This window comes from Paenibacillus sp. SYP-B3998 (assembly GCF_010820665.1).
In the GTDB taxonomy this organism is placed as follows: Bacteria; Bacillota; Bacilli; order Paenibacillales; family NBRC-103111; genus Paenibacillus_E.
Window position 1 is genome coordinate 115,343 of the sequence record NZ_JAAIKC010000010.1, and the last position, 57,671, is coordinate 173,013.

The 57,671-nt window shown below is 41.9% G+C and carries 46 protein-coding genes and 1 pseudogene (2 of these 47 running past the window's edge); 9 read left to right on the forward strand and 38 right to left on the reverse strand.

All coding sequences use genetic code 11. The features are described from left to right. A protein-coding gene (locus GK047_RS21960; RefSeq protein WP_163951747.1) for an endo-1,4-beta-xylanase crosses the window boundary here: on the forward strand, positions 1-1,423 show its 3' portion. Its footprint begins 287 nt before the window's first position; only the last 1,423 of its 1,710 coding nucleotides appear in the window; its start codon lies beyond the left edge, outside the window; its stop codon occupies positions 1,421-1,423. Between the two features lie 578 nt (positions 1,424-2,001). Here GK047_RS21960 and GK047_RS21965 read toward each other — a convergent pair. From GK047_RS21965 to GK047_RS21980, 4 genes are all read right to left on the reverse strand, one after another. Continuing rightward, positions 2,002-2,445 carry a thioredoxin domain-containing protein gene (locus GK047_RS21965; protein ID WP_163951749.1) on the reverse strand — a complete coding sequence of 148 codons (444 nt, stop codon included), beginning with the start codon at positions 2,443-2,445 and terminating at the stop codon, positions 2,002-2,004. A gap of 83 nt (positions 2,446-2,528) precedes the next feature. Next, positions 2,529-3,065 carry a MauE/DoxX family redox-associated membrane protein gene (locus tag GK047_RS21970; RefSeq protein ID WP_163951751.1) on the reverse strand — a complete coding sequence of 179 codons (537 nt, stop codon included), beginning with the start codon at positions 3,063-3,065 and terminating at the stop codon, positions 2,529-2,531. Positions 3,066-3,090: 25 nt separating this feature from the next. Continuing rightward, the gene (locus tag GK047_RS21975) at positions 3,091-4,461 is read right to left on the reverse strand and encodes a lanthionine synthetase C family protein (protein WP_163951753.1); all 1,371 of its coding nucleotides are present in this window, start codon (positions 4,459-4,461) and stop codon (positions 3,091-3,093) included. A gap of 12 nt (positions 4,462-4,473) precedes the next feature. Then, positions 4,474-7,635 carry a thiopeptide-type bacteriocin biosynthesis protein gene (locus tag GK047_RS21980; protein ID WP_163951755.1) on the reverse strand — a complete coding sequence of 1,054 codons (3,162 nt, stop codon included), beginning with the start codon at positions 7,633-7,635 and terminating at the stop codon, positions 4,474-4,476. Between the two features lie 550 nt (positions 7,636-8,185). On the opposite strand from GK047_RS21980, the gene GK047_RS21985 reads away from it, so the two are divergent. Next, positions 8,186-8,428, forward strand: coding sequence for a LuxR C-terminal-related transcriptional regulator (locus GK047_RS21985; protein ID WP_163951757.1), 243 nt, complete (start codon positions 8,186-8,188; stop codon positions 8,426-8,428). Between the two features lie 615 nt (positions 8,429-9,043). Here the strand turns inward: GK047_RS21985 and GK047_RS21990 are convergent. The 4 genes from GK047_RS21990 to GK047_RS22005 all read right to left on the reverse strand — a co-directional run bounded on the left by GK047_RS21990 (position 9,044) and on the right by GK047_RS22005 (position 11,713). After that, positions 9,044-9,193, reverse strand: coding sequence for a hypothetical protein (locus GK047_RS21990; protein ID WP_163951759.1), 150 nt, complete (start codon positions 9,191-9,193; stop codon positions 9,044-9,046). Positions 9,194-9,550: 357 nt separating this feature from the next. Continuing rightward, entirely contained in the window at positions 9,551-9,766 is a 216-nt protein-coding gene (locus tag GK047_RS21995; RefSeq protein WP_240344093.1) for a helix-turn-helix domain-containing protein, read from the reverse strand. Positions 9,767-10,044: 278 nt separating this feature from the next. Continuing rightward, the gene (locus tag GK047_RS22000; protein WP_163951761.1) at positions 10,045-10,800 is read right to left on the reverse strand and encodes a hypothetical protein; all 756 of its coding nucleotides are present in this window, start codon (positions 10,798-10,800) and stop codon (positions 10,045-10,047) included. 49 nt (positions 10,801-10,849) lie between these two features. After that, entirely contained in the window at positions 10,850-11,713 is an 864-nt protein-coding gene (locus tag GK047_RS22005; protein WP_163951763.1) for a helix-turn-helix transcriptional regulator, read from the reverse strand. Between the two features lie 244 nt (positions 11,714-11,957). On the opposite strand from GK047_RS22005, the gene fabF reads away from it, so the two are divergent. Both fabF and GK047_RS22015 read left to right on the forward strand, forming a co-directional pair. After that, positions 11,958-13,193, forward strand: a complete 1,236-nt coding sequence (fabF, locus tag GK047_RS22010) for a beta-ketoacyl-ACP synthase II (protein WP_163951765.1) — start codon at positions 11,958-11,960, stop codon at positions 13,191-13,193. A 126-nt stretch (positions 13,194-13,319) separates the two neighbouring features. Beyond that, positions 13,320-13,700 carry a helix-turn-helix domain-containing protein gene (locus GK047_RS22015; RefSeq protein WP_240344094.1) on the forward strand — a complete coding sequence of 127 codons (381 nt, stop codon included), beginning with the start codon at positions 13,320-13,322 and terminating at the stop codon, positions 13,698-13,700. A gap of 161 nt (positions 13,701-13,861) precedes the next feature. Here the strand turns inward: GK047_RS22015 and GK047_RS22020 are convergent, their stop codons facing one another. Beyond that, entirely contained in the window at positions 13,862-14,749 is an 888-nt protein-coding gene (locus GK047_RS22020) for an AraC family transcriptional regulator (RefSeq protein WP_163951769.1), read from the reverse strand. Between the two features lie 145 nt (positions 14,750-14,894). On the opposite strand from GK047_RS22020, the gene GK047_RS22025 reads away from it, so the two are divergent. Further along, entirely contained in the window at positions 14,895-15,746 is an 852-nt protein-coding gene (locus tag GK047_RS22025) for a sugar phosphate isomerase/epimerase family protein (RefSeq protein WP_163951771.1), read from the forward strand. A gap of 59 nt (positions 15,747-15,805) precedes the next feature. On the opposite strand, the gene GK047_RS22030 is transcribed toward GK047_RS22025, so the two are convergent. The 9 genes from GK047_RS22030 to GK047_RS22070 all read right to left on the reverse strand — a co-directional run bounded on the left by GK047_RS22030 (position 15,806) and on the right by GK047_RS22070 (position 26,789). Next, on the reverse strand, positions 15,806-17,518 hold the full coding sequence (locus GK047_RS22030; RefSeq protein ID WP_163951773.1) for a hypothetical protein: 1,713 nt from the start codon (positions 17,516-17,518) through the stop codon (positions 15,806-15,808). 39 nt (positions 17,519-17,557) lie between these two features. Continuing rightward, positions 17,558-18,844: an efflux RND transporter periplasmic adaptor subunit gene (locus tag GK047_RS22035; protein WP_163951775.1), complete on the reverse strand. Its 1,287-nt coding sequence runs from the start codon at positions 18,842-18,844 to the stop codon at positions 17,558-17,560. A 42-nt stretch (positions 18,845-18,886) separates the two neighbouring features. Then, on the reverse strand, positions 18,887-21,994 hold the full coding sequence (locus GK047_RS22040) for an efflux RND transporter permease subunit (RefSeq protein ID WP_163951777.1): 3,108 nt from the start codon (positions 21,992-21,994) through the stop codon (positions 18,887-18,889). Positions 21,995-22,126: 132 nt separating this feature from the next. Beyond that, the gene (locus tag GK047_RS22045; RefSeq protein WP_163951779.1) at positions 22,127-23,527 is read right to left on the reverse strand and encodes a sensor histidine kinase; all 1,401 of its coding nucleotides are present in this window, start codon (positions 23,525-23,527) and stop codon (positions 22,127-22,129) included. Continuing rightward, the gene (locus tag GK047_RS22050) at positions 23,520-24,200 is read right to left on the reverse strand and encodes a response regulator transcription factor (protein WP_163951782.1); all 681 of its coding nucleotides are present in this window, start codon (positions 24,198-24,200) and stop codon (positions 23,520-23,522) included. The genes GK047_RS22045 and GK047_RS22050 overlap by 8 nt, the downstream gene beginning before the upstream one ends. 37 nt (positions 24,201-24,237) lie before the next feature. Then, a complete protein-coding gene (queC, locus tag GK047_RS22055) occupies positions 24,238-24,969 on the reverse strand; it encodes a 7-cyano-7-deazaguanine synthase QueC (protein ID WP_163951784.1) in 732 nt (243 codons plus the stop codon). 28 nt (positions 24,970-24,997) lie between these two features. Then, a complete protein-coding gene (locus tag GK047_RS22060) occupies positions 24,998-25,678 on the reverse strand; it encodes a 7-carboxy-7-deazaguanine synthase QueE (RefSeq protein ID WP_163951786.1) in 681 nt (226 codons plus the stop codon). Then, positions 25,678-26,151 carry a 6-carboxytetrahydropterin synthase QueD gene (queD, locus tag GK047_RS22065; RefSeq protein WP_163951788.1) on the reverse strand — a complete coding sequence of 158 codons (474 nt, stop codon included), beginning with the start codon at positions 26,149-26,151 and terminating at the stop codon, positions 25,678-25,680. The genes GK047_RS22060 and queD overlap by 1 nt, the downstream gene beginning before the upstream one ends. Positions 26,152-26,522: 371 nt before the next feature. Next, positions 26,523-26,789: a hypothetical protein gene (locus GK047_RS22070; protein ID WP_240344109.1), complete on the reverse strand. Its 267-nt coding sequence runs from the start codon at positions 26,787-26,789 to the stop codon at positions 26,523-26,525. Positions 26,790-27,064: 275 nt separating this feature from the next. On the opposite strand from GK047_RS22070, the gene GK047_RS22075 reads away from it, so the two are divergent. Further along, positions 27,065-27,694 (forward strand): nitroreductase family protein, encoded by a 630-nt coding sequence (locus GK047_RS22075; RefSeq protein WP_163951792.1) that lies wholly within the window; start codon positions 27,065-27,067, stop codon positions 27,692-27,694. Positions 27,695-27,756: 62 nt separating this feature from the next. Here GK047_RS22075 and GK047_RS22080 read toward each other — a convergent pair whose 3' ends face one another. Continuing rightward, entirely contained in the window at positions 27,757-28,830 is a 1,074-nt protein-coding gene (locus GK047_RS22080; RefSeq protein ID WP_163951794.1) for a hypothetical protein, read from the reverse strand. Positions 28,831-29,010: 180 nt separating this feature from the next. Between GK047_RS22080 and GK047_RS22085 the strand changes: the two genes are divergently transcribed. Beyond that, complete coding sequence (locus GK047_RS22085) at positions 29,011-29,100, forward strand: sporulation protein YjcZ (RefSeq protein ID WP_163951796.1); 90 nt, start codon at positions 29,011-29,013, stop codon at positions 29,098-29,100. A gap of 96 nt (positions 29,101-29,196) precedes the next feature. Here GK047_RS22085 and GK047_RS22090 read toward each other — a convergent pair whose 3' ends face one another. From GK047_RS22090 to GK047_RS22115, 6 genes are all read right to left on the reverse strand, one after another. Then, the gene (locus GK047_RS22090) at positions 29,197-30,816 is read right to left on the reverse strand and encodes a hypothetical protein (protein WP_205516914.1); all 1,620 of its coding nucleotides are present in this window, start codon (positions 30,814-30,816) and stop codon (positions 29,197-29,199) included. A 132-nt stretch (positions 30,817-30,948) separates the two neighbouring features. Continuing rightward, positions 30,949-31,749 carry a Cof-type HAD-IIB family hydrolase gene (locus GK047_RS22095; RefSeq protein WP_163951799.1) on the reverse strand — a complete coding sequence of 267 codons (801 nt, stop codon included), beginning with the start codon at positions 31,747-31,749 and terminating at the stop codon, positions 30,949-30,951. Positions 31,750-31,856: 107 nt separating this feature from the next. Continuing rightward, positions 31,857-39,077, reverse strand: a complete 7,221-nt coding sequence (locus GK047_RS22100; RefSeq protein ID WP_163951801.1) for a glycoside hydrolase family 78 protein — start codon at positions 39,075-39,077, stop codon at positions 31,857-31,859. Between the two features lie 87 nt (positions 39,078-39,164). Further along, on the reverse strand, positions 39,165-40,409 hold the full coding sequence (locus GK047_RS22105; RefSeq protein WP_163951803.1) for an S-layer homology domain-containing protein: 1,245 nt from the start codon (positions 40,407-40,409) through the stop codon (positions 39,165-39,167). A 244-nt stretch (positions 40,410-40,653) separates the two neighbouring features. Next, positions 40,654-41,400: a pseudouridine synthase gene (locus GK047_RS22110; protein WP_163951805.1), complete on the reverse strand. Its 747-nt coding sequence runs from the start codon at positions 41,398-41,400 to the stop codon at positions 40,654-40,656. Between the two features lie 6 nt (positions 41,401-41,406). Further along, positions 41,407-42,978: an RsmF rRNA methyltransferase first C-terminal domain-containing protein gene (locus tag GK047_RS22115; RefSeq protein WP_163951807.1), complete on the reverse strand. Its 1,572-nt coding sequence runs from the start codon at positions 42,976-42,978 to the stop codon at positions 41,407-41,409. A 159-nt stretch (positions 42,979-43,137) separates the two neighbouring features. On the opposite strand from GK047_RS22115, the gene GK047_RS22120 reads away from it, so the two are divergent. Next, positions 43,138-43,647 carry a thioredoxin family protein gene (locus GK047_RS22120; RefSeq protein WP_163951808.1) on the forward strand — a complete coding sequence of 170 codons (510 nt, stop codon included), beginning with the start codon at positions 43,138-43,140 and terminating at the stop codon, positions 43,645-43,647. Positions 43,648-43,763: 116 nt separating this feature from the next. Here GK047_RS22120 and GK047_RS29300 read toward each other — a convergent pair whose 3' ends face one another. From GK047_RS29300 to GK047_RS22180, 11 genes and pseudogenes are all read right to left on the reverse strand, one after another. After that, on the reverse strand, positions 43,764-43,949 hold the full coding sequence (locus tag GK047_RS29300; RefSeq protein ID WP_205516915.1) for a hypothetical protein: 186 nt from the start codon (positions 43,947-43,949) through the stop codon (positions 43,764-43,766). A gap of 309 nt (positions 43,950-44,258) precedes the next feature. Next, positions 44,259-44,840 (reverse strand): CYTH domain-containing protein, encoded by a 582-nt coding sequence (locus tag GK047_RS22130; RefSeq protein WP_163951810.1) that lies wholly within the window; start codon positions 44,838-44,840, stop codon positions 44,259-44,261. A 26-nt stretch (positions 44,841-44,866) separates the two neighbouring features. Beyond that, positions 44,867-45,331 (reverse strand): annotated as a pseudogene (locus GK047_RS29820) (acyl-CoA dehydrogenase family protein). 766 nt (positions 45,332-46,097) lie between these two features. Beyond that, positions 46,098-46,526 (reverse strand): DUF309 domain-containing protein, encoded by a 429-nt coding sequence (locus GK047_RS22145; protein ID WP_163951816.1) that lies wholly within the window; start codon positions 46,524-46,526, stop codon positions 46,098-46,100. Between the two features lie 4 nt (positions 46,527-46,530). Beyond that, positions 46,531-47,334, reverse strand: a complete 804-nt coding sequence (yjbM, locus tag GK047_RS22150; protein WP_163951818.1) for a GTP diphosphokinase — start codon at positions 47,332-47,334, stop codon at positions 46,531-46,533. A gap of 26 nt (positions 47,335-47,360) precedes the next feature. Further along, positions 47,361-48,458 (reverse strand): quinone-dependent dihydroorotate dehydrogenase, encoded by a 1,098-nt coding sequence (locus GK047_RS22155; RefSeq protein WP_163951820.1) that lies wholly within the window; start codon positions 48,456-48,458, stop codon positions 47,361-47,363. 153 nt (positions 48,459-48,611) lie between these two features. Then, on the reverse strand, positions 48,612-49,445 hold the full coding sequence (locus GK047_RS22160; protein ID WP_163951822.1) for a PRD domain-containing protein: 834 nt from the start codon (positions 49,443-49,445) through the stop codon (positions 48,612-48,614). Next, positions 49,438-50,907, reverse strand: coding sequence for a PTS transporter subunit EIIC (locus GK047_RS22165; protein WP_163951993.1), 1,470 nt, complete (start codon positions 50,905-50,907; stop codon positions 49,438-49,440). Before GK047_RS22165 ends, GK047_RS22160 begins: the two co-directional genes overlap by 8 nt. A 144-nt stretch (positions 50,908-51,051) precedes the next feature. Further along, positions 51,052-51,891 carry a carbohydrate ABC transporter permease gene (locus GK047_RS22170; protein ID WP_163951824.1) on the reverse strand — a complete coding sequence of 280 codons (840 nt, stop codon included), beginning with the start codon at positions 51,889-51,891 and terminating at the stop codon, positions 51,052-51,054. Between the two features lie 43 nt (positions 51,892-51,934). Beyond that, on the reverse strand, positions 51,935-52,822 hold the full coding sequence (locus GK047_RS22175) for a carbohydrate ABC transporter permease (protein ID WP_481856036.1): 888 nt from the start codon (positions 52,820-52,822) through the stop codon (positions 51,935-51,937). A 104-nt stretch (positions 52,823-52,926) separates the two neighbouring features. Next, complete coding sequence (locus GK047_RS22180) at positions 52,927-54,279, reverse strand: ABC transporter substrate-binding protein (RefSeq protein ID WP_163951828.1); 1,353 nt, start codon at positions 54,277-54,279, stop codon at positions 52,927-52,929. A 371-nt stretch (positions 54,280-54,650) separates the two neighbouring features. Between GK047_RS22180 and GK047_RS30215 the strand changes: the two genes are divergently transcribed. Then, entirely contained in the window at positions 54,651-54,785 is a 135-nt protein-coding gene (locus GK047_RS30215; RefSeq protein ID WP_275901698.1) for a hypothetical protein, read from the forward strand. Between the two features lie 96 nt (positions 54,786-54,881). On the opposite strand, the gene GK047_RS22185 is transcribed toward GK047_RS30215, so the two are convergent. Together GK047_RS22185 and GK047_RS22190 are read right to left on the reverse strand one after the other, a co-directional pair. Continuing rightward, complete coding sequence (locus GK047_RS22185) at positions 54,882-56,342, reverse strand: L,D-transpeptidase (RefSeq protein ID WP_481856038.1); 1,461 nt, start codon at positions 56,340-56,342, stop codon at positions 54,882-54,884. A gap of 237 nt (positions 56,343-56,579) precedes the next feature. Beyond that, positions 56,580-57,671 carry the 3' portion of a stalk domain-containing protein gene (locus tag GK047_RS22190; RefSeq protein WP_163951830.1) on the reverse strand. The gene runs 531 nt beyond the window's last position, so the window shows 1,092 of its 1,623 coding nt (coding positions 532-1,623); its start codon lies off the right edge, out of view — the gene reads right to left on this strand; its stop codon occupies positions 56,580-56,582.

Consider the following 57,671-nt stretch of genomic DNA (forward strand, 5'->3'; position numbering starts at 1 on the left):
CTTTTCGGTTACAACGGCTATTCAAGTTGCAGCCAATACAAGCGCCTCCTTCATGATGTACGGAACATTGCCCTTGATTCAAGATGAATGGCGGCAAGAAGGTAAAACCTTAACGTTGACGATTAATAAAGGAAAACTGTATGTTGAAGTCTTGGACGGCAATTCCAATAAACCTACTAAAGGAACCTTTGGGTCCAATCTTTCTCGGCTTGTAACCCTCAAAACCGTGAGTGCTAATAACAAATTCACTTTCTATGCAAACGGTAACAAAATTGGCGAGTTGAGTAATCCTGGAGTCTTCATCGATGGGCATGTATTTTTCGGGGCAGATGCCTCTGTAGGCGGAAGCTATACGATTAACTCCCTGTCCGCACAAGCTGAAAGCGCAAGCGCTTCCGTGAACGCCGTAGATAATCAAATTCTAGCTATCCCTCAAACCAATCATTCGCTCCGCTCGCTTGCAGAGAAACATGTGAACCACCTTCGCATTGGAACTGCTGTAGCGTCAATCCCGTTATTGACAGATCCCTCGTACACACAAATTCTTGGCCGTGAATTTAATACGGTTACACCTGAGAATGATATGAAATTCCAGTTCATCCATCCGCAGCCTAACCAATATGCGTTTGCTGAGGCCGATGCGCTTGTTGAATTTGCTCAAAAAAATAATATGGCTGTTCATGGTCATGAACTAGCTTGGAATGAAGCACTTCCTCGTTGGCTTACGGAGACCAAGTACACCTCAGCGCAAATCAAAGACATTCTCATCGATCATATCAACACGGTTGTTGGACATTACAAAGGTAAGATTAAAGATTGGGATGTTATCAATGAACCGTTCAATGACTCCTCCGGCAGTTTTCGCACGACGTCCCCCTGGTACAAAGCATTAGGTACCGACTACATTGAATTATCGCTACAAACAGCTCATGCGGCCGATCCGAATGCTCGTTTGTATATTAATGAATATGGCGTTGAAGAAAAAAATTCAAAGTCGGATGCCCTTTATAAACTGGCAAAGGGGCTGCTTGCCAAAGGCGTCCCTCTGCATGGAATTGGCTTCCAGCTGCATGAAGATATTGGCAAGGGCTACACGCCAGTTACGGACGCAGTATTCAAATCGAATCTGAAACGCTTCACAGATCTTGGCTTGGAAGTTCGCATCTCCGAAATGGATGTCAATATTCAAGATAAAGTGACCAATGCTCTATCTACCCAACAGGCTAACTATTATGCTTCTATGCTGCAGGTAGCCGCTGATAATCCAACATTCACCACGTTTTCCGTGTGGGGTTTCACTGACAGGTATTCCTCCTTGTCGCCTTGGGAATACTTTAAATACGCAGATGGCTTGATTTATGACACCAAGTTCAAACCGAAAAAAGCGTATCAATCTCTTCTTGATGTTCTAGCTAACAAGTAATCAAAACGAAGGTCTGCTCCTCATATGGAGCAGACTTTTGCTCTTAGACGACTGTCAATGAAGCTTAATGAACGCCCCTGTTATTGCTCATCTGAGGTAATAACTTCCCACAGATCCAATAGGAACGGCTGCTCCTTTGATTCTCGAAAAAATCCTTAATTTTCTGGACTTAATGATGCAGATCCTGAAACTATTAGTATAAATGACTTTTATTGAGTAAATAATTCAAGTTGTTTCTATTTATGAAGAGCATATAGGTTGTTTAGCATCCCTTGATGGTTGCCAAAGGAGCTGACCGATGGACACGTTAATGCTTATGTGGGCCTACTGGCGAGGTTAATAAAGTCGTTTAATCTAGTAGTTAGCCGGGGATTGAAAGCTGTTAACGAAAACAGCAAACCCAGTTGCATAAGGAAGCAGGAGCTATGTAGCACTTAGCCTCCTTATTCACCAGGTTTTCTAGTCAAAATTTGAAATTCTTAGTCGTTAGAGTTACAGCTACCCACAGATATAGTCACTTAACTGGATGGTTAGTAGTTTATCTTTTCGTAGAAAGTGAATTGACATATTCCTAATAATCAAGAAACAAGATTCATCAGTTCCTCTTCAGTTCTTACCAGTTGTTTTCTTAAAATGATCCCTTTTTCTGAGATAATTTGGCCGAAAGGCAGCTTGTTTATAGAATTTTGTTCTAAAATAATGTGTGATATTTGATATACAGGCATTCCTAGTTCATATTTCTTAATAATATTGTTTACTTCTTCTATATCACCCAACATTAAAAGTTCGATATTTAATAATGGATTTTTCTTATGAAAGGTCGTTAGATGCGGATAAAATTCAAAACAGACATGGCAATTGGTAGACGCGAATAATAACAAAGTTTTTACATTGAAGCTAAGCTCATAAGTTGTATTGGTTATTGTGTTAACTGAGAGGACTGGAAGTTCAGAACCAATAGGAAGACCAATTTCCTCTTTAATTGAATAGGTTTCCTTTATAAAACTAAGCTGCTTAGTCATATTTTGAATCAAATATATGATAGCGCATGTAATTATAATTATTATCATCCACAAGATGAGATATGAAAGGAAGGAAATGGTAATCATGATTTCCCCCTTTTCTCATGATATAATAAATTTTTTTTAAAATTCATTAATGAAATAACTAACAAATAGATTAATAATATACCTATAGATGTTAAAATAATTTCACATTTAGTTGGAAATGGAACGTTTGATAAGTCAAGTGAATGTTGCCCAAAAATAAGATATAAATCCATAAGGAACAAGATAAAAATTTTTAAATATGTATTTAATCCGAATTTGTCCGGAAGCGTACCGCCAAAACAATTGCAATATATATCTTTTTTAATATTCAATGCTTTATGCGTCACCCATGTAAATATTAGTAGTAAAAATAGCAAACCAACTTCACTAATAATCCGAACCTTATCATTTAGTATCATAAAGCCGAAACATAATTCGACAACTGGAATAAGAATGGTTCCAATCCTTGTTAAAAGAGATGAAAAACCTAAATCAAGAAATGTTTTCCTAAAAGATTGATAGGAAAGTAACTTTGTGATACCTGAAAATACAAACACAGTAATATACAGTGCTTGAATTAGTGGGAACAGCACGGCATTATACTCCTTCCATTTCAGTTTAATTTGTTAACAAACAGATGTCCCAAGGAATCAAATTAGGCTTTATTAAAGTAGCAAGTACTAAGCCTATTCCTACAGATCCGTCAAGTAACCCTGGCATGTTCAATATGTCATTCCCTTTAGAGTTTTTATGTATGTCATGGAATAAAAAAGGACTATTTTCATCATACATTTTGACAATGTCTCTTGTTAAATTAAGAATCGGTTTTTTAAAAAAATCATCATTGCTATCCTGATATATTGAACTAGTAAGATGCAATAATCCGGCATAACCATGGCAAAATGTAGGTGAATATATATCCCATCTTTCTTGCGGTCTGAGTAGTGTGGATTTATAAGATTCAATGGCTTTAGCCTTCCATTCCTCATTTTTTAAAGCTTTACCTGCTAACCATATTGCCCTCATTAAACCCGGTGTTCCGTAACACCATGCTTCTTTATGCGCTTTATTTTCTACCTTTTGTGAAACTACTTCTCCCAACTCCAATATTAACGGTAAATATATTCCACCGGATTCATCTTTTAATTCCCATTCTAAAATCCACTCCGCAAAGTGTTGAATGGCTTCTTTAAGGCCTTTTACTTCAAAGCCATCAATGCAAGCTTGACTAAGAAATGCAAGAGGTCCAGGAATACCATGCGCCAGCCCTAGGTTAAAGTAACCGTCCTTAAACCTCAGTTTTTCGTCTAGTGATAGGTTTTGAGAAGGCACATACCAGTTAGGTACCTTATTCTCTCCTGAAATTCTATGCTGACTAAGACTAATGAAGTAATCTATGATGTATAGTAGGGTTTCCTTTACTTTAGGTATATCCTTAAAGAGCAATAAATATCTCCCTATACCTGCCCAACCTGAAATAACATCGTAATCGTGTACATATACAGAGCCGTTTTGCACATTATTCAAAGTAACATCAAGCAGTTTTTCAGCTTTATTTAGAATCAAATCATTAATTTGTTTTAATAGACCTTGATAGCATGTTCCATTCTTTGATAGTGAATAAGCTGCAAATCCTATTCCAGCTAAACCAGACCAAAGGGATATGTTCAAATCACCGTTTGATTTAATAACGTTAATAGATCTACTAAGAAAATCATGTCCAACTGAGGCCCAATCTTCATCCGGAAAATAATGATCCATTAGCGAATAATAAACGCAAATTCCAGGGTACCCGCTTGATAAACTAGCTGCTTGCCACGGATAATATTTCCCATTATTTGCGAGTATGTGATTTCCTTCGGAAGTTGCTATTCTTTCAACCTTCTCTGCGTCTTTAAGTCTGGAACCTAATTCCTGTAGTATCTTCTCAATCTGGGGCCTAAATTCATGAATCTCAACAAACTCCAATGATTGTTCGGTTAGTTTCATAAAAGTCTCCTTTTAAACAAGAGTTAACTTATGAGTATCTATTTGGTGAGCACTATAAAAAGTGTGACTAACAAGCTCTAACACTTTGATTTCTTGTTCCCTATCTACTCCCAATAATCTATTAATGTGCATATGCATGATGCTGTCCAATATACTGTAGATATCATTTTGCAAATGTTGTGTTTTTTCTATTTCTTTAATCGCATTCATGTATTTCTTTAACACAGGTAACCTGCGACTAAACGAAGATATTACCGAATTCATTTTATACTTTTGGACCGTTTCCCATTGGTTTTTGTAATGTGTAAGAGATAAATATAAATCTTTATTTTGTCGAAACTCTTTAAGATATCTCTTTGAGATACTTTTTTTACGTAACCATTCTATTTTTCCCTCTAACGAAAGTGGGGAATTTTCAATGATGTCCAAAATACTTACTATGGCGAGTGTTGTCTTGTCAATTATTAGTTGACCTGATCTCTTGAGCAGTAACCACTCACAAACTATCTCACTATCAATTGCAAAATATTCCTCTGCTAACCCAATTAATAACGGTCCTCCATATCTTTCAGTTTCAGGTTCATAAGTATCAATAATCATGCGTTTTAGTAAACCTTCACTTTGCAGTTCTGAAGTCCATAATCTAATTTGAGGCAACACCTTGTTTACGATAAATGAGGGATCTGATTTAATTCTTAACCGAATATGGGGTTCAGGGTCTACGTAACGTATAAAGAAGTATTGTAGAGACAGGCCATCAAAATTTCGGAAAAATTCAACTAACCGAGAACTGATAAATTCTTCTTCACGGCCCGCTAAACCGTAGAGTTTCAAATATAACCATTCGCTGCCTGGAAAATAAGCCGGAACATGTTGGGAGCTGCCACTCTGAATGAGAAACTCTTCATTATTATTTGGTTCTCCAAAAGTTCTTATTAATGGAACTACACATTCAATGCTATAGCTACCGCCTTCACCATTTGCAAAGTATTCATCAAAATCCATACCCGTTTCTGTTAAGATTATATGCTCACTTTTGGTAGTCTGCGTCCAATCTTTTTTTAAACCATTTACATGTAAATAGTTCTCGAGGTCCAATAAAATTCTATTATCGGATACTGTTTGAAACACATAACGAGGAACTTTCCATTTTTGTCTCCACTGTTGAAATTCCGCAAACCATTTTTGATCATCAACTTGCCCATAACAAGAATCTGGTAGGGAGTGTAATGACCACTGGGCAAGAGAAATTATCGACTGCCGATATACTAATCTTGGTAATATAGGAAAGTTACTCAGGGAGCCCCATTGAAACAGCGAACAGTTACGGTGCCTCTCAGCAGAAATTTCTCTCAAAAATCGGTACACATTTGCTCCCCTTCGCGCATTAAACATATGTCCGGTCGTTATAATAACCTCTTTATTGAGTTTTTTTGATTTTAAATAAAATCTGTTATTACGTAGCCCAACGACAAGATCTGAGAGAGAAATAGATTTGGAATCTTGATTCGAAGAAGGACTTACACCCATTATTATGTGATATTTTCTGAGATTTTTTGTTATAGTAATGTTCGTATCTCTTGTATGTACTGGTAAATAAATAAGTTCTGCAAAAATAGCATCCGGTTTAAGTTCTTCTTCTTGAGCATAGATGTTCTTAACCTGTTCCTCAGCGGAGCTATCAAGCATATCTAGAAACCGTCCAAATGACTTACCAGCCCCAGGATTTCCACTATTGGGGTTAAGAATGACTTTATACTCATCTTTATCAAGAGCACTTGCAGATTTCGCTGCAATTGTTGCATATATTTCTAGTGATAGTGGGGGTGTAAGTCCTTTTTCGGGAAACTCAATTTTTTTAATCATTTCTTCGGTTAAATGAAGTTCTAAGTTCCCTTCACTTATTGCTTCTGCAAGCCAGACTTTAAGGAATTTCTCTCGTCCTTCGTCAGAAAGTTTAGGTGGGTTTTCGGGTACATAGAATCCTTCTGGGAGTGTATAAGTAGGTGGCGCACCTAAACCTAAACCTTCATCTAACAATTCCATCAGACTAACTTCACGATAAACGCCATATTTCTCAACAAACTCCAATTTGTATTTATGTAAGTGCGGATTTATAACATCTGGCGATAACCTCCAAAGTACGTCTGCAGCGTTTTCTATTTCCGACTTTATTTTCTTATTAATCTTAACGTCTATTTTTCCCAAAGCTAAATCTACTTGGAGAAGGTTAGTTACGGGATATAACTCGTTCATTTTCCTTACGATTTCAATATATTCTTTCTCACCCTCACCTACATGAGTTTGATCATAATCATTTATACTTTTCACGATGCAGTTTATAGCATCCTTAATCTCATCAACATATTTCAGAGGAAAAATTGTCTCAACTAAATGCTTAAAAGGTGATTCATCTGTTAATGGTGGGCGTAAATTACTTATTAAAAATTCCTGATTCATCAGTTGTTTGATAAATCCTATGATAATTCTCTCTTCTGTATTAGGAAATTCTTTGTTAACTTCATGAAACAAATCATCAAAATGAATTGGAGCAGTGGTAATATTCATTACAAAATCAACAACAGCAGTTCTTTTTATTGTGGCAGAAGATGTTGCTCCTGTTCTCATTGCAGATTCATCACGAAAATTTTGATATGGTAGTTTTAATCTAGAACCTATATGATAGGCGAGGGAATTATTTACAAATTTTAACTGTTTGAACACTTCTTCTTTTTTCTCTAAGTCATTAATAATAGCAAAAATCCATTCCATATCTGGCCTTGTTCTCTTTTTATAGGACTGGACAGAATCAAACGAAATTTTTGTTTCATCTGCAAATCGCCCTAACGTTACACCTGAAAAGAGCCCGTATGGTGTAGGTCTACTTGTCATTCTTATGAAATATCTTAATATACTTCTAAATGTTTGCCTCTTTTTCTTAAAATCTGTCATTGTATTGAGTTTGTCCAAAGATCCTAGTAAAGATGGGCTTGCAACAGCAATTGCCTCTCTAACAATAGGATTTTCGGTTACGCTAGTTAAATTGATATAACTCTGAATCTCAGGGGATTCTAATAAAGATAAAGATCTTAAATACTCTTGTATAGACAAGATAGGAGCCCTAAGCATAAAAATATCTAATGACTTATACAGCTTATCGTCTAGTTTTCTCACTATACATCCTCCCATTTCCCTATTATTCCTTGACTCATGTTTATGAAAACGCCAATGACCCTGACGGATTTGTCAGGGCACCATGGCATAACAATCTTTAGCAGCAACAGGAAGAATAGCAAGTAGGTACGCAGGATGCATTGCAAGTCACAGTGTTAGAACAATAACCTCTTTCTGTTTCCACTCTCTCAATAATTTTTTGGGAGATTTCTTCAACTTGCAAATCAAGATCAAAATTAGCCATAACCTTTTCCTCCTTAGATTCAAAAGATTTATTTAAATAGGGTTGTCCTGTTTAAATCAAGGAAAGGATTTCAGATATACCATATTTAGGATCAATCCTGCGCTTCACAATTTATAATTAAATTATCTCAGGTTTATTCTTCATGGTAAATAATTCATTTGTAGTATTTTATATCCTTTTATTTGTGATATTATGATTTATGTAATTTTATCTGCCTCTTAAAACATTTATCGTAATATTTAAATTACAATTTTGGTATTGTCTGTTAATTTTAATGACACACTTTATTTGTGGAGAGGATCTGGGATGACTTATATATCTGATTGTACACTCAATAAAATCCAAAGTTATTTGATTAAACTGAACCTTACAACACGTGAACGAGAAATTACAGTTTTTTGGATCAAAGATTGTAATTATAAAGAAATTGCTTCAAATATTGGAATTTCTGAGTCGACTGTTCGTAAGCATATATCCAATGTTTACAACAAACTTGGTGTTCATTCAAAAATTGGTCTCCTCTTGTTATTGTTGAATGAAATTTTATAATTAAGACACCAAAAACGCCATTTAAATGGTTCATAAGAGCAACTGGAGAAGTAAAAAGCCAGAACTGCTGGCCAACGAGAGCAGTCCACCTCAGCCAGAAGAAGTGGTTTGGAGCCTCCAGCTTTCTGAGTGATAAGACTGTATACATTGGGTCAACTAAGTAAAGCGAATAGTGAACACGTGGTATTAAATACAATTCACACTTCTGCGCGGGTTAAATCAGTAAAATATCTACTTGGATCATCGAACAGTACATTAGGTTAGTGCATATTATATAATTGGCCAAGATTGTCTTGGGAGCTGAACGAATCGACGCATTGCGCTTGCTGGAAAGAGAAGAGTAAGTGGATATTGAGATAAGTGTGGATCTAATTATTATGATGGATGGAAAGATACCTCAGACAAACAATGATCTTCTTCGATTAGTAGAGCCATACTTCTTAGTAACTGAACTTTCTCAAATGTTAAAGCAGTCTAACCGCTTGTAACTGCAAGAGTACAGAAGAAAAATTTCCACTCTTGGCTCTTGACAGAAAAACACCCTTCTTGTTTGATATCATGGTCATGTTGCTTCACGTTCTTGATCAATCCCGTTGAAAGCCGATCAATCGCCTACTATGCGCCTTGCAGCCAGAATATTTCTTTTCCGATCTTAGGTACTTCACTGGCTGGAGGTGCACCTCGATGTTCGACGTGTATCCATTGCTCGACGCGCTGTATGCCGCGTTCAAGTACGTCAAAGCACTCCTGATTTGGTTTAGTCACAGGTTACCACAGATTTTCCGGGCGCAACTTGTTCTGTTCTCTCCCGGAGCTTAGCACGTTCATTGTCAAGCCGATGTACCTCTTTCAGTGCAAACATTAAAAGCTTATCCTCTCGCCCCTTCGGTTGAGCTTCGCCCACAGTCCATTTAAATGACCTCTTATTCAATCCATTCAAAATTCATTCGTTTATCATAGATATATATAGGTTAATTGGGTTTTAGTCTATTCTATTCTTTATTACTTCCTAGCTTCATAAATTCTAATAACTTGGAGGTCTATGAGATGCTATATCTAAATAAAGCCAGCTTGCTTCATAGTGAGCTAGCTGGCTTTATTTAGGGTAAAAGGATAAACTATTCACATCATCTCAATGCGAAATAAATCTTCCAAATCTTTATCCAACAAGTCACTTAGCTTCTTGGCCGTCGCAGGACCTACAGATTTGACAGAGCGTTCCAGTAAGCTGATATACGCATGGCTTAAACCCGAATGCTTCGCTAACTCTCTTTGAGAGTACCCTTTAAGAATTCGCGCTTTAATGAATGCTTCGGTATTTGCCACAATCTTCATCATATCCGCCGTCTGCCCCCGTTCTCGTTTTGTTCCCCTAATAACCATTATACCATTATTTTTTACTTTTGCAACCAAATATGTTTACGTTAGTATACAAAATAATTACCTAGCACTGATTCTAGATCTAAAATAAAGATGTTTAAGCCATACCCCTAATTCCAACCGACTTTATAACATTTTAAAAGCAACAAAAAATGCCATAATTCATTAGTCCAAGCACAATGAACCGCTATACGTACCTCTAAACACCTATAGATTTCATAAACTTGATCGGCAAATTACATATTCCCTTCAATTGCAATTTCATCCACATGTTCTAGCGTTGTTATCACCCACCGACTTACATAATCTATAAATTCGGCGCTAGATGGGTTATTGATTGCAAGTTGCGTCCAATGCTTCAGGATGATTTTCCATTCCGGCTTACTAACAAAATTCATGCCCGTGTGGTCAAAATCCTCAAAGCCTGTAACCTTACGCGGATATACCGCCTTGATTCCCTCATATAAAACATGAAAATCCTCACGATATATCCATAAGCTAGCACCCAGATTTTCACGCCAACGTCCCTGCTCATCTTCTGCATAAGGCAGCAAAGCATAGCCAATTTTCCCATCTGTACGATGATGAAATTGCCGTACATCGATGACTTTCCCTCTTTCATCGATATGAAGCGTTAAGGTGGGATGCGCCATATATGCTTTCATTTGCAAGACGATTTTCTCGAATTGCTTCCGCCTGCTGTTATCTTCCAAACGATTAAAAAAGCTGCATTTCAATAGGAAATGCCCGCTCCATCTCTCTTGCTCCACCCATTCAAAAAGAAACAATTCTTGGGTTGTTCGATCCGGTCTACCTGAATTTATCCACTCAAAAAAAGCTGTTTCCTCTTGTACTGCTGTTATAGAAAAGCCCGTTTCAACAAGAAAGAAGTTAGCTATACCAAAATAATCGATCAAAAACGATTTGATCCGTAGCTTTTGTTCGTGAAGTGTTAAATACGATGTGCAAGCCACTTCAATGTCATAACGCAATAATAGAACTCCCTTCTGATTGTGGGAACGGCACCGATTTCATACAAGTTCATCTCACTACGCTCTGATCCCGATCACCCAGTTTGCTCATCAATTGTCTAATCTTAATATCCGTATCGGAACCAACCGATGGTGTATACACGCTGCACCTGAGGTCAGTCCTCCCCTGAACCTGTAAGGTCGTTAAATCAAACAGCATTTTACCCACTTTCGCATGGCGAAATTCAATAAACACATCTGGCGCAGAGCTGACATCTCCTTGATGCCAAAAATTGCGAAAATCCGGGTTGCGTTCGCTAAGTTGCTGGATAAACTCGCTATACCAATTATCCCCAAGGTATTGACCATAATAGGAACGAAACATCGCCAGAAAGCCTCTTACAAAATCGCTCCAATTGACTGCCAGTGTTTTCAATTCTTTACGTGTAAATAACAACCAAATCATATTCCGTTCTTCTAACGGGATTAGCTCAAAATCAAGAAAAACGCCTGCCGCCGCTTGATTCCAGCCGACAATGTTACATCTGCGATCTGAAATAATCGCTGGACAATCGTGCAGCTCAAGTAATATTCGACTAAGCGCTGGGGTAATCGTTGGTGCGCTCTCCAGTACGACCGTCGAAGCAGGCTGCTCTAACGCCAGCATAAATAAATATTGACGTTCATCTTCATTAAGCTGCAAAGCCAAAGCAATGCGATCCAGCACTTGAGCGGACATCTTGATGTCGCGCCCCTGTTCCAACCAGGTATACCAAGTGGTACTGACACCAGCCATCGCCGCGACTTCTTCTCTACGCAGTCCCGGCGTCCTTCTTCTGCCTCCCGTCAGCAGCCCGGCTTCGCTGGGTTGAATTTTGGCTCGGTGCGCAGTTAAAAACTCGGACAGAGCTTGTAATCTCTCTGTTGTATTCATCCCTATTCCTCCTCGTGTTCTCAACCTAGCAGTTATTATACCAGTATAAACACTTACTTGTAATAGGATAAAAAGTGTGACAATCTAAGAAAAACAATCTTAGCGGATCCTGCCAGCCTCGTTTTACTATGGCAAACCTTTACGAGTATCCGCATGCCTACTCTCACTGCTTTAACATTCAACTCACAAATTATTCTTCATGAAGCTTGTAGATCGAACTCAAAAATTTAAGGAGGTTTTTATTATGAAGCGCGTAGTCATTACAGGAATGGGTGTCGTCTCCCCGATCGGGAACGATGTGGACACGTTTTGGGGCCATTTAATTGAAGGAAAGTCGGGAATATCAAAGATTGATTCGATGGATGTGTCGGCTTACAAAACGGACTTCGCAGGTATCGTTCGTGACTTCAACCCAGAACCCCTCATTGACCGTCGAAATGTTCGTCGTATGGATCGCTATTGTCAGTTCGCTGTTGTTGCGGCTAAGCAAGCGCTTGAAGATGCTCAGCTTCATTTGGATGAAAGTAACGCTGAACGCGTTGGCGTTTATATCGGATCTGGTATCGGAGGCATCCAAACGATATTAGAAAACTACCGTACCCTCCTGACGCGCGGGCCAAGCCGGGTAAGTCCGACCGTTGTGCCCATGATGATCGCCAATATGGCGGCAGCGCAGGTCAGTATCCTGTTCGGCGCCAAAGGGCCCGTCCTCGCACCGGTTACCGCTTGCGCAACGGGCAATAACGCCATAGGCGAGGCGTTCAAGCTGATCCAGCGCTCAGGCGCAGACGCCGTCATAGCTGGAGGCGCAGAAGCGACGGTCACGGACCTCGCGCTGGCGGGCTTCGGCAATGCGACGGCGCTGTCGACGCGCTGTGACGCGCCAGAGCAGGCAAGCCGCCCATTCGACGCGCAGCGGGACGGCTTCGTTGCCGCCGAAGGCGCTGGGGTGCTGGTGCTTGAGTCGCTCGAGCATGCCCAGCGGCGCGGCGCCCGCATCCATGCCGAAATTGTCGGCTATGGATCTAGTTCGGACGCCTACCATATTGTAGCGACCGATCCTGAAGGCTTAGGGGCATACCGAGCCATGCGCGAAGCGCTGGCAGACGCCGATCTCAAGGCCGAGGAGATCGACACGATCAACGCCCATGCGACTAGCACCATCGACGGGGATTTGTCCGAAACGCTAGCCATCAAGCGATTGCTTGGCAGCCGAGCGTATGACGTACCTATCAGCGCGAATAAGTCGATGATCGGCCACATGCTTGGCGCAGCCGGAGGGGTTGAAGCCGTCGCGTTAATTAAAACCTTGCAGACAGGCATCATCCCGCCAACAATTAATCTGGAGCATCCAGACCCGCAATGCGATCTCGATTATGTACCGCTTGTCGCAAGGCACGAGGCACCGCGTATCGGTTTATCAAATTCTTTTGGCTTTGGCGGACATAACGCTGTGCTTATTTTCAAAAAATACGAATAAGCGTCCCCTAATACCCTCACACGATTGTAATTACTATAGTAAACTGTTACTATCAAATTGTTAACTAATGTTTACTTTCGTACGTGAGGGTGAGAAAGCATGTATTTTTACGATAAATTAAAAGATATGCGTAAGTTGAAAGGCTTCACGATCCGTGAGTTAGCGGATCGCTCCGGCGTGTCTGCAGCCTATATTTCGCAGTTAGAAAATGGAAACCGAGGCGTTCCTTCCCCCGACGTATTGATGAAATTGTCTGAAGGATTGAATACATCTTATTCTGAGCTGATGGAAATCGCGGGATATTTGGAGTCTTCACAAGCGAGTCCAACCGATCAACCCTTTCAAAGCAATCCCGTCAATCTGCGGCGATTTCTCCGTGAAAATGACTTGATGTTTGATGGCTTTGTACTAACACAAGAAGATAAAGAATGGATTGAGCGCATGCTCACTGTGTTGTTCTGGAAGGATCGCCAGCAGCAGAAGCCCGAAGAAGATGCAGCAAACTAAATACAAAGGGATACCATCTCTATAGACGGTATCCCTTTTTTTCATAAATTATAGGATTATTCTGGTAAACCCCCAAATAGCTGGTGAGGAAAATTACACCCAAAAGCAAGCCTACGGCTTCGCGCACATAAAACTTCCGATTCAATCCCCCCCTCCCTTCGTCACCTGTTAAGCTCGACATCCGACTGTTCTTTACGATTCCGGTATGCTGCAGGCGTCACTTTTTTATAGGCTTTGAATACGCGAGAGAACGTTTGATAGGAGCCATAGCCTACCTCGAAAGCAACATCTGCTATGCTCATTTGCGTAGACCGCAGCAATCCAACCGCATGCCGAATTCTAATTTCATGCAGGACATGAACAAAACTATGACCGACATACCTCGTAAATAATTCACTCAAATGGGAGGCGCTGAAATGAAATTTTTCCGCTAATTCACCCAGTTTCAAATCATCCGCATAATGCTTATGTACATAATAAATAACTTGCCATACTTGCCTCGCTCTCACACTCTGCGGAGGTTTTTCAACGGCCGTTTCAATGGTTCTCCGATGTCGATCAAAACGTGCGAGCGCTTCAATCAAACCTGCACCTAAAAGAGCTGTTCGCCAACTATCCTTACCCTTATATTCTTCAAAAAGGCGATCTAAGAGCGCTTTCATGTAAATTCTGTCGTGTTCTTGAAATTGCGTAAACGGCGTGGTTCCATCCATTGGATCTAGGAATCGTTCGACGACTCCAAGACCAGAGAAAGCGCCAAGCCCTATATTCAGACCAAAGATACAATTGTATAAACGAAGCGTACTCCCCGGACGTGTATGAATTTCATGCACTTCATAAGGAAGTACGCAGGTAAAAGTCCCAGGTTTCATCGGATGAGACACACCATTTATGATCTCCGTGCCCTCGCCTTCCAAAACAAATGAAAACTCCATGAAATCATGACGATGCGTTGGAAAACCATGAGGCAATGTGTGAATGGCAAGATGAAAAGGAAAATCGCTGTTCATATTGGGATAATCCGTAAGATAAGCAGGATAAAGCGTCATCGATTCAACCCTTTACGAAAATATGAGATAGATCAGGAAGATTTAGTATGCATACTTGACTCTTATATTCTACCATAGGAATAAGCTAGGAGAACTAGTAATTCTGCGAAAAAGTGAAACTAAACACTTTATTAGGAGTGATTGTATGATTAAAGGATTAACGAGTGCGGGGCTTGGATCAGACATCGGTAATCTAGCCACTTTTATTCAAAAGGCTTCACAATATGGATTTGAAGCTGTTGACACAACCGGAGCAGATTTAGAAACCTTCATTGAAGCTTACGGTTTGAAGGGCGCTAACACCTATTTGCAAGAACACGGCGTGCAAATAGGTGCTATAAGCCTTTCACCTCAGTGGCGCACCGATGAAGCTGAATTTCGCAACGGCTTGACCCATTTGGTACGTGATGCAGAGGCAGCTGCATCGCTCGGTTGTACGGCATGCTGCACGTACGTGCTTCCCTCCACCGATTATCCTGCTGCACATTTCATGGCGTTGGCGACACGCCGACTTCGAACGTGCGCTCAAGTGCTCGGCGCCTTTGGCATTAAGCTCGGGCTTGAGTTTGTCGGCCCCCACCATTTGCGTACGCGCTGGAAACATCCATTTATTTGGGATCTGCACAGCACACTCGATTGGATCGAGACAATTGGAGAAAGCAATGTGGGACTGCTGTTCGACGCTTATCATTGGCATACCAATGAACATACCATTGCGGATATTTTACGATTGAAGCGTGAACAAATCGTACATGTCCACATCAATGACGCACCCCATGTCCCCATTTCTGAGGTATTAGACAATGAAAGGCTGTATCCAGGCGAAGGCGTAATTGATTTAGAAGGGTTCCTCCGAGCACTCCACAAGATCGGGTATGAGGGAATTATTTCCCAAGAAATACTCACTGCCCAGCCACCTAGAGAATCCTTGGAAACGCTGCTTCAAAGATCTAAAACAGGGTATGCGAAGGTTTATCGCGCCGCAGAACTCAAATAAAGAAAGAGGATCGATCCCCGAAACTCAAGGGGATTAATCCTCTGTCTGCCTACAAACTGTTATTTTACTGTTTTTAATAAACGTTTAGCTGTACCGCTTTGTGTATCGATGACCTCATACACATTCACTGTGAAGGGATAACTGAATTGGTCCGTTGCAATGTTGCTTGCATCCAGGGTTTGCTTGCCGCTTATCAGCTTGTTCGTACCCGTTAAGACAGCGTCCTTCGAACCGACTACCCGTCCAACGCTGTCCACAATTTCGAATTTGATTTTGGAGAAGTTATTGTCAACGACAACATTTTCTTTTTGAGTAATATCAAGATCAAGACGGAATTTATACGTATAGGTCAAAGCTGCCGTTGTTTGGGTATTGACGGTTACATCATTAAATTTCAGATCGAACGGATACATTGAAATCATGCCGTCCGTCGTTTCTTCCTGTACCTTGGTTTGCAAGGAGGCGATAGTCGTCATGTAAGGCGCAGCCGCTTGCGCATCGAGCAACTTCATTGTGAAACCAGTATTTGTCTCGGATTGGGGCACGATATATGAATAGCTAACCACGTAGCTAAGGCCTGGATTCATCATCGCTGTCACATTCGTTTGACGAGCGCCTTGATACGTAACGCCTTGCGCGTTCGTCAATTCCGATAGGAACGCAGGTGCAGTTGTTGGCACATCGCTTGTATTCGTTAATTTGAACTTAGCCACTGCGGTTTGATAGCCTTCACCCGGATTTTCATGCATATGCAATTCCATCAACGATACTTGCGTCTTCTTATCAACAACCGTAGTCAAAGCATCGAAAGCAATTGGAGTTCCAATTGTATACACCGGAGCTCCTGTATTCGATTGTTCGCCTTTAGGCCATGCAATTGCGACTTTCCCAGTAGCTAACGTTATTACTTGACTCCCTCCTTTGGGTGCAAATGTGTCTGTAGAGACAATAAGGAGATTAGAAAGCGTAACGCCATTTTCGATTGGAACCGTAAAATGGATATATTTTTTCTCGCCAGCTTCTAAAGCGATCGGATCTGCCTCCGAGCGTTTGCCTTCATAGGTTTTTTGTTCGGATTGGGCATCTATTCGGAACGCAGGAACCGTCTCGCGCCCAGCACCTGGATTCTCAGCAAGTACGGTCACAACGGCTGCACGACCTGTGCTTGTATTTTGCATAGAAACCTCTAAAGGCGAATAAACAAGCCCTGAATTCACGCCAGGTAGCGTAAACGGCTGCCCCCATTGTAACGCATCAAGCTTCTGCGGTGCTGAATTACCTGTACCGTACCAAACGTTTCCAGTTGGCATCGCTAGCAGCGTTGTTTCTATTTTTGGATATGCGTAGATGTCTACGTTAACAAAGGAAATTTGATCGATCTGGGTAATTTCCTTACTATCCACGGAAGTCATATACACGAGTTCGGTAATTTCCTTCGGCAGCAAAGCATCTTTATTGCTGGCGCTTGGTTTCAATGTGTAGACTACACCGCTTAAGGTGCGAACACGCAGCTCATGCTCAGGAACACGATTTTGCACATCCCCTCCGTTATAGAGACGAATTGTTGCAGAAATTTGTGAGCCCAATGCAGTCGGAGTCACAGCAACATTTTTTATCGCTGCCCGAATATCACTTGTTAGTCCATAATTTACAGAAGGAGCCTTTACGACAGACGCTGCTGAATCCGCTGCAAGAGCGGGTATTCCCCCTTGCAGAATCATTGTACCTAGCACGATTGCCGTTAAGCCTGTTTTCCAAGGTTTATTTTTCATGAGAGTACTCTCCTTATTGTACGATTTCACATAGATGTTCTACTTAGCTGCTGGTGTCGGAGTCGCTTGCGAGTTCTCTACTTTTTGTCCGTCTTTCAAGTTGTTTTGTCCAGTGACAACCAATTGCTCACCATCTTTGACGCCTTCAAGCACCTCTTGATATTCACCATTGATGCGTCCTAATTTTACTTTGCGTTTCATATACTGATCACCTTGTTTAACAAATACAAAGGTATCGGACTCTTCCCGAATAATACTGAGTGTGGGAACCGCAACAACTTGTTCTTCCGTTTCTGTCGTCAGCTGCACCATGAATCTTTTACCGGGCTGAAGCTGGTGATCCGCATTCGGAACTTCCATTTCCAGTGTAAATGTCTTACTTGTAGCACTCATGATGGGCGCAAGATAGCTGATTTTGGCTGTACCTTTTTTTGTCGGCTCGTCTGGATTGTAATACACCAGCTCTTGCTTGCCTTTGACCAACAGATTATTAGATTCGGATAGCTCCGTTTTAATTTTGATCGGATCAATTTGCTGTACTTGCCCGACTTTCCCCATAGCGGCAGACACCGCTTGACCAGCCACAAGGTTAAAATCAGTTAAAATTCCGCTACTTGGTGCTTTCACACTGTAATTTTCAAGCGAACGCGTCGCATCGTCCAACGATAGACGAGCTGATTCCGCTTGCGTTTCAATCGAAGCGATGGTGTTCGAGCTATCGTTAGCCGTCAGCTTGTTCTGTGCAGATTCAAGACTCATCTGAGCATTGTCAACAGCTTGTTTGGATTGGTCGACTTGATGCTGCGTGACAAGACCCGCGTCGTAATCATTTCTTATTTTGTTGTAATCCTGTTGAGCATTTTTGTAAGCTGTTTCTGAGCGGGTTACCGCATCAGCCAAATCCTTACGATTGTTCACTTTATCATCTTGAGCTTTTTGTAAAGATTCTTGTGAGCTTTTGAGCGACAATTCACTTTTTCGTTTGGCAGATTCGGCATCTTTGCTGTCGAGGACGAACAATACATCGCCCTTCTCCACGTAGTCGCCGCGCTTCTTAAGCACCTCAATAACTTCTCCGTTTGCTTTGGGAATCACGTCAAGTGCAGTCCCCGCGGCCACATCGGCCACTTGCTCGATCGGACTGCTAATTTTGTGTTTCACAATGGCTTCCGTTTTAACTGGTCTTGGCTGCAGCTGCGCCGTAGCCGGCCCAGCTCCGCCGGGAGCCGAGCAGCCGACCGCCATCACGGCGGCCACTGTCCAAACAGCCAGCATGCGAAGCGTGCGATTCTTGAATAAAAGACTACCCGTACTAACCTTTTTCATCTCTGTGCCTCCTAAAATTACCTGAGTTTTGCTTGAACCCACCTATACGTCTATGCTTGCTGGCTTCGTTTCTACTTTCTTTTTGTCCTTGTGAAACATCCGTGATACACGCCCTTTGAAGCCTTCAATCATTTCATATACGATTGGAACGACGACTAGCGTCAATATGGTTGAAGTAATCAGGCCACCGATAACAACGATCCCGAGCCCTTTCCCAATTAATCCGCCTTCTCCAGATAAGCCCAAAGCAAGCGGCATTAATGCCATAATCGTTGCTCCAGCCGTCATGATGATTGGACGCAAACGTACTTTGCCCGCTTCAATCAACGCATGCCTAACCGCATACCCTTCTTCGCGGAGCTGTTGTGCGCGGTCGATTAATACAATCGCATTCGTTACTACGATACCGATTAGCATCATAAACCCAATCATCGATGTAATATTGAGTGATTCTCTTGTCAGAATAAGTCCTAGGAGACCACCGATTGCGGCCAGAGGCAAGGAGAAAAGAATCGCGAATGGCGCCCCGGCGTTACCGAAGGCAAGCACCATAATTAAGTAGACCATCGCTACGGCGACTGCCATGGCTAGGAATAATTGCGAGAAGCTTTCATTGATATCTGCCGATACCCCTTTAACCTCAGGTGATACGCCATCTGGCAATTCAATTTGTTTCAGTGCCATCGATACTTTCATGCTAACGCCGCTTTTATTCTCGTCATTAATTTTCGCCGTTACTTTCACTAACTGCTTTTGCGATTCTCTAGCCAAAGAGTTCGCTGATTGAATTTCACTGATTTTAGCGATCTCTTTCAAATAAACAGTCGAGCCGTTCGTCGCAGTAAAAGGAATATTGCCTAGCTTTTCAAGCGTGTTTTTATCTGATTTATCCAATGAGACGGTTGTTGTATACGTCACATTATCAAATTTCATATCACCGAGGCTTTGCTTTTGAATCCAAGCGTGAGCTGTGTCTCTCACCGTAGAGGTGTTCAGTCCATAAGCTCTAGCTTTCTTCTGATCAACGGCAATCTCGACCTCTGTTTTCGCATCGCTCAAATTATCCTCAACTTCGCTAAGCTCGGGAAACGACTTAAGTTTCTCTTTAACCAGCGCAGCTGCTTTGATCAGCTGATCCTGATCATCGCCCTTCAGCGAGTAAGAGAAGTCTGTACTGGAGAAGCCTCCGTCTCCGCCAAGCTCTCTGGGCTCAACGGTAGAGCCCTGCGGTAATTCAGAAACGATGAAATCCTTCATTTGTTCCTTCACTTTTGCAGGATCAACTTGATTATTGACTTCCACGTAAATTTGGGAAGCATAAGGCGTACGTTCATCATCATCGCCAGCAAAACCAACTAACGCTTCGACGAAATTGAATACGGGCTTGCCATTGCTATCTTTCGTGTCTAACAACACTTTTTCGATTTCTTTCGTCTTCGAATCTGTTGCTGCGAACGAGGTTTCATAAGGCATTTTCAACTGGAAATACATCGTTTTCGAAGGTTTACCGTTAGGCACGAAGGCCACCGAAAGATTAGGAATCGTCGTGACCAACGTAACAACAAACAATAAACCTGAAATCAGAAGAGACTTGATTCTATGTTTCAAGCACCACTGCAAAACGGACTCATAAAAAGAAGTTAAGCGTGATGGCTTCGTCTCATCGTGAACTTTGATTTTGCTTCGCAGTACTAATAATTTAGCTAACATCGGAATAACCGTTAATGCGACTAATAAGGAAGCTAAAAGTGCACACGCTAACGTGATAGCAAAAGGTTTGAAAAAGCCCCCAACAACACCACTGACCATACCGATAGGCGCAAAGACCCCAACTGTCGCCAATGTTGAAGAGGTAATCGCCATTGAAACTTGTTTCGTCGCAAGCTTGATGACCGATTCATTTCGTTGCTGCGCCTTTTCCAATGACGTATAAATATTTTCAATAACCACAATCGAGTCATCCACGACACGCCCAATGGCGATAAACATGCCTCCTAGCGTCATCGTGTTGAGCGTAAGACCAAGCTGCCACATTAACAGTAGTGTAATGAGAATCGATAAGGGAATCGATACTAAAACAATCAATGTCATTCTAACATTACGCAAAAAGACAAGAATCATTAGCGAGGCCAGAATAGCGCCTACAACCCCTTCGCGTAACAAACCGCTAATGGATTCTTTAATACTCGTCGCACTATCGTAAGTGTTCATGAAGGTTACGTTCGGCATGGTTGTCTTCCAGCCTGCAATAAGCTTCTCCAAGGATCCGGAGAATTCAACTGCATTCGCGTCGCTGCTCTTATACAGGATCATCCCGATTGCTGGTTTACCATCCAAGCGACCATTAAAATCAGACTCCGTGATCGCTTTGACTTTAGCCACTTGAGAAAGGGTAACAATATCTCCCTTGGCTGTTGTGATCTCTACTTGCTCTAGATCTGTGAGGCTTTTTAGGTCGCCGGTTACCCGGGCCATCTTGTTATTTCCGCTCAATTCGACGCTTCCAATTGGACTTTTCGTCACAGCGGCGTTAATCATACTGCTTACTTGAGAAGGCGAGAGACCGTACAACGCTAACGCATCCGCATCCAGCTCAATATCCAGTGTCGTATCACGAGCACCAATAACATCCATATGGTCGATGCCAGCTATGCCTTCTAAGTTAGGTTTAATCGTATCTTTATACAATTTATCCAGCTCGGTTTGGCTCATACCGTTATTCGCATAAGCGACTAGATAGTTAGAAGCAAAGGAGGCTGCGCCAAAGGTTGAAGCTTTCGGTGCACTGGATCCTGCTGGAAGCTTCACTTCCTGAAGCAAGCCCATGACATCCTGCTTCTTTTTATCCGTGTCTACACCTTGTTTGAATTGTAGGATAATCATTGAGAAGTTATCGCTCGAAGTTGAGCTCATATTCTCTAGATCAGACAAATTGGCCAGCTTCTGCTCAATTGGATCCGTAATTTCATCCATGACATCTTTGGGTGCTCCCGTATAAGTCGTCGAAACAACCACGACCGGAAACGAAACGTTCGGCATGTTTTCAACCTTCAACTTGTTGGCTGCGTACATACCGCTTCCGAACAAGATGAGGATAATAATAAACAACGCAGAGATGTTCTTCATGGAAAAATGGGTTAATCGATTCATTCCTGCACTCCCCTCATGACATTCGCATTTCACATTTTCATCAAATGTTTGTACGCTAAAGATACATGTCAAATATGAACCCAATATGAACAAACAAAAAAACCTTGGCATTCTCCGCCAAGATTTTTTCAGTCAATGCTTTTTAGTTGGGTGGATGAGAATGGGAAGCGTGATCGTAAACGTCGTTCCGCGATCAATCTCACTTTGTACATCCATGGTTCCTTGATGCAGTTCTATAATTTTCCTTACGATGGCCAGCCCTAAACCACTGCCGCTGCTTTCACGATGTCGCGAAGCATCCGCTTTATAGAATCGCTCGTAAATCCGTTCTTGATCTTCCGGTAATATCCCTATGCCGCTATCTTGAATGCGCACGCGAACACGATCCGTTAGCGGAATAATCTGAATTCGAATGTTTCCCTCCGCAGGTGTAAATTTGATCGCGTTGCCGAGCAAATTCATCCATACCTGGCTTAATTGATCGGCATCCGCAGTGATTTTCACTCTTGGCAAATCCATATCCATATCCAATTGCTTGGCAGACCATTGAGGCTCATAAGAGACGGCAACGCGACGAAGCTGCTCGTCCAAATCAAAGGTTGTTGGCTTAAAGGGATGATGCTCCGATTCAAGGGAAGCTAATTTCAGTAAATTCTCGCTTAAACGAGACAACCGTTCGCTTTCGCGCTCGATAATTTCCAAGTAACGAAGACGGTCTTCATCCTTCAAATCCGGCTGTTTCAATGCCTTGGAGAAGCCGCGAATGGAAGTTAAAGGCGATTGAATCTCATGTGAAACATTTGAAACAAAATCCTGTCTCATCTGCTCAAGCTGCTTGAGTTCGCCAGCCATATGATTGAAGCCCTCTGCCAAAAGACCAATCTCGTCCTTCCTTTTCACCGTTACTTTCACATTGAAATTACCTCTCGCCAACCGATTTGTCGCCAAGGTTAGCTTTTTGATTGGACTCACGATATATCGGGAAGCAATTAAAATGAGAACACTCCCAATAATAAGAACAATCAAGAGCACCGTTATAATGAGTGTTCGAGATTGTTTCCTAGACTCTTCTGTGAATTTGGGCATAACAAACAAAGCGTATTGCTTGTCTTTAACGCTGAGTGGCACACCGACAACTAAACGGGTAGGCTCACCGAAATATCCGTAATTTAAATACATGCTCTTATAAATTTGGCCCTGAAGAACCTGCTCAACCTCTTCAGCTTTAATATTCAAAGATTCATTCTTACTTTGTATGCTAAACGCGACATTATCCCCGCTGCTATCAAAAAGAATTAAAGAATAACCATCGTTCAACTTCGTGCTTGCTTCTAGAAAAGACTTGATTTCTAAGGGCTGATAGTCGTTACTCATCGTAACAAGCTGCTTCCCGACTTTGAGTAAATTATCAAGAACTTCTGTTGAGATACGATTCGTATAAAGCAGCATAGCAATTAAAAAGGAAAGTAAAATGCTAATGACTACAACCGCGGAAAACGTTAGCACAACTCGCAGATAAAGGGTTTTAATCATGCTTTACCTCAAGTCGATAGCCAAGGCCGCGGATGGTTGCAATGTGAAACTGGTTGGTTACGGAATCGAAACGCTCCCGCAAGCGTTTGATATGTACGTCTACAGTGCGCTCATCCCCCTCATAATCAATCCCCCATATTTGCTCAATAAGCTGAGCCCGGGTAAAGATTTGCGCTGGATAGCTCGCAAGCTTGTACAGCAATTCGAATTCCTTGAGCGGCAAATCGTAACGTTGCCCCTTCATACGCACCTCTAAAGTCGTCCGATCGATGACTACATCCCCAATGTGGATCGTCTGGGAGGACGCGATACGATAACGTTTAAGCAGCGCTTTTACGCGCATCACTAACTCGACGGGATCGAACGGCTTGACGACATAATCGTCAGTACCCAGCTGAAACCCTCTCACCTTATGAGCCGATTCACTCTTGGCGGTCACCATGAGAAGGGGAATATCATTGTAATTCGCTCTTAATTCGCGGCACAAATCCCACCCGTCCATGAGCGGCATCATGATATCCAGGACGACGAGATCAGCTGATGTCGTTTCCAGCAGCTTGAGCGCTTCTTGCCCATTGCTGGCCTGAAGAACCTCAAGACCCTCTCTAACCAAATAGACACGAATTAGCTCTCGGATCGCTTCATCGTCATCCACTACCATAATTTTGACCATGTTCCATTCCGCCTTTCCTCTGATCCAGATAACCTACTTATCGCTCCAAGTAGGCAATTGGATCCTTAGAACCCGCTTCCTCAAAACCTTTCAACCGCAGGCGACAGCTATCGCATTCGCCGCAGGCTTCCGCTTTGCCATTATAGCAAGAGGTTGTAAGTTCATACGGAACACCTATTTGGATCCCCTCTTGGATGATCCTCGCTTTCGTCCAATCGATCAAAGGAGTTTCAATCGTTATTCCCTTGCCCTCCACGCCTACTTTTGTCGCTAGCGCAATCACTTCTTCGACTTTATGGATAAACTCGGGACGGCAATCGGGATATCCGCTGTAGTCTAAGGCATTTACGCCGATATAGATCGCTTCCGAGCCAGTCACTTCTGCGTAAGATGTAGCAATGGACAAGAAGAGCAGATTGCGCCCCGGCACATAAGTGACCGGAATTTCTGACGCTTCTGGATCCTCCCCTTGCTCTACGTTGACCACATTAGGCACTTCTATCGTGTCATCCGTTAAAGCACTTCCGCCAAAATCGCGAAAGAAGTCGAGCTTAATGATTTTATGACGCTGACTCACGCCGTAATGCTCAGCTACTTGCTTGGCATTTTCAATCTCAATCCGATGGCGTTGTCCATAATCAAAAGAGATCGGGTACAATTCGTATCCGGCTTCCTTTGCCAGTCCCATACAGGTAGTGCTATCAAGCCCTCCGCTTAGGATAACTACCGCCTTCTTGCTTTTGTTATTCGTGTCAGAGCTGTTGCTCATATTAAGGCCACCTCGCTTCAATTAGTTCCTATACCCCGCGCAGCGCAGGGTCCCAAATAATCTTGTGAAGCTGCATATTCAGCTTCACGTTCGACAGCCCGGCTTCAAGCATCAGCTCGACGAGCTTGCGCGGCGGCATCGTTTCCCAGACCGGGCTAAACATCGGCAGCGCCTTGGTCGGATGCTGCGCCAGTACCTCCACAGCGGCGCGGAAATCGACTTCGCTACCGATGACGAACTTCAGTTCGTCCTGTTCGCGCAGCAAGCCGAAATTGCTCATGATCATTTGCTCCGTCTCGCCAGAATCAGGCAGCTTGAAATCCATGATGTATCGCACCTTTGGTGAAGCGATACGCGTTATGAACGGCGCCAGATCGATCGCACCGTTCGTCTCGATGTGCAGGTCGTCGACCTGCTCGAGACCAGCTAATGCCTCCGCTAAGGCGAGCGACTTCTCGCCATACAAGAGCGGCTCCCCGCCGGTCAGACAAATATGCCGGGAGCGGAAGGTACTCACCTTGCTGAGAATCTCAGCAATGGTCATGACATTTTCCGCTTCCGCAGGTGGGTAGCTGTACTTGGTGTCGCACCACGTGCAGCGTAGGTTGCAACCAAAAAGACGGACGAAAACCGTCGGGAACCCAGCACGGGTTCCTTCGCCTTCTACCGTCTCGAATATTTCTACCATAGGAATACGGATATCGCGCATTACGCTTCCTCCTCCATCATTGAGCGAGTGATGGCCGCATAGCTGGTCGGCGTTTCCCATAGCCGAATTTCCTCCAGCTGAATAGCGGGATAAAGTTTTTCTTGCAGCAATCCTTGATGAATTTGCTCGTACATCCATACGACCATATTCTCAGCCGTTGTGTTCATTGGAGGCAGAACATCATTCAAATACTTATGATCTAGCACATCAATGACCCGATCCTTGGCAATGCGTTTAATATCTCCAAAATCTATAGCGATCCCCCGGCTATCCACCTTGCCGCGCATAATGACTTGCAGCTTATAGGTGTGCCCGTGCAGATTTTTACATTTTCCCTCATAACAGTGCAGATGATGCGCACTATCAAACGTAAATTCTTTGGAAACCAAGACAGACTTGTGATGATATTTCAGTTGATTCTCGTTGATGTCTCGCCCCAAAACTTGCACATCTCTTGGGATTTCATACCCCATATCTATCACCTCATCTATGAAAAACAGTACTCCAAATTATATCACGGGAAGTATGCTTCTAACAATCCATGAAAGAGAGGCAGGATAAGCCATAGCTAAAATTCCCATAAATAATATTTCCTAGAAATAGCCTCGTTATGAACTTGTGACTCTGATCAAAGTTGGATCGATTAAGAACTTATCGATTCATTATTAATTCGTTTAGAGAGAATGAGAAAGAAACCTGCAGGGGGTATAACTGTGCCTTCATGCTAGGCAGAGGTATAATAAACGTAATGTTATCGGGCGATATGACTATATAGTTGGGGGAATTTATTTCATAAACAAGCCGGATGCGAGAATTTTTATTGAAAAACAATTTCTGGTTAGGTTTACTCTAGCGCTTTACGACGGCTATTTGCCCAATCCAAATGACTATGTATTTCTTGCATTCGCTCATTTTCTTCCCGTAAATCGGTTTCGATCAAGCCAGTGAGGCGCTCAATTTGGTCCACAACAGAATCTGGAAGATCCACTTCCTCCAGTGATTTTACGATATAAAGCAAGCACTGCAGAGTCTCTTCCATCAGGCTCTTTTTCTTGCCAGTTAATACGACTTCAGACAAGAAAATAAGATGAGCCAGCTCTTTTTGCGTCATATTCAAGAGAACCACCCCTTTCCTGTTATCATTATCTAACATTTTCCGACAAGAGGAAAGAGATGCTTGACAATCCTAACTGCAACATTTATTATTACAGTATATTGTCGCATCCAAATTTTACAGTTTACCTACGAACGAGACAATGTTACTTTTACTTTCCGTTACCTTGAAGCGGCTGAGTTGGAAGCATTTTTCAATCATCAAACTGAATACTTTACAACTACTGAAACACACTAAAGAGAATTCATTTTATATCTGGAGGGAATCTTATTATGACTCAAACTGTACAATCCGAAGTTCTTAAAGTTCTGGAAGATCGCCATGCCGTGAAACAATACCAGACTGGACACAAAATTCCAAAGGAAGTTCTGGAGCAGCTCCTGACTGCCACTTCCCAAGCACCTTCCGCTTGGAATTTACAACATTGGAAGCTCCTCGTTATTGAAGACCAAGCTCAAAAAGAAAAACTGCTTCCAATCGCATACGGACAAAAACAAATCGTAGAAAGCTCTGTTGTAATCGCGGTTCTCGGTGACCTCGAAGCGAACAAAAATGCAGAACTCGTGTTTGGTCCAGCTGTTGAAGGTGGATTCATGCCGAAAGAATTAAAAGATAACCTTATCGCTCAAATTGATGGGGCTTATCAACACCCGCAAGTTGCTCACGATGAGGCTATTCGCAATGGCTCGCTGGCTGCTATGCAGTTGATGATCGCCGCGAAAGCACTTGGCTACGATACTTGCCCAATGGGTGGTTACGACGCTGCCAAGTTTGTTGAAGCTTTCAACGTACCTGCTCGCTACGTGCCTGTTATGCTGGTTACCGTTGGTTTGGCTGCAACGCCAGCAAGACCATCTGGTCGTTTCTCGTTGGAGCAAATTACAGTTTCTAACACTTTTTAAGTCGACAATAAGAAAAAAGCATGAGCTCTCCCACAAATAGGGGAAGGGGCCCATGCTTTTTTTTAATGCAATTGATCGGTTTCAAACAAAATCTCATCGATTAGCTTATTGCGATAAAGCATGGATACGTTGAAGGTGTCATACTCGTTTTCCTTATCCAATTCCTCGAGCAGCAGCGTTGCAATCAACTCCCGATCATCGGAATCGCTTGGCTCACGGAAATCAATAAAGCCCGTCAACTGACGTTGACTAACATCAACTGTTGCCGTCCCAATTGGCAATCCGCCATACGATTGTTGATAAATTTCATAAGTGAGCGTATCTCCATCATCTCTAGCCATCACTATCGTATAGTCGTCTCGATTCGGATTCAGCGCTTCAATATCTGACCAAAACGTCTCCTCGCTGTTTAATACATCAATGTGCGTCAATTCGATTGTATCAATGGTCTCTCCGTTAAAGTTCATATTGAAAATAAACGTGTCCACTTCATCTTCATCAAAATCAGCGATAATCAACTCAGACACATCGTCCATTTCGTCCTCAAAAGGGTCAAATTTCCATTCAACATCCCCGACAATCTCAGAACCAAAAATCTGAAGATTAGCCTCTCCGACCAACTCCGATTCCTTATCGTAAATGTGGTAGCTCACTTGATTCCTTTTCTCCGCGACAATGACCAGTTCGAAGCCGATTTTACCTTTCCGTTCTTGGCCCATGGTCATCTCATCTTGTTGTTCCTGATCAATATCATTGTATCGGGTTTCATCTCTTACCCATTCATAATCAACCTCGTCATCATGTAATTGTGGAGTGTCCGCTTCCCTTTGGGCAGAATCCGCCATAGTGTGGTCTGTAGCGATAATAAAATCATAATCGCTATACGTGACAAACACCTCGTACTCCCTAATTCCAAGCGAGTCAGTGACATTTTGAATATACGTTTGCAAATACACATACACCTGCTGTTTATCCGCTTCGGCAAGGGACTGCTGCTCCAATTGAACCGAGCCTGTGAGTCGATCTGACTCCCGGTAAACGAGCGTTAATGTACCTACATATTCCTCATTGCACATAATATCGCAGACTTCGCCGCCTGCAGTTTTCAGGTCTGGTCTAAGCAAGATACCGGCCACGACTTGATTCGCCTCCTCTACAGATCCTTCATTCTTTTGTAGAATGTCCCATATCCGCCCAAAATATGAGCATACCGGGTAAATGTCTATACACATTCGACCATGGGTTCATATCCTGTACAATACAACGGCCGTAATAGACTTTCGTCGTCGGCACACTTTAACAAAGGAGGTAGTCGAATGTCTGCTGTAGCAGCCTATTCATCCACCGGCGCTATCCTGGTACTGTTCATTCTTTTAGTTATCATCACTCGTTCTTTCCTTCTGTAAAGTTCACCAGCTCAAGTAGCGTTAGCTATTTAAAACACAAGAAGCTGCGTTGTATCATATCGATGACACAACGCAGCCTCTTTTTTAGCATCTTTCTTAATTGCCAAAAGGAATTACATGTACGATTTTGCTTCCCTTATAGCTTATTACTAACGTCCCAGAGCTTGCTCCGGATAGCTCAACAACATAACTATTACCAGAAGGAACACGACTTGCAGTAATGTTCGGCGATGTTGTGATGACAACATCATTCCAATCGATACCTTCAAATAATCGAGATACATCCATAATCTGCTTATTCCCAATGGATGACAGGCTCTTCTCGTAAAGTTGAACCTTTATTGTATCTACATATATATGATGATTGGCTATATCTTTGGCGGTAACAGCAACTCTTGTGCTTATTGGATAGCCCTGTTGAGCGTTGTCTGTATTAATATATAAGTAATCATCAGCCCCAGCTTCATAGGTTATCCCAGTGACTGATGAACCCTGCTGTTTGTAGGAGTAAGTAAAAGCTGAGTTCGGTGCATCGGAAAGGAAAAAGCTTTTTATATCCAGGCTCAATGAACTCTTTGAAAGCACATTACGATCCTTTAATCGATCAGATTCTTTCACGATGAACTCTTGATGCTCCGTCTTTTGGGAATCGGTCGCACGAATCTTATAAGTCCCAGGATGTAAATAGAACGTATAGTTATTACCAGCAATTATCTTCTCGCCCTCATAATTAGGAGGAAACTCATCCAATACAAATGTCGGTGCATTCATTTCCGGGAAATAATCTCTCAAATCAACAGTATGAGAAGACTCCATGTCTAAACTAATGGTTTCCGCAATCCTTATCTCATTATTTCTTATATCAATAGGTATTTTACCTGCAGTAATGCCGCCTTTGCCATCCTTAACAAGAACAGATATTTCGGTTTGGCCAGCCTTTATAAAGGTTAAATGTTGCCCTACAAACAAACTACCTCTGTATTCGTTGGTTAAATGAACATAATTTTCATCCGTAGAGGTAATAACCAAATCTAATTGATCTTCATTTGGATCTCTAAAATAATCATAAATGCGTTCTTGAATTTCGAAATCACGCTTATCAATGCCTCTAATAGCCTCTATAGGAGGGCTTGATACAGCTTGTTTTGGAGCTATATTCCCCTCTTGATTATAGGATTCATCCACGTTAACCGTGATTGGTTTTATCGTACTTATTAATTCTTTTACTTGTTCTTTGGTTTGGTACTTAGCTGGAACTATTCCCATAAGCTCAATTGCTTTCGCAATGTCAAAGCGCGTATAACCATCTGCCGGAACAACAATAACATCTACAGAATCTGTTTGTGTTCCCGTTCCTTCTCGTTTCATAGCTGTTACTGTGAAAGCAGCCTTCCCAGATGAGATGGCTTCTATATAAAGTAAACCTTTAGACAAGAACTCATTGTTAAATTTAGCAACAGACGCATCAATCGAATCAGTATACGTTACTCTAAATTCTTTATACTTTCGATCGAAAACGCTATTTAAATCAATTAATTTAATACCATGCTCAGGTAGAACAATCGTATGTAGCCGATCAATTACTTCTGGTGTTGACATTACTGATGCTGTTGAGCTTGCGTTGGCATACCCCTGTTGGGCAGGCACAACCACCAATGGCACCGCAGCAATTGCCATGCTCATAACGATCCCCATCCACTTCGCTTTCTTACTCAAGGACTTCTTCTCTCTCCCCATGGTGGCACCACCGCCTCTTAGATTCTTTCTTCCATTCTATCATAGGTATTTTGTAGGAAGAACCCCCTGGGATGACAAAAATCCTCAAATAGTGAGGATTTTCTTCGTCATCTATGAACAATACTTGGCAATCGCTTCGTGAACACCGTCTTCATTATTGGAAGCCGTAATCGCATCTGCGGCTTGTTTCACACCCTCTGGAGAATTGGCTACTGCAACGCCAAGTCCAGCGAAAGCCATCATTTCAAGATCATTATAATAGTTTCCAATAGCCATCACCTCATTAGCCTCTACTTCCAAAGTGGTAGCCAATGCTTTCAATGCATTTCCTTTGTTTGCCTTTGCGTTCATGACATCGATGAACAAATCACCGCTGCGGATCATGCGTAAACTACCGTATAATTTCTGCGCTTCCCATTCTTGCTCTACGCGATCCAGTACCTCAGGTTTAGCAAAAAGTGTAAACTTCACGATCGGAAGTTGAAGCTCTGACACATCCGTCACTAGCTTGGGATCGATCATAAACTTCTTGTACATCTGTTTTTCGTATTCCCCAATTCGCTCAATATACATATTAAATGGCGTACACACATCAAAATGGATGCCATCTTTTCTCACATAATCTAGCATCGGTTGAATCTCTTGCAGAGAGAATGCGAACTCATTCACTAACGTTTGTCCCTGCTCATCCGCGTGAACCGTTGCAGCGCCGTTATGAGTAATCATAGTCCCTTCAAGTCCAAGTTCCTGTAGAATAGGCAATGTGCTGGCAGGTGCTCTCCCTGTGCAAAGCACAATATGACAGCCCGCATCATGAACTTCTTGGATTGTCTGCTTAGTTTTATCCGTCAACACGTATTGATCATTTAAAAGTGTGCCATCCACATCCAAAGCAATTAATTTATACTTCATGTCCGTTCTCCTTATTTCCGCATGTTTTCGTTTTATTGTACCACAGGACACACAGGCATTCATCCAATTTACAAAAAGACAGCTATCCGAAGATAGCTGCCTCCCCTTTATTGAACCCTATGAACACCTACAGATTTATTCACATTCCCAATCATGTTAACAGGGATATCCTCTGTTTTAACTACACCATTTCGATAACGAATTCGAAAATGAATCATTTGTAAGCCTGGGGGTAACCCCTCTGCATACGACTGAAATCTAATGTCAAACAAATCACCGCTATAAAAAGTTCCGTTTTCCAAAGATACCGTTAGCTTTTGAGTCACATAAAGAGAGTGCCCATCTAGCCCCGTCGTATCCATCCATGCGGTAACTTCATCTACAGGAGCCGAAGAGCTTCGGCTCGAAACTACAAAAATTTCCCCTGAGTAGAAATCCTTGGGTGCAAGCACCGTTTGATCCCCGTTCTTCTCATGCAAAGCCAGCCATTTTTCCGTATAATTCACGTCAGATTGAATGGTCAAGGGCGCTGCAGGGATACTTTTCGTCGAGGTTGCTGATAGATATCCGTCTGTAACCGTTAACGATACTTGATAGTTCCCAGGTTGATTAAATGGATAAGCTATGTTTTTGGAGGTAAACGTAGAAGTGATTAAGTTTGGATCCTGTACCTTCCACTCATAAGCTAGATCGTCACCATCCAGGTCGATGGATAGATTATTTATTTGAACCCTATCACCTTCCCAAACTGGCTTAGGCGACCAGTCAAAATCAACACTAGGTGCCCTATTGATATACAACCATGTTTGTGGCGAGTAGTCTGACCAAGCATGTCCATCGAAAACTCTGACCCTTACTCGCAGTTTTTGACCTGCTGGCAAATCTCGATCAACTGTCCAATAACCTAGGGTTGAAGCCGTGTTTTGTGAATACGAACCTGTATCGAGAACGATAGTATCATTAGCTTCATTTGTGATTTGTATTTGAAAATACGTGAACACCGTACCTGCATCTTGGTCGATTTGACTCCATTGCAGTGTCGGTCTTACGGTCTGAATATGGGTAGGATTCGCCTGTGTGCCATCAGGTACCCGCATGATTGCAGTTGGAGGTCGATTGGCAACCATCCACCCAACGTTTGTCCACTCTGACCATGTAAGATGACTATCTTCCACCCTTACCCTTACCTGATATTTCTCTCCGTTTGTTAATGGTTCCGTAACATTAAAACTTCCTGAAGCGTTGTTCGAATATGCATATTTTATCGTTGAAGCCGACGTAACCAAGTTCCCGTTCTCGTCTTTCGTCTCAACTTCAAAATACAAGATCGCATCTGAGTCTGGATCGCTTTGATTCCACGAAATGGTTGGTGTCAAACTATCCATAAAAGTTGGACTAGCCAGGGTACCTGTCGGGTATGTCAACATTGCTACAGGAGGCCGATTTGTTTGAAACCACCCATACTCCGACCATTCCGACCACGCTGTTTCATCTTTGACTCGTACTCGCCAATAGAACTTCTTATCCTGATTAGCATAACCAGATCCATTCTGAAAAGAACCCAGTTCTAATTTACTTATGCCAGCCTTCTGACCAGTAGTTATATATCTTATGGTTTTACCGACATCCCTACCGGAGAGTGCCTTATAATAGACTTCTACCTCATATGCAGTAAAAGTCGTGTCCGGATCCGTGTCTATCTGCTTCCATTGTAAGAGGGGATCCGAATTTTGTCCCGCGTAGGCTGGAACATCTTCGGTGCCATTATAGCTAATTAATTGAACCATCGGCTTATGATTTGGCTTCACGGCTATTTCCAACGTATGTTCCGTATTATACGACCAAGCTCCATATTCATCCTTTACTTGCAAACCTACGAGATAGGTTCCAGCCTTTGTTGCTGTTTTCAGCTGTTCAGACACTAATTTCCCATCGGGATCTATATAATAATACCGTTCTTGAAAAATCCCTTTGTTCACTTCATAACCAGGTGAAAATTCACCAGTAGCAGGATTGTAACGATCTGGATCATAGCTTGATTGAGACCAATGCACATTTCCATCGTCATCAACGATATGACTAAACTCAGCAATAGGTCTTCGGTGTGCAATAATCGTTTTCTTGTACGTATTTGAATTTTCCCTATACGCATTAAATGTCAAGTCCGGGTATTTGTAATTGATTGCTGGATGGGGGTCATCCTTTGCTTTCAGCGAAACCTCATACTTACCTACCTTATCAAAATGCATTTGTCCAGATGAAAAGCTTTTTCCTGACAAGCTCGAAACACCCTGATTATTAAGAAACATTGGCATATGCATATAACCCCATTCATAAGTGCCCGCGATAGGATCATTTTCCGGATCATCAAAATGAATATTGTCATAATTAAGCTCATTTTCACCTGTATGTTCATCGATAATGACATAGTCTCCCGACCACACGTCCGTCTCATTTATCGATTTGCTTGCAATTGCCGAATAGGTAACAAACGATTTATTAGAAAATGGCCCAAAATACCCTTTGCTGAACGTGATGTCGCTCATTTTAAAATAGTTCACATTGTTAATAAATACAAACAATTCGTTATTTATCATTCGAATTTTTACACTGTACTTCTTATGATCTAGTATTATAAAATCCGAACTCATCAAAACCGTCCTAATCCCAGCTTGGTATTTACTTACATATACATTCGATCCGTCCCATTCCAAAGCATAACGGTTCATTCCATCTTGCATACGAAATGAGAATCCGAATAACTCCTTATCAACATTCGTTTGTTCAGATTTCAAATCAAAAGAAAATTCTGTATCCTTTAGCTCATAATTTGATTTATATTGGCCCAATTGAAATCTAGGAATCTTTGGCTCCGAAATTACCGGATCCCCCTTGTCCATATAAAGATATGTGCCTCCGTAAGGAGGTGATGAATTCCCTGTGATCCACTGATTGTACATATAGGCAGAGACAAGTAACCCATCCCCCAAATATTCGCTAAAGGCTTTGGTTGAAACCAATTTAGTCTCTCCTGAAACTACGCCATAAGAACCAGTAATAACTTTTCCTTCACCTGTTGACAGGTCTGAACAATTCCCATAGATGGTATTGGCACAGCTGCCATATACATAATTCTCGTTCGTATTGATATGGAAGTTTGGCGTAATTGGATTTACATTCCCTGCACCCCAAACTGCTCCTGAGGCCATATCGATCGTATTAAATACATTCGTATGTGTCTCATCGCTCCAAAGGTTAGAAAAATTGTACATCGTTTTAGTAATAATCTGATTGGCGAATGGGTTGACGATCATCGTTTGAATATTATCCTGATAATCGCTATTCATAGAAGACGAGTAAGACATTGCATTCCCGCCTGTTCTAGCTCGCCAAACTAGCTTGTTATCTTTATCAAACTTGGCTACGTAAATGCCAACCTCTAGCTGCGGATAATTTACAGAAGTAATATGATTCGATTGAAGAGGTGTTCCATTTGATGCCGTGCACTCTCTTATTTGATAAACATAATAATCGTTATCCAATCCTTTATAAGTTTGAGTGTTATAATAATTTCTATAAGAGCAGCTTGCCGTATCATATCTTGCCGGTACATAGCTATAGTACGAATTCGTCGGGCGATAATAAGACTTCATTTCATAAGTAACCGGAAAGGCAGCGCTGTTTGTTTGAAATTCATTACTATCAATGAGGTTCCCATTCACATCGTAAACGATTGTGTCTATACCTGTTTGGCCGCTATAGCCCAAGCTTTTATCATTCAACACGACGAGATTTGGGCCCTTGATAATGAATTGGGTAGCCTTAGGCGCCACGTCAAAGCATCGAATTAAACTTCCATCAAGCGCCCTATAAGAGCACGCCATCGTTAAACTATTGTACGCATTTTTGATCCCACCATGGTCGCTATCATTGTCGTAATAAACAAAACGAGGAGTTTCCTTTGAAAATACTTGGTAAATATTATTCTCTGCAAAATAGTAAGATGATTGACTTGGAGGAATCTCACTCACAGTTTTTGTGCCTTCTACGGGAAACGAAGTACCTTGCGGATAGAAAGGAACGACGACCTCTTTTTTTATTACAGGATCGTTATAGCTTGGTGTTTTTATTACATAATCATAGGGGTTCCCATCAAGCCAATGGTGCGTGAGGAGGCCCGTTGCTGGCCCACCCCATGGATTAGGCGTCCATACGATTTTGTTCGTATACCTTCCAATTTTAGATTTGTTCAGTGCATAAAACCTTGAAAATTTATCAACATAATTACCATCACTGAAGTAAATATGGATTTTATCCGATTGCAATAAGGTCCCACCTGGCACCGCTCCACCCGGATCTCCATTTTCTGTGGGAAAGAACAAAGGCTGCGAATAACCAGCTGTTGGAGAAATCATTGGTTTATAGGGGGACAACCCATTTTTCCCATATCCCATATCATTTAATGTTGTCGTATATGCTTGAGCACTGACAAATGTCCCCATTGATCTGACGGTATTAACTCCCCAAGTTTGCTCATCTGCCCCTTTGCCTAAGCCTGCTAATAAGGAGCCCTGCATATTGTGCCACATATATGAGCGATTTTTTAGTTGTTGTGTCGTATTTGTGTGAAATAAAGACCAGAATTTAAGAATATCTCCTGCTGTATATAGCGTACTCGGCTTAGGATCTGGATTCGGACTGTTACCTATAAGATCGAAACTAACTTTCGGCGCTTGGTTAATAACGTTCATTGTCGTTGAAACGGCCTCTGCCGAAGCGCCATATTGTTCAATGACTTTCAAATAAAATTGATATTTACCGACTTTATCAGGCTTAAATATATATTTTGGATTCGTTCCCGAAATAGATACCCAAGAATCATCATCAAAACCGTTGTTGTTAGCATCATATTTCATTTTGTACTCTACAACGGTAATGGGATCTCCATCGACACTTGAGGAATCGTTAAGAACATCATATTCATCACCCCGTATCCCCAAAGACGGTGCTATGATTTTGGCAACCGGAGGAAGATCTGGGTGTACAATAATGGAGCAAGTACTAGGATTTCGTGACTCTAGCCCCGTGTTGTCCGTGACCTTACTTAACGTCACATTCACAGTCACATCGCCGCTGCTAGCATTAGGGTATGCATTGAGCTTATTGATCCAAATATCCTTCGAGTGATCAATGGTTCTTCCGTTGACAGGACTGCGACTTTTGCCGCTGTGTATGGCATCAACGGCAAGAGGATGGTTTGCTTTAACCTCCGCTGGAGCCGTACAAACTGCAACCGGATTGGGCTCAACGATTGTAATCGTCGCTGGCTTTCTTTCAGTTTTTGCGCCTCTAGTATCCATACCCGTGACGTAAGCTGTATGAATGCCAAGCACATCTGCTTTGATCCTCTTAAAATGCTCGTCATGCTCCCAGAAACCAAAATCCGTATCTAATTTTCGGATAAAGGGATCCGAGCTGCCTTTGAAATCCCAGCTGTACACGATTCCATCGCCTTCTGGATCATAAGGTGTTTCTGGCTTCGCAAATCGATCCTGAATAATCCCTAAATCGATGTAATCACCTAAAACAGCCTCATCTATAGATGGATAACGATTAACATTATTTCCATTAAACCAGCCTGGTTGAAAAATCGGCGCATGATTTCCGGAAGCAACTGTAATTTCAAAGGATTTTGGTCCAACCACCTTCGTCGTTCCGCAGCTAGTAACAATTTTCATCGTTACATCAACAAATCCTTCTCCCATCCCTCTTGGATAGGGGGGACCTGTGAACCCTTGAGTTGAAGGTACACTTGTTATTCCTACCGTGTCGTCAATCAAGCTACCTTGTGAGAAAACGTAGCCAAACTGGGTCATTTTACAGCCCGCTCCTCCACTCACGCTTACATTGTCGGGTAACACCGAATTTGATTGTCCGAACATCATTTTAGTTTTTTCGAGATGGAAGTCCCCAGTGATAACTTCAGGACCGTTATCTATCGTACAGGTGGTCTGGGGAGAAATAGGGAATACCCTTGCGTTGTCCGACGTATTCTTCTCACCGGGCATCGAATCGAGGATGATACTAAGAGATTGTTCCGAGCTGAACGTTTTCGTAAAGCTTCCTGTCGCTGTAGCACCTCCAGCCAAAACGTTGTAGGGAATTGTCTTTATTTCTGTGCCATCGACCATTATTTTCACATTAAAAGCTGCAGTAATAGGATTCGAGCCGCTGTTCGTGAAGGAAAAGTCAAAGGATTTGGAGACATCTTTTTGTACACAACCCGGAGTAAAATTGATACCTCCAAGATTGGCATCGGTTGGCATATCATCATAGGTTACTCGGGCTTTGGTGGAGTAGCGATGAGTTTTGGAAAACACATTTACTTTAAAAGCGAAATAGTAGACTAGAATTTTCGCTCCATTTGGAGGGGAACCTAGTTCTTTGGAGGAGGTGAAGCCTTTATCTGTGGTTGTGTTGTAGTCATCCTGAAAGTTAAAATCCTGATTGAAAAGAACTTTGAATTTACTTGCATCGGAACCTATTGGCTTTGGATCTTCTACAATAGTAATCGTGCTTTCATCAGATTTACCTGATCCCAAATTAGAAGGACCATATATTATCTTATCTCTCATTATATCAGCATGCGACGAAGTAAATGGCAATGCTGCTACTGGATTTACTATAATACCATCGATTGTGGTGTAGTCTGCATTAATATCCGCAGTTAAACTTAAAGAATTCCCTAATGTAGTATTAAAATCACTGGACCTACAGTCTGGAAAGTGAGGCATAATTGTTCCTGAAATATCGTCTGTATCAGAAGGATTCGTATATTTATGATTACTGTCAGGTTTCCCTTTGGACGGACCACAGTTAACATTATGACTAATTCCATCGTCACCAATTAGATCTGCATACCAGTTTACCCCTGCTGATCCACCAGGCACATATCTATACCAAGCATAATAACCAAGTGCAGAAGTATTTCCAATTGAACTAATGGCTTCTGATACACCTCTTAGTTCTTCTAAGCGCCCAGCGTATGACGGCTGATTTATTGCTGCTGAAGGGGTTACATCCATATAGGAGCCATCAAGCATCTGTTGTTCTATCTTTTTAATTACCTTTCCCAATGGAATTTTGTTACTCGTGATATCAACTACACCATATGCTGTAGACGTTTTAGAGAAAAAATACGGTTCCTGAACCTGATCAATCATATCCGTTTCATAATTAATATCCACTTCAACAGTCTTAGAAGAAAAAGCTGCTGCTCTAACAAAGTAACCAAAATCTAGAGATGAAGTTAACTCCACTGCTATCATCAATATTAAGACTATAGTTAGCATTTTCTTTTTTTTTATTTTTCTGTTTCTATGCATCATTTATAACCGCCCTATTTGGTCATCTTTCTAATCAAATTGTGTTGGTAAAATTACTGTTAGTACATTTCTAATATAGTTCGGTTGTGGTGGCCTACCTGAGGCTGAGATTTCTAAACCTACAGAACCTCCTGTTTTAAATCCTTTTTTTGGAATAATAAACCCCATATATCCTAAAGGTAAATTACCAACAGTCGCAGGGATATTTAGTGTTCCGTTTAATCTTTTCTCTTTATTGACTTCAAGAAACCCATTCAAGTCTATTTGTACCCCCCCTTCCGATGCATAAAGATTCTCATCCTTATTATAATCAACATGCTTTTCAATCAAGATAATATAACTATCAGGAAAATCCTTAACCAATGGAATAACCTTTCTCCCACCTGTTCTCCACGTCAACTTATCTACATCCCCTAACAATCCCCGATTAGGATCATTCAAATCTGCCATATCAATCGCGATTATACGGTCAACGGTCCCCTTAAATATCCCATCTGAAGTTTCCATTACTAAATTCGCAGGATTCCACATTCTAGAAAATTGTCCTTCAAGCTGCTTTCCACCAAATATCTCTGGCATAACGCTAAAAATATTCGTCTTCTTCAGCACCAACTCTGCCGCAGATACTGCATATTTATCCACCTCCAGCTTTTCGCCATTATTGACACGCAAGATTCGGTCAATAATCGTCACAGACTGTGCACGAGTTGTTGAACTTTTGGGGGCTAGGTCACCACCGGCCAGTCCTTGAATTAATCCTTTTTGTGTAGCGTTGTACATCACCGAAGCATCGTCGATATTTACTTTTTTATCTTGTAAAGCAGTATCCGTCGCTCGTACTGATACTTTAGACATTTCTAGCCTTGAAATGGGTTTGTTAAGATCCGTCGCGGGAAAATCGTTATCTTTTACGATGCCCTTTTCGATCGCTACCGCCAAGTACGGCTTGTACCATTCTGAACTGGTCGATGTTCCTGTCGGTTTCAAAGCTAAGGCAATAGTAACCATCTTGATAAACTCTGCACGAGTGACGTTGCTTTCAGGCTTGAATGTTCCGTCCTCGTACCCATCAACAAATCCTTTAAGAAAAGAGTTTTCAACTGAGCTTTTTGCCCAGTGGTTATTTAAGTCTTCAAAGGTTGAGGTTTTCGTTGAACTCACTGGAGATCCGCTACTTTCAGCGCTCAAGACCTTTGGCAGACTTACCAGCGATGCGTGAGTGACCCATGCAAAGATCATGACCAATATCATGTTCAAACTCTTTTTCATATCCATATCCACTCCTCTTTCTTATTCAAAATGTGACTTCCTCCTAATCGGTAGTATGGCATAACATTTCTGTAAATGTCTACCTTTTTATCAACCTATGAACACAAACAAAACAACAACAAAAAACCACCCCGCAGTCGCATCAAGCTTAACGACAGCATGGGCGGTTCTTCCGCACGCACACATTTTTCTTCTCCAATTAAAATACCACAATCTAGGAGATTGATCAATCCCTAGTTGTAATATTCTCTTAAACCTCATGCGCATTGCGTAAAGCGATCAGTTCATCTTCTCTTAATTCTCTCGAATCACCGAGTGCAAGGCTTTCATCCAATGTTAACGGCCCCATAGAGATGCGCTTCAAATAAACGACTGTCTTACCTACCGCTTGAAACATGCGTTTAACTTGATGAAATTTGCCCTCCATGATGGTAAGTTCAATTTCGGAAGGCTGACCAACCGATTCACTTCCTACGCTTAAAATCGTTAAAGTACCAGGTAGAGTCTCATAACCATCATCCAAAATCACGCCTTGCGCAAATGCTGCGCGATCTGCTTCCCCAACCTCCCACTCCACTTTGGCAAAGTAGGTTTTGGGTACATGCTTACGAGGAGAAAGCAGGTTATGCGCCAGTTTACCATCATTCGTAAGAAGCAAAAAGCCTTCCGTATCCTTATCCAAACGCCCTACTGGAAACACATCAAAAGGTGAGTACGCTGAATCCAAGAGGTCTACAACTGTGCGGTCACGATTATCTTCTGTAGCAGAAACAACACCCTGCGGTTTATTCATCATAAGATAAACGAACTCGCGATAAACAACAGGATCGCCGTTTACTGTAATCAGATCTGTGTCAGGATTAACCTGCATCCCGCTATCCTTAACTTTCACACCGTTGACAAGAATCGCCCCGCCTTTGGTGAGGCGTTTGAGCTCAGAACGTGTGCCGATGCCCATGTGGGCGAGTATTTTATCGAGCCTTTGTGTTTGTTTCATGACCGATTAGGTCCACCTCCAGCCTGGCGGATATTCGTTTTTCAACATCCCGTCGTGCCACTTGCCCCAGCCTACGGGATGGTCTTCAATGCAGACCAGGCAGTAGCCTTTGGCTACCTTGGTCACATCCATATCGCGGATAATTTCATCGTCCGCGACCTCGAGCGTCTCGCCCTTCAAGTACCGAAGGGCTCGCCCGTCGCCTAAAGCCAAGCTCAGCACTCGCTTCGCTTCGTGCTTGCGCAATCCCATGGCTAACGCATGGGACGGCTCGAATCGGCCTCGGTGCAACGAGCCGATGTACCAACCAGGCCGCACGACTTTCAGTCCGTGCAGCTCGGGCAAACCCGCCGGCGAGGCATATGCGTACTCGCCATAGCACACAAGCCGCTCCATGGCAAAGGGCTCGCTGCTAAGCAGCTCGCCCGCGAACGCCTGCAGCGGCTCCAAACTCATGGCTGCGCGCGAAGAATTCGCGCGGCCGCCTCCCCGGCGCTGTGTCTCCCGGACGCTGCGCTTCCCTTCCACCAATGCCGACACAACGTCGGCATTCAGTGCACTCCCTGCACTCCCTGCACTCCCTGCACTTCCTGCACTTCCTGCACTCCCTACACTCGCCGCATCCACTGCCTCTACAGCGCGTCTACGCAGTAATGCCGCGAAATGTCCCTCACCCTTCAAGTGATGCGGCCACAACCGCGCCGTCCCGGCGACAGCTGCCAGAGCGCTTGCCGAATAAGCACCTTCTGAGCACCATGGCGCCCGCACCCAGTCCGGTCGTCCAGTATCGAATCCGTTAATTGCAACGACTTCAAACGCAGGATGCTGATCCAAAAACTCAGCAATTTGCGCTTCATTTTCCTCAGGCGAGAACGTACAGGTGGAATACACCATCGTGCCGCCTGGAGCCAGCATTTGGGCCGCTTGTCCTAAAAGCTCACGCTGCATAATGGAGCATTCCGTAACCGAATGGCGCTCCCATTGCGACATCATGCTCTCTTCCTTACGAAACATCCCTTCTCCTGAACAAGGAGCATCAATTAATATTTTATCGAAATAACCTTGGAAAACGGGCAGCATCCGTTCTGGTTTTTCATTCAGAACAACCGCATTTCGGACACCGAATAACTCCAAGTTTTTAACCAAAGCCTTCACCCGATCTGAATGGTTGTCATTAACCACCAGTACGCCTGCGCCACCGAGCTTAGCCGCAATCTGTGTCGATTTACCCCCAGGAGCAGCGCACAAGTCCAGTACCTTTTCACCTAACTGAACATTCAATAACTCGACGGGAGCCATTGCGCTAGGCTCTTGAATATAGTACAAGCCAGCGTGATAGTAAGGATGTTTACCCGGTCTTTCGCCCTCTTCATAATAGAATCCCTCTGGCACCCAAGGCACAGGACTTATGGCAAACGGGCTTTTTTCCATAAACTCCGCAAGACTTATCTTAGTGGTATTCACCCTTAATCCAAACACTCTCGGATCCTCATAAGAATCCATAAATAAGTTAAACTCGTCCTCACCCAGTAAATCACTCATCTTCTCCGTAAATGCGGCAGGTAGCTTGTTGTTCATGGTTCATCTTTCCCTTTCCGTTCGCATTGTTCCATATAACCTATCGGTATTATAGCTGACTTGTCACGAAACAGCCAATTTTTTTCAATTTTTGGACAGGATATGCTATACTTTTTATAGAAGATAGTAGGAAGTATATATCATAAAAGAGGTGCATGAATGAAGAAGCTGCTTATTTATCTAGGCATTGTAGTTATTTTATTTGGAGGATTATATTTCGTTAATCAGCAATCTTCCAAATCATCAGACAAAGGCTACGCCTACAACCCTTATGGAGTTTCCGTCTCCAAGTTACATCCCGAAACCGTCAAACAGTTAAACGATCCGAACTATCAAAATGTTATTTTGCCAACAGACCTGGATAAAAGATTGAAAAACAAAGAGTCTTTTTTCCAATACTACTATTCCTCCACTTGCCCACATTGTAAAGTGACTACGCCTGTTCTCGTTCCGATCGAGAAAGAACTCGGCATCGATGTGAAACAGTTTAATTTGGAAGAATTCAAAGATGGCTGGCAGAAATATAAAATTGATTCCACACCTACACTCGTCTATTATAAAGACGGTGTAGAAGTAGAACGAATTGTTGGCGGTGTTCCTGAATCAGCCACTTCAGGAGGAAATAAACCCGAAACGTTCAAAGCATTTTTTCAAAAATATAAAGGTTAGTTCACTATAAAAAGCAACGGGATGCCCCGTTGCTTTTTGAATATATTGCTCGTAAGTTACTATAACGTAGTAAACTGCCCCTTTTACATTGTCCGCCCATGATAGAACTTTATCAATCATCCAGCTTCGTTCGTCCAGCTATACGGTATTGTGGGATGAGTGCTATCCGGACGCATTATTTCTTCCGGATCATGAACAATCGAAGCACAATTGGCAACTAGCGCGGTTTCCGCGCCAATCCCAGTAAAGCCACTCCATATCAGTAGCGGCACCGTGACTAGACAATTGTATTTTTGTCCCATTACTATCTCCTGAATTTCCTCTCAGTTCCATGCACTTACGCGCATGCCATCCTTTAATAGCCCCAGAATTGATGAATGAAAAATAAATCTCACCGAACGCTTGAAAATGCGTATTATCTTTCCTAAGCATATACAAGATATCCCCTCGTGCATCGAATATTCGTTTGAGTGGGGTTATAATTACTTCTTCAATTATCGTGTCACCTCTCCATATACTCCCTTTTATCTCCACAATAGCTACCACTTTTTTTAAGCTAGAACAGTTTTCAAGAAAAAATTCTTGTTCATCGAAAGCAATTAATTTTTAGTTTAATATCCATGAGAAATCCCCTTTTTAAGAAAGTATTGATGAAAAAGCCTTGCTTTTTTCCCCCTAGAAGATTTGGCTTCGCCCGACGGAATCAACAATTTAAAAATGTGGTGAGCATCCTCGTAAGCATCCTCATTAAATTCAATTTCTAGCTCATAATCAGTAACCCCCAAATAATGGCTCTTATCCAAATCGATAAACAAATCATTGTCCACATAGATTCTGGTTCTCTCTGTTACTAAAGATTGTATTAAACTCGCTTTCCCTTGGAGGGATACGCCATCAAATTGATGCTCAAGCTCAATTTCAATCGGTAATTCCAAGATAGGCTTCGTAATTTCCCGTTTAACTTTATAGGTTGATTTATCCTCAACCGGATATTTCATTTCCAGAGAGAGATTACTCTCCTTTTGGCGTACGCGAAGTGTAATATCACTTTCATACAGAAGATAATCGCTCGTATCGTAGTAATAATTAATTTGAAGCTGTTGTTTTTTGGGGTAAGTGGCAAGAAACTCGCTAGCTATCAATTGTTCATAGAGTTCCTTCGTCAAAATCTGTTTAATTTCACGCTCTATCATAAATGACCCTCTCTCTTCTCAGCTAGTTAGCACCATCGTTTTTTCAAGCGGACTAAACCTAATATCTTCTTAGCAAGTAATTCTTTCAATAAATCATCTCCTGGTTGATGATAAGCTGCCGCTCGCACATCCCGATAAAGTCTTTCTAACAATTGCCCTTGATTTAAAGCATTCATGCCTTCAATTTGCATAGCCTGCCACACCACTTGATTCGCTTCATGCGTGACAAAATATTTGATTATTAAAGATTTTTGGAATAAATCATCCGTGAAGCGGTCGTTCGCTCATTCTTGGTCTGCTTGTCTGGCAAAAGTAAGTAGTTGGCTCCATGCCGTTTCTACATGAATTTTCAATTCGCCCAACGCATATTGAGGTCCGGGCATAAAGGCCATTGAGGTTTGAGAGTATACATCTTTTTTGCTTTTCATACTTTCAAGCACATAGTCAAATGATGCTTTGGCTATGCCTTGATAAACAGAGGAGATCGCCAATCTTGACCAATACGATAGCTCATTCGTATCTTCTATCGCGCAACCTTCTCTGGCAATTAATCAGCTGCTTGAGACAAACACATTGTCCAAACGCACATGATGGCTCATTGTTCCCTTCATTGCTGATGACTTCCAAGCTTCTTCTATAACAACCCCCGGATCATTCCTTGTTACCATTAATCCGATAACCACCATCCACTTTATCAATACGAATTTTGACCATATCTAGCGAAGGCCTTGGTTGTATAACTGCAAAGCGCTTAACCGTTCTGTGTAATTAATCTGCTTTATTTCATCATTCACTTGTATTTCATTTTCCAGGATCATGAACTTTCCCTCTCTTTCATTTAAAAATTCTCTCCTGCTCGTGGTATAAGTACTATAAGATTAGAATAAAGGTAACATGGTAAAAATATCCTTACAATAGTTCATGTAATTTTAGATAAATTCTGTAAAAATCGTTGGTAAAATCGACCTATTTGCACCGTTATTTTCATAAATTTCAGTACCTATGAAGTGATTTTATCCTGTCTCGAAGTTATGCGAATAGTTTACCTATGAACAAAAAAAAGACTGGAATTTTCATTCCAGTCTTCTTCCTTATACAATCGAATTACGTTTTCTAACCTTCTAACGCCTTTTAAGATCATACATAGCTCCAATAATGCAAATCACAATTACAGTGTTAAAAACCCTTTAAAAAGCTTTTTAAGCTATTTACACGCAATCCATAGCTCCACCTCAGAAAGTTGATCCGATCCCTATCCTAAGCCTCTGTTTCTTCCTCATCTAATACAGGCGGATTTCTCTTCACTTCCTCTAGCTTCTCTGCAAGCAGCTCATCAAGCAATACAATATTCAAATCATAAGGATCAAAAGGTTCATCTTCGATGAGGATAAGCTTTCCTAGATAGTTCCTGCTGTCTAGCCTCAGCTTCCCCAAATCAATCCCTAACACTTCATCTGGATATCTTTCTAGCTTATCTAAGCCTGCACTAAAAAGCTTAATGGAACCGCTTACGTTTCCATTCGCATGATGATAAAGGCCCACTGCAACCTGCAGCAAACCTTGATATAGCGGACTTCGGCCCTCTTCAAGCCAAAGCTCCTCCATCACTTCATGGCACTCAAAATAATCCCTTGCTACATTAAAATAATACAAATATGCCACATACAATCGATCATAAGCACTCATAGGATCACGTTTGATCTCCTTTTTTGGCTCTAGAGATAGCTGCTTCAATCTGTGTTGACAGCTCACTCATCCCCCAAACATCTTCCGTTTCCCAAACCTCATTAAACCTTAATTGAAACTGAGCTGCTTCCCTTACACGATGGTAAAAATAGAGTTCTTGAATGTTGTTAAGCACAATATTCACCAAATTAGAATTATCTTCAAATAACTTCTGAGACTCGACGATCTCACCGCGAATACTCGACATTTCCTGATCTAACAAGTAAGCAGCCTCTGCTGCTTTACTTAGACGTGCCCTCACTTCAGAGGGAAGCTGTTCTTTATATTTATAATTCAAAGAATGCTCGATTGTTGCCCAGAAATTCATAGCAAGCGTCCGAATTTGAACTTCAGCCAAGATTCGTTTCATACCTAAAGCAGTTTGTACGGGATATTCAATAATAATATGAAAGCTGCGATAGCCGCTTGGTTTTTTATTCGCAACATAATCTTTTTCGTAAACTACGCTCATATCTTGTCTTGATCTTATCAAATCTGCAAGACGTTCAATGTCTTCTACGAACTGACACATGATTCGAATTCCTGCAATATCTTCAATACCGGATTCCAATTGATCCATAGGTACATTTAATCGTTTAGCTTTCTCCAAAACACTTGAAATTTTTTTAACACGTCCGGTGACGAACTCAATAGGCGAATATTCTTCCCTACTTTTAAGCTCTCCACGAAGCGTTTTGAACTTTACTTTTAATTCCTCCACTGATTGCTCATAGGGCAGAAGGAATTTTTTCCAGTCCCGTCCATCCATCTTCTTGTCCTCCATTCCAAATGAAGTCACTTCTGAGCTGTTCCGATTGCCTGGGAAATATGAGTGAACCCATCTCTCTTCAATAAAGCCTGAAGACCTTCGTTTAAACGGCTTAAAAGTCCAGGACCTTCATAAATTAATGCCGTATACACTTCGATGAGACTAGCGCCTGCACGTATTTTGTCATAAGCATCCTCCGCAGTAAAAATACCCCCAGATCCGATGATCGGAAGCTTACCTTCCGTGAGCTGGTAAACACGACTAATGACCTCAGTCGTTCTTTGCGTTAGTGGCTTTCCACTCAGCCCACCAGCCTGACTTTTGTTTGGATGCTGCAATCCTTCTCTACTTAGCGTTGTATTCGTGGCGATTATTCCCGATACTCCACTATCTTTGATCGTGCCCACTGTCAATTCGAGTTCTTCATCCGTTAGATCAGGCGCTATTTTAACCAAAACAGGTTTTCCAGAATGACGATGTTTTTCCTGCTGAATTTGCATCTCATCTGTAACCGCATCTAGCAATCTACATAAATCATTCCCATGCTGTAAGTTACGCAGATCTGGTGTATTTGGTGAGCTAATATTCACAACAAAGAAATCTCCATATGTATATAACGCTCGAATACAAGCTCGATAATCTTCCTCAGCTTCTTCATTCGGAGTACCTTTATTTTTACCAATATTTATTGCAACAGGAATATCCCGTTTTCCAGTCTTCTGAAGGTTACGTGCCATTTCCTCTACGCCAACGTTATTGAAGCCCATACGATTAATCAGCGCTTGATCAATCGGCAATCGGAATAGCCGCGGCTGTTCGTTTCCAGGCTGAGGCTTTGGCGTAATCGTGCCCACTTCCATAAATCCAAAGCCAAGCTGCGAAAATCCTTTGACAGCTTTCGCATTTTTGTCTAATCCTGCGGCAAGTCCAATCGGATTGGCGAATTCAATTCCCCATAGCTGTTGTACCATAAATGGAGAATATGTCGTTCCATACATCGCTTTCAGCAGTTGTTTACCTCCAGGAAAAGCACCTACTGCACTCAGTCCATCGATAGTCAAATGATGTGCCTTTTCCGGATCCATTCGGAACAAAACCGGTTTACCTAACTTCTCATATAGCATGTCCATGCACTCCGTTCTAAAATGACTCTAACAGTCAGTTTATCTGACAATGTCTAAATATGCAATCGCCTAAAAGACTAAAAAAATTTATAAACGTGAAAAATCCCTGCATCCAAAAGGTGCAAGGGAATCAAGAAAGGACATATAGAGAAGTTACGCTTCTGTTCGTTGAAGCATCCTCTCCAGGTGCATGGTTAGATAACCTGTTTCATCATCTGGCACTTCCATTTGAAGAGAGTCGCTCAGCATCAATGACAATACTTTTGCTTTTACGTACGTATCTCCATACTCCTCTTTTATTTTATCCAGTAGCGAGTTCTGCAGTGTCTTCTTTTGTTTAATTCGTTCAATAAGGCCCTTCAAATGACTAATAAAGCGCAATGTCGAGAAGGAGTCATCGAAATTAAAGCCCAACTCTTTCGCAGATTCAATCGTTTGGGACACTACCCTCACTATGGCCAAGGAGTCGGAAGCCTGCTCCTTCTTTCTTGCTCCGTTGAAATGCATCGCAAGGAATGCGACCTCGTCTTCCGGAAGTTTAACATCAAGATGGTCATTCAAGAAATCAACTGATTTTTTGGCCACCTTGTATTCCTCTGGATACATATATTGAATTTCATAAGCAAAAGGATTTGTAATAAAAATCCCTCGCTTCTGCCGTTCTACTGCAAAGTTAATGTGATCAACAAGAGAAGCATGAATCGTTTCGGAGAAAGCACCTTCGAGCATCCCTTGTGCATAGGCGATGACTTCCTCTGTAAAACCAATAATTTTAACATCAACAGCATTAAGAATTTGTTCATAATTTTTGAGTACTTCGGACGTATGCAGCAGAAATTCTTGTGAAATCTCACCTTCTGCAATAACCATCCCAGCTGTCTTCTTAAACCCAATCCCCTTTCCGAAGGCGATCGAATTTTTCCCTGTTGATAAATGCACCATCACGACATTATGTGAAAGTACATGAATGATAGTCCGTTCAATCATAAGACACCTCCGATTTCTTAGGTTTGTCCTGATCTGACTCTTTGCGGTCAAGTAGCATGGGCTTAATACTTTCGCGAATTTGCTCTGACTCGGTTCCAAACACAACATGAACGTTGCCTTTTCCAAGCCTAATCACGCCGATTGCACCTAATTGCTTAAGTTCAGCATCGTGAATTAAGCTCTCTTCATTTACTAGTAATCTGAGACGTGTAATACAAGCATCAATTGTTATGATATTCTCAGGTCCACCAATATGTTTGAGAATGCTTTTGGGGCGATTCCCCTTATTTTCTAAAGGATTTACTATTTCCTGCGTTTCTGGTTCCACCGCTTCATCACGACCAAGAAGTTTCGAAGGAAATAAATGTAGGTAGGCTCGGAATGTAAAATAATAAATGAAAAAGTAACCTATGCCAATAAGTATGATCCAATAAGGCTTTGTCGATAAATTCCAATTCAATAACATATCAATAAAACCAGCAGAAAAGCCAAAACCCATTTTTACATCCAACATATGCATAATCATCATGGAAAGACCAGTCAAACATGCATGTATGAAATACAATCCTGGTGCAACGAACATAAAGGCAAATTCTATAGGTTCAGTAATACCAGTAAGAAAGCTTGTCAATCCAGCGCTTAGCATAACCGAAATGAAAATCTGTCGATTTGTGGACGTAGACGCTTTGATCATCGCTAATGCTGCAGCAGGTAACCCGAACATAATAACCGGGTAATATCCGGTCATAAACATTCCCGCCGTTGGATCTCCAGCGAAATATCGAGCAATATCGCCATGGACTATTTTCCCTATTGGAGTGACATAATCCCCAATCTGAAACCAAGCAATATTATTAATAATATGATGAAGACCTGTTGGAATAAGTAACCTATTCATGAATCCATAGATAAATACTCCGACATCCCCATTGTCGACAATCCATAGTCCAACAGTACTAATCCACTTCTGTACAGGAGGCCATAGGAACCCCATCAAAACACCTAGAATTACCATTGTAAGAGCTGTAATTAAAGGAACGAAGCGCTTACCTCCAAAAAAACCTAGTGCTCTGGGCAACTGTATGTGTTGAAACCTGTCGAAAAAAAAAGCCGAGAGCATGCCTACAAGCATCCCTCCAAGTACACCCATATCAAGCTTATCCGCTGATTCTGTTCCTACTTGAAAATGCTTCAAAACATTATCGAATACTAAATAACCAACTGTCGCGGCAAGTGCTGCTATCCCATCCCCCGATGTGAGTCCTATAGCAATTCCTACAGCGAAAATCATCGGCAAATTATCGAAGATAGCGCTGCCACCCGACTCGAAAATTTGTGCTAAATGGATGAATAAAGGTTCCTCAAATTTCATTTTTCCAATGCGCAGGAGAATTGACGCTGCCGGTAGAACTGCAATTGGAATCATTAATGATCGTCCAACTTTTTGTAACATATACATCAATCTCATATTCATTCACCTTAAGCTTACAAGTTTGGCCGAATCTTGCTTGCTCCTACATAACATCAATTATAGTAGAAAGAACACCTTCCTGGAAGGATAAAATCCTCTAGGAAAAGGTGTTTTTTCTCGAAAAATATGGAATTTTTATTTCACAGCTCCAGCCGTAATTCCGCCTGCAATCTGGCGTTGGAAAATCATATACACGATTAAAGTTGGAAGTGTTGTAATGAGCAGTCCCGCGAATAGAGGACCCCACTCTACGCGATATTGCATCTCAGCTTGCATAACTGCAAGACCAATAGGCAATGTATACTTAGTCGGATCATTTGTCAAGACAACCCCAAGGAAATACTCATTCCAGTTATTTAACATGTTCGTAATCATAACTGTAATTAGACCAGGCTGTGACAATGGCAGCATCACTTTAAAGAAAGTACCATAGTGCGATGTTCCGTCAATAATTGCAGCCTCTTCAATTTCCTTAGGTAAGGTTTTATAGAAACCTACAAGCAAGAAAATACCAAACGGAAGATTTAAGGCTGCGTACACCAGAATCAATCCAAGCCACGTGTTAACCAGTTGTAGATCATTTAGCAAGAAGAACAGCGGAATCAAAGCAAGCGCGAAAGGAATTGTTAACGCTGCAATGTATATCGTTAAAAGGATTTTATTACCCTTAAACGAATATCTTGCCAAAACGTAAGCCGTTGTCGATGAAAGAATCAAGGCAAGAAGAGTACTTCCTGCAGTGACTACAATTGAGTTTACAAAGTAGGTACTAAAATTATATTTATTCCATACATATGAAAAGTTTGACCACAGCAGTGGAAATTTTGGCAAAGCCCATGGCATATTGAAGAAAAACTGTTCATTATTTTTCAACGAATCTAACAGCGTCCATATCAATGGATAAAGTACAGCAACACTCCATAGTAGAAGAATTAACCATACGATTAACTTGGCAAACGGATTTTTCACTTCCATTATTACGGGCTCCCTCCTTCAGTATCCTAATTCTAAGATGGCACTAGCTCATTTCAATCGTTTCATGGCGTAAAAGCCTTTGTAAAATGAGAGTTGTAATTAGAGATAACACTAAAATCAACACTCCAATGGCCGCTCCATAACCGAAATGATATTGCTGAAAAGCCATCCGATACAGATAAGATCCCATAACCTGGGTCGTATTATCGGGCTGTCCGCCATTGGTCATCAATTGAACAATGACAAACGAACCATTCAGTGTAGTGATAACAATGTTGACAATGGAAACTTGTATCTGCTCCCAAATGAGCGGCATCGTGATATGTCTGAACTGCGACCACTGACCCGCTCCGTCTATATTAGCCGCTTCATAGTATGATGCGGGAATATTCACGATTGCGGCAATCATTAGAATCATGTAGAATCCGATACCTGCCCAGATCGTAGGAGGCAACAGCATCCAGATCGTGTGTTCTGTAAAACCTAACCAAGTGATATCAACCTTTTTATCCGTGAATAAGGATAGGAAAGCGTTAAGAAAACCAATTTGAGGGTTATAAATGAAATTCCATAGAACACCGATAACAACTACTGAAATTACATTCGGGATGAAAAAGATAGCTCTGAAAAAACCGGAACTTTTTAAATTGAACCGTGTCAAGGCTACTGCGAAAAAAGTCGCCAAGATCATAATACCGATTACTTTGCCAGCTACTAGAAAATAGTCATTTCCAATGGCTCTCCAGATAATTGGATCTTTGAACATCTCCACAAAATTATCGAATCCGATAAACGTACTGTTCTCTGACATTCCCGACCAATCGTACAAAGATTTTTGTAACGCCTGAAACGCCGGGTACATCGTAAATACGCAGAAGAACAGAAATGTCGGAATGATGAATGAAGCAATAAACAGATTCCGTTTCCACATTTTTGTACTGGTCTTCATTCTTTCCTCACCGTCCTTTCATTAAAATGGCGGAGAACTCATAAGGCGGTTACCTTACTTGTTCTCCGCACTGTTTCATTCAATTCTTATTTCTTTTGTTTTGCTACAACATCAGTTACACGTTTTACCCACTCTTCAGGAGTAATCGTTCCGATTGTCAAAGCAAGTGTAGCATCTTGCATTGCTTTATCAACGTCTGCTGTAAAAGAAACTGTTGGAATAACTACAGTGTCAGGTGAAGCCAAGAATTTCGCTACATCTTTTACAAAATTAGGTGCTTTGGTAGAACTGATGTCACCTTTAACGTTTGATGGAGCACCACTAAGCTCAGCCCATGCAGAAGCTTGTGTTTTCGAGAATACGAATTGCATGAATGCTTTAGCAGCGTCTTTGTTTTTCGCTTTTTTAGGAATAGCGAAAGTAGAAGTGGAAGTATTAGCAACAAATTTTCCACCTTTATCTTGTGTGATAGATGGAATAAAACCGAAATCAAATGCTGCTGGAACGTCTTTAGCCATTTCGTTAGGTAACCACAAACCGTTTGGAATGAAAGCATCTTTGTGTTGAAGGAACAAGGATTGAGAATCCGTATGATTGATTTGTACGGATGCTTTGTCAATGTAACCTTTATCACGAAGTTGAACGATTTTGTTCAAGCCTTTGATAATTGCTGGGTTTTTCCAAGCTTCCAAGTTGTTTGTAGACATATCTTGCAACAATTTGAAATCATTGTTGTTCGCAGATACGATCGATGGGTAAAGTACGCCACCATTGAGGTAGTACGGATATTTACCAGCATGAATTAAAGGATTGATGCCCGCAGCTTTAATTTTTTCACTTACAGCAAGGAACTCTTCGAAGTCTTTAGGCTCAGCCCAACCTTTTTCCTTGAATAGAGCTTTATCATAGAATGTTCCCCATGAGCTCAAAACGAAAGGAATGTTGTACATTTTGCCACCAAAATCTTGCGGTTTCTGCGCAAGTAAATCAAGGATTTTCTCGCCATCAACGTTTTTCGCGTCTTTCAGCCAGTCAGTCAAATCCTCAAGTTGGCCGTCTGTAACTAATTGACGGTCGAACAATTCAGGTCCATCGATGTATACGAAGTCAGGTGGGTTACCAGCGATCCAACGGGGTTTCATTTGCTCGTTGATTTTCGGGCCCGCACTTTCTTTAATTTTCAAATCAGGGTTAGCCGCTTGGAAGTCAGCAATAACTTTTTTCCACCATTTGTCGCCATAACCGCCAACAAAGTATTGGAGTTCAAAATCACCAGATAATTTTTTCGCACCAGCAGTTGGAGCAGCAGATGCAGCAGTAGTCGGTGAAGCAGATGCAGCTGGTTTTGTTGTTTCAGCCGGTGCAGATTTCCCGCAGCCCGCAGCAACTAAAACCATGGATGCCGCTAAACCCATTGTAGACCATTTTTTCATATTCATGTGTTCATCTTCTCCCTTTTTTCAATAAATTCTGGCGTTGCTTTTTTCTAATTGTTCATTCCAAGTGATTTAATTTGTAATAGTTTGCGCTACCAACCCCTTTCGAAATTCATACTAAAGACAAAAAATAAAAGGGCATAGCTATAGAAGAAAACTTGCATTCTTCAACAACTTATGCCCTCTCGGTAACATGTTATTAAAACTAACATATTCAATTATTTCCAATTTCTTCATGTGATTAAATATTACAATATAATGACATGAACGTCAACACATAAAATGATTTTTCTATGAATATTCATATTCTATGATTTGTGTTAATTGTGTTAAGATAGAAGCATCAACCAAATCCAATTGAAATAGGTGATCTCATGTCAAAACGTAAATCTGCTCTTGCATCTCGCAAACCAAAAGATGAAGTAAACAAGAAAGCGATCATCTGGACAGGTTCTGGACTTCTAGCCATTATCATCATCATGATTATACTGCTCATTTTAAACAAATGACACCGATTAAAATGATTGAAAACTTCACAACTTGAATTGTAATCGCTTTCCGCTTTCTTGTCAAGGGCTCCTTTTTAGGAGCCTTTTTCCATTCATTTAATCAAGCCATTTATATTTTTTATTTGGATTACTGTCATTTGTCTGAAGCGGAAGTTTAAAGGATTTTGAAGGATTCCCTCTCCCTGCTCCATTGCCTCCGCCGTTTTCAAAGTCTGGCAATACGCCTTTGCCAATCGTTACTTTTGTCTGTGCCGGAACCATGTCGTAGAGTTCCTCTACATCCTCCTGCTGCATGCGAACACATCCGTGGGATTCGTCCTTACCAACACTAGAGGGTTTATTCGTACCGTGAATAGCATATAACGTATCTGATAGGGTCATCCCCCTACTTCCGAATTCTCCGTTTGATCTCCCATTTGGATTACGCACTTTTTCACTAATTATGAAGTCGCCTTCTGGCGTTTTCTCTCCACCCAAACCAACAGGATAACTCCGAAGCATATATTTCCCACTAACTAACGCTAGGCGATGTTTTTCGGTATCAATAATAATTCGAAGGGGTTCTTCCAAAGGCTCCGCAGCCGCTTTTGCTTGCGAGCTGTTAGGAACATTTGGCGCCTTAGACAACTGGTTATTTGTCTCCTGAGGACCCTTTATCCCAGCTCCATCAACCGTTTTTTTATTTCCTGACAGCTTTTCTAATGCTTGCGGAAAGATTTCTTGCATGGCAGGAGATACGCCGGGAAGCAAATTATCTGGATAAGGTTTAGCGAGTTGCTCCGCTTTATCAGGCAGAACGCCTGTTTTCTGCTGATAGGCCGTAATTGCACTTTGAAGAACAATTGCTTGTTCCCGATCCTGCATCCAGCTCTCAATAAGCGGCACTATTTTAGAACTATCCGCAACTTGGCAGGAGCACACTTGCGAATTATAATGAGTAAGCGAAGCTGTATTTCCACCTCTGCCTTCATTTACAACACCAACGACAGGCTTCACTTCTTTATTCCACTCCAGCCATTTTCCATCAACGCTTTTGGTTGCTTCCATAATTACGGACTCTCCCGTTTCCTTGCCTGATGCAGTCAGTACGCTTTGTAACAAAGGTCCCCATTCGCCATCAGCAAAATAAAGCTTTAAATCCCCAGAAGGGTTATTCATCGCCCCAACCACAGGGGTAGCCACTTCTTGTTTCACTATATTCGTCGGGAGTTTATCTTTCACCGCATCGATTGAAACAACGATAGCTAAAAAGGCGAGCATAGCCAGAAGCGTAATCCACTTCAAATTGCGTCTGGATTTACTCGCTTCTTTTTTATCCCCTTGTACGATTAATGTTTTTTTACCCATCTCTTCTTTAAGGGCTGCAGCCATTCTTTTCGCTATCACCTCTGACTCCTTTAGCGAAGCGGCCGCAGGGTAGGTAGGCAAGGAACCATCCACAGCGATTTTCTGACGTTCAAAGGCTTCATAGATCTCTCCAGATTGCGCAAAGCAGTACGCAGCTTTCCCCTCTTTTCCTTGAGAGGCGTACTCTCTACCTAACAAGTACCAAGCCATTTTGTGATCAGGATGGTCTTTCACATATTTTTTTAAATATAGAGGATCTTCAATCGGATTATGCTGAAAAAATCGCTCTAACTGACCGTTCTGATTGTTTTTTTTCAAAGAGCAACAACCCTCCCATTCAGTTCGTCCTACTCTCTCTGTTTTATCGGCATTAACCTCCTAGATATGAAGACAAAAAAGACGACCTTGATCCGGGGTCCCCCTTCCAAGCTCGTCATCTTGCGTATTTTATTTTACAAAAGACTTCGTTCGTAAGATCACCGTTTGATGAACAGCATCCCACTCCACGTTGAGTCCAATTTCTTCAGCAAAAAAGCGAACAGGTACATAAGTACGATTTTGTTTCACATACGGAGCCACGTCTGTATCTTTCTTTTTGTCAGATTTATTGACTTCCTTGCGAGTAACACCCTCATGGCCAATCGTAAGCTCAATCGTTACTTCGCCCTTGACGAGCTGCACGATAGTCTTTCCTTCTTGCTCTACATATTTAACCTCATAACCCAATGCTTCACTGATTGCACGAATAGGAACCATTGTACGGCCACTTTGGTTCTCAGGCTGCGCATCGAATTCGATCAACTTGCTGCCATTCACCACTTTAATAGGTTGATTATTGGGCACATATTTCGGCAACTGATACGGAGCAATTTTTCTAATCTTGTTATTGAAAGCATCTGCCACAACTATGTCACCTTGTTCAGTCACTAGAACATCCGTAGGATTATAAAATTCAGCAGCTTGCTCTACACCATCAGCTTCCCCTGTTTTTACCGTACCCGCAAGCGTAGTTACTTTGCCGTTAAGCAAATAACGAACCGAGTGATTCAAACTATCTGCAATTAGCAATCCGCCTTCGGTTGTCACAGCTAACCCTTTAGGGAAATCAAACTTCGCTTGTAGTGCGTCGCCATCCAAGAAATCTCCGGCTGCGTAGAGATCATTTTTACTATATAACGAACTTGCATCCATCAATGCTGTTGTTCCTGCAACTGTACTTACTGTATTTGCTTTGAAATCAATATATCGAATCCGTTGATTTCCAGTATCGCTTACATATAGATTACCAATGCTGTCTAGAACAAGACCAGAAGGCTCATTAAATTTAGCAGTAGATAAATTGCCGTCAAGAAAATCACCAGCAAAGGATGCTTCACCTGGGCGAATTTGAATCACCCTTGTAGAGACAGTGTTCAGTGTAGAGACATCGCCACTAGGCGAAATTTTACGAATGACATGATTTAAGGAATCTGCTACATAGATGGTTCCATTCGCTGTGACAGCAATATCACTTGGATGATTGAAGGTGGCGTCCGTACC

Coding starts and splice junctions, on each gene's coding strand:
- GK047_RS22075 (WP_163951792.1), top strand. CDS start 27,065: ATGACTCAAACTGTACAATCCGAAGTTCTTAAAGTTCTGGAAGATCGC.
- GK047_RS21985 (WP_163951757.1), top strand. CDS start 8,186: ATGACTTATATATCTGATTGTACACTCAATAAAATCCAAAGTTATTTG.
- GK047_RS22005 (WP_163951763.1), bottom strand. CDS start 11,713: ATGAATACAACAGAGAGATTACAAGCTCTGTCCGAGTTTTTAACTGCG.
- GK047_RS29300 (WP_205516915.1), bottom strand. CDS start 43,949: ATGGGACAAAAATACAATTGTCTAGTCACGGTGCCGCTACTGATATGG.
- GK047_RS22160 (WP_163951822.1), bottom strand. CDS start 49,445: ATGATTGAACGGACTATCATTCATGTACTTTCACATAATGTCGTGATG.
- GK047_RS22050 (WP_163951782.1), bottom strand. CDS start 24,200: ATGGTCAAAATTATGGTAGTGGATGACGATGAAGCGATCCGAGAGCTA.
- GK047_RS22180 (WP_163951828.1), bottom strand. CDS start 54,279: ATGAATATGAAAAAATGGTCTACAATGGGTTTAGCGGCATCCATGGTT.
- GK047_RS22155 (WP_163951820.1), bottom strand. CDS start 48,458: ATGCTATATGAGAAGTTAGGTAAACCGGTTTTGTTCCGAATGGATCCG.
- GK047_RS21975 (WP_163951753.1), bottom strand. CDS start 4,461: ATGAAACTAACCGAACAATCATTGGAGTTTGTTGAGATTCATGAATTT.
- GK047_RS22175 (WP_481856036.1), bottom strand. CDS start 52,822: ATGTGGAAACGGAATCTGTTTATTGCTTCATTCATCATTCCGACATTT.
- GK047_RS22110 (WP_163951805.1), bottom strand. CDS start 41,400: ATGAAACAAACACAAAGGCTCGATAAAATACTCGCCCACATGGGCATC.
- GK047_RS22015 (WP_240344094.1), top strand. CDS start 13,320: ATGCGTAAGTTGAAAGGCTTCACGATCCGTGAGTTAGCGGATCGCTCC.
- yjbM (WP_163951818.1), bottom strand. CDS start 47,334: ATGGATGGACGGGACTGGAAAAAATTCCTTCTGCCCTATGAGCAATCA.
- GK047_RS22145 (WP_163951816.1), bottom strand. CDS start 46,526: ATGAGTGCTTATGATCGATTGTATGTGGCATATTTGTATTATTTTAAT.
- GK047_RS30215 (WP_275901698.1), top strand. CDS start 54,651: ATGTCAAAACGTAAATCTGCTCTTGCATCTCGCAAACCAAAAGATGAA.
- GK047_RS22070 (WP_240344109.1), bottom strand. CDS start 26,789: ATGACGCAAAAAGAGCTGGCTCATCTTATTTTCTTGTCTGAAGTCGTA.
- GK047_RS22030 (WP_163951773.1), bottom strand. CDS start 17,518: ATGAAAAATAAACCTTGGAAAACAGGCTTAACGGCAATCGTGCTAGGT.
- GK047_RS22085 (WP_163951796.1), top strand. CDS start 29,011: ATGTCTGCTGTAGCAGCCTATTCATCCACCGGCGCTATCCTGGTACTG.
- GK047_RS22115 (WP_163951807.1), bottom strand. CDS start 42,978: ATGAACAACAAGCTACCTGCCGCATTTACGGAGAAGATGAGTGATTTA.
- GK047_RS22130 (WP_163951810.1), bottom strand. CDS start 44,840: ATGATAGAGCGTGAAATTAAACAGATTTTGACGAAGGAACTCTATGAA.
- GK047_RS22040 (WP_163951777.1), bottom strand. CDS start 21,994: ATGAATCGATTAACCCATTTTTCCATGAAGAACATCTCTGCGTTGTTT.
- GK047_RS22020 (WP_163951769.1), bottom strand. CDS start 14,749: ATGACGCTTTATCCTGCTTATCTTACGGATTATCCCAATATGAACAGC.
- GK047_RS22185 (WP_481856038.1), bottom strand. CDS start 56,342: ATGGCTTGGTACTTGTTAGGTAGAGAGTACGCCTCTCAAGGAAAAGAG.
- GK047_RS22105 (WP_163951803.1), bottom strand. CDS start 40,409: ATGGATATGAAAAAGAGTTTGAACATGATATTGGTCATGATCTTTGCA.
- GK047_RS22060 (WP_163951786.1), bottom strand. CDS start 25,678: ATGCGCGATATCCGTATTCCTATGGTAGAAATATTCGAGACGGTAGAA.
- queD (WP_163951788.1), bottom strand. CDS start 26,151: ATGGGGTATGAAATCCCAAGAGATGTGCAAGTTTTGGGGCGAGACATC.
- GK047_RS21965 (WP_163951749.1), bottom strand. CDS start 2,445: ATGACTAAGCAGCTTAGTTTTATAAAGGAAACCTATTCAATTAAAGAG.
- GK047_RS22120 (WP_163951808.1), top strand. CDS start 43,138: ATGAAGAAGCTGCTTATTTATCTAGGCATTGTAGTTATTTTATTTGGA.
- GK047_RS22035 (WP_163951775.1), bottom strand. CDS start 18,844: ATGAAAAAGGTTAGTACGGGTAGTCTTTTATTCAAGAATCGCACGCTT.
- GK047_RS21995 (WP_240344093.1), bottom strand. CDS start 9,766: ATGATGAAGATTGTGGCAAATACCGAAGCATTCATTAAAGCGCGAATT.
- GK047_RS22170 (WP_163951824.1), bottom strand. CDS start 51,891: ATGGAAGTGAAAAATCCGTTTGCCAAGTTAATCGTATGGTTAATTCTT.
- fabF (WP_163951765.1), top strand. CDS start 11,958: ATGAAGCGCGTAGTCATTACAGGAATGGGTGTCGTCTCCCCGATCGGG.
- GK047_RS22095 (WP_163951799.1), bottom strand. CDS start 31,749: ATGAAGTATAAATTAATTGCTTTGGATGTGGATGGCACACTTTTAAAT.
- GK047_RS22045 (WP_163951779.1), bottom strand. CDS start 23,527: ATGATTAAAACCCTTTATCTGCGAGTTGTGCTAACGTTTTCCGCGGTT.
- GK047_RS22025 (WP_163951771.1), top strand. CDS start 14,895: ATGATTAAAGGATTAACGAGTGCGGGGCTTGGATCAGACATCGGTAAT.
- GK047_RS22100 (WP_163951801.1), bottom strand. CDS start 39,077: ATGATAGCAGTGGAGTTAACTTCATCTCTAGATTTTGGTTACTTTGTT.
- queC (WP_163951784.1), bottom strand. CDS start 24,969: ATGAGCAACAGCTCTGACACGAATAACAAAAGCAAGAAGGCGGTAGTT.